Annotated in this window: 55 protein-coding genes (2 of these 55 only partly in view); 28 read left to right on the top strand and 27 right to left on the bottom strand. The window is 71.1% G+C overall.

Annotation, left to right across the window (positions count from 1 at the left end):
- Nucleotides 1–51: the 5' end (the start) of an SAF domain-containing protein gene (locus RI211_RS06425; protein WP_315637102.1), read on the bottom strand. 570 nt of this gene lie to the left of the window's left edge; only the first 51 of its 621 coding nucleotides appear in the window; the start codon lies at nt 49–51; the stop codon falls past the left edge of the window.
- A gap of 98 nt (nt 52–149) precedes the next feature.
- Between RI211_RS06425 and RI211_RS06430 the strand changes: the two genes are divergently transcribed.
- On the top strand, nt 150–428 hold the full coding sequence (locus RI211_RS06430) for a helix-turn-helix domain-containing protein (protein WP_259955251.1): 279 nt from the start codon (nt 150–152) through the stop codon (nt 426–428).
- A 3-nt stretch (nt 429–431) separates the two neighbouring features.
- Here RI211_RS06430 and RI211_RS06435 read toward each other — a convergent pair whose 3' ends face one another.
- Nucleotides 432–1,046: a hypothetical protein gene (locus RI211_RS06435; protein WP_187664133.1), complete on the bottom strand. Its 615-nt coding sequence runs from the start codon at nt 1,044–1,046 to the stop codon at nt 432–434.
- A gap of 185 nt (nt 1,047–1,231) precedes the next feature.
- On the opposite strand from RI211_RS06435, the gene RI211_RS06440 reads away from it, so the two are divergent.
- Nucleotides 1,232–1,618 carry an Rv3235 family protein gene (locus RI211_RS06440; protein WP_187663737.1) on the top strand — a complete coding sequence of 129 codons (387 nt, stop codon included), beginning with the start codon at nt 1,232–1,234 and terminating at the stop codon, nt 1,616–1,618.
- Between the two features lie 24 nt (nt 1,619–1,642).
- A complete protein-coding gene (locus tag RI211_RS06445) occupies nt 1,643–3,127 on the top strand; it encodes a sensor histidine kinase (RefSeq protein WP_187663738.1) in 1,485 nt (494 codons plus the stop codon).
- Nucleotides 3,128–3,186: 59 nt separating this feature from the next.
- On the opposite strand, the gene RI211_RS06450 is transcribed toward RI211_RS06445, so the two are convergent.
- On the bottom strand, nt 3,187–3,435 hold the full coding sequence (locus RI211_RS06450) for a WhiB family transcriptional regulator (RefSeq protein ID WP_017203224.1): 249 nt from the start codon (nt 3,433–3,435) through the stop codon (nt 3,187–3,189).
- 229 nt (nt 3,436–3,664) lie between these two features.
- Between RI211_RS06450 and RI211_RS06455 the strand changes: the two genes are divergently transcribed.
- Nucleotides 3,665–4,051 carry a hypothetical protein gene (locus RI211_RS06455; protein ID WP_315637100.1) on the top strand — a complete coding sequence of 129 codons (387 nt, stop codon included), beginning with the start codon at nt 3,665–3,667 and terminating at the stop codon, nt 4,049–4,051.
- Nucleotides 4,052–4,066: 15 nt separating this feature from the next.
- On the opposite strand, the gene bcp is transcribed toward RI211_RS06455, so the two are convergent.
- From bcp to aroA, 3 genes are read right to left on the bottom strand one after another with little or no spacing between them, the layout of a single operon-like run.
- On the bottom strand, nt 4,067–4,540 hold the full coding sequence (bcp, locus tag RI211_RS06460; RefSeq protein ID WP_259955259.1) for a thioredoxin-dependent thiol peroxidase: 474 nt from the start codon (nt 4,538–4,540) through the stop codon (nt 4,067–4,069).
- A gap of 9 nt (nt 4,541–4,549) precedes the next feature.
- On the bottom strand, nt 4,550–5,620 hold the full coding sequence (rsgA, locus tag RI211_RS06465; RefSeq protein ID WP_259955260.1) for a ribosome small subunit-dependent GTPase A: 1,071 nt from the start codon (nt 5,618–5,620) through the stop codon (nt 4,550–4,552).
- A gap of 3 nt (nt 5,621–5,623) precedes the next feature.
- Nucleotides 5,624–6,940 (bottom strand): 3-phosphoshikimate 1-carboxyvinyltransferase, encoded by a 1,317-nt coding sequence (gene aroA / locus RI211_RS06470; protein WP_259955261.1) that lies wholly within the window; start codon nt 6,938–6,940, stop codon nt 5,624–5,626.
- Nucleotides 6,941–7,063: 123 nt separating this feature from the next.
- On the opposite strand from aroA, the gene RI211_RS06475 reads away from it, so the two are divergent.
- The 3 genes from RI211_RS06475 to RI211_RS06485 are packed head-to-tail and all read left to right on the top strand — an operon-like array spanning nt 7,064 to nt 9,263.
- A complete protein-coding gene (locus RI211_RS06475; RefSeq protein ID WP_200839056.1) occupies nt 7,064–7,669 on the top strand; it encodes a sigma-70 family RNA polymerase sigma factor in 606 nt (201 codons plus the stop codon).
- Complete coding sequence (locus RI211_RS06480; protein WP_025103064.1) at nt 7,666–7,911, top strand: zf-HC2 domain-containing protein; 246 nt, start codon at nt 7,666–7,668, stop codon at nt 7,909–7,911. Before RI211_RS06475 ends, RI211_RS06480 begins: the two co-directional genes overlap by 4 nt.
- Nucleotides 7,912–7,961: 50 nt before the next feature.
- Complete coding sequence (locus RI211_RS06485) at nt 7,962–9,263, top strand: GNAT family N-acetyltransferase (protein ID WP_187663743.1); 1,302 nt, start codon at nt 7,962–7,964, stop codon at nt 9,261–9,263.
- 66 nt (nt 9,264–9,329) lie between these two features.
- Here RI211_RS06485 and RI211_RS06490 read toward each other — a convergent pair whose 3' ends face one another.
- Entirely contained in the window at nt 9,330–13,013 is a 3,684-nt protein-coding gene (locus RI211_RS06490; RefSeq protein ID WP_187663744.1) for a multifunctional oxoglutarate decarboxylase/oxoglutarate dehydrogenase thiamine pyrophosphate-binding subunit/dihydrolipoyllysine-residue succinyltransferase subunit, read from the bottom strand.
- Between the two features lie 161 nt (nt 13,014–13,174).
- Here RI211_RS06490 and guaB1 point away from each other — a divergent pair, with 161 nt between their 5' ends.
- The 3 genes from guaB1 (at nt 13,175) to RI211_RS06505 (ending at nt 17,120) form a co-directional block, all read left to right on the top strand.
- Entirely contained in the window at nt 13,175–14,629 is a 1,455-nt protein-coding gene (guaB1, locus tag RI211_RS06495) for a GMP reductase (RefSeq protein ID WP_315637099.1), read from the top strand.
- Nucleotides 14,630–14,742: 113 nt separating this feature from the next.
- Entirely contained in the window at nt 14,743–16,062 is a 1,320-nt protein-coding gene (locus RI211_RS06500; protein WP_060923227.1) for a hemolysin family protein, read from the top strand.
- Nucleotides 16,059–17,120, top strand: coding sequence for a hemolysin family protein (locus RI211_RS06505; RefSeq protein WP_187663746.1), 1,062 nt, complete (start codon nt 16,059–16,061; stop codon nt 17,118–17,120). The genes RI211_RS06500 and RI211_RS06505 overlap by 4 nt, the downstream gene beginning before the upstream one ends.
- Before the next feature lie 59 nt (nt 17,121–17,179).
- Here the strand turns inward: RI211_RS06505 and RI211_RS06510 are convergent, their stop codons facing one another.
- Nucleotides 17,180–18,247: an NADH:flavin oxidoreductase/NADH oxidase gene (locus RI211_RS06510; RefSeq protein ID WP_315637098.1), complete on the bottom strand. Its 1,068-nt coding sequence runs from the start codon at nt 18,245–18,247 to the stop codon at nt 17,180–17,182.
- A gap of 56 nt (nt 18,248–18,303) precedes the next feature.
- On the opposite strand from RI211_RS06510, the gene RI211_RS06515 reads away from it, so the two are divergent.
- Genes RI211_RS06515 through RI211_RS06535 form a run of 5 tightly spaced genes read left to right on the top strand, consistent with a single transcriptional unit; the run spans nt 18,304 to nt 22,560 of the window.
- The gene (locus RI211_RS06515; RefSeq protein WP_315637097.1) at nt 18,304–19,134 is read left to right on the top strand and encodes an ADP-dependent NAD(P)H-hydrate dehydratase; all 831 of its coding nucleotides are present in this window, start codon (nt 18,304–18,306) and stop codon (nt 19,132–19,134) included.
- Nucleotides 19,131–20,369, top strand: coding sequence for a hypothetical protein (locus tag RI211_RS06520; protein ID WP_315637096.1), 1,239 nt, complete (start codon nt 19,131–19,133; stop codon nt 20,367–20,369). Before RI211_RS06515 ends, RI211_RS06520 begins: the two co-directional genes overlap by 4 nt.
- 4 nt (nt 20,370–20,373) lie before the next feature.
- On the top strand, nt 20,374–20,706 hold the full coding sequence (locus RI211_RS06525; protein ID WP_315637095.1) for a thiamine-binding protein: 333 nt from the start codon (nt 20,374–20,376) through the stop codon (nt 20,704–20,706).
- Nucleotides 20,707–20,715: 9 nt separating this feature from the next.
- Nucleotides 20,716–21,945 carry an MFS transporter gene (locus RI211_RS06530; protein WP_315637094.1) on the top strand — a complete coding sequence of 410 codons (1,230 nt, stop codon included), beginning with the start codon at nt 20,716–20,718 and terminating at the stop codon, nt 21,943–21,945.
- A 9-nt stretch (nt 21,946–21,954) separates the two neighbouring features.
- Nucleotides 21,955–22,560 carry an NUDIX domain-containing protein gene (locus tag RI211_RS06535; RefSeq protein WP_315637093.1) on the top strand — a complete coding sequence of 202 codons (606 nt, stop codon included), beginning with the start codon at nt 21,955–21,957 and terminating at the stop codon, nt 22,558–22,560.
- Between the two features lie 6 nt (nt 22,561–22,566).
- Here the strand turns inward: RI211_RS06535 and metX are convergent, their stop codons facing one another.
- On the bottom strand, nt 22,567–23,772 hold the full coding sequence (gene metX / locus RI211_RS06540) for a homoserine O-acetyltransferase MetX (RefSeq protein ID WP_315637092.1): 1,206 nt from the start codon (nt 23,770–23,772) through the stop codon (nt 22,567–22,569).
- 105 nt (nt 23,773–23,877) lie between these two features.
- Nucleotides 23,878–25,200, bottom strand: coding sequence for a bifunctional o-acetylhomoserine/o-acetylserine sulfhydrylase (locus tag RI211_RS06545; protein ID WP_025103077.1), 1,323 nt, complete (start codon nt 25,198–25,200; stop codon nt 23,878–23,880).
- Between the two features lie 159 nt (nt 25,201–25,359).
- On the opposite strand from RI211_RS06545, the gene RI211_RS06550 reads away from it, so the two are divergent.
- From RI211_RS06550 to RI211_RS06560, 3 genes are read left to right on the top strand one after another with little or no spacing between them, the layout of a single operon-like run.
- Nucleotides 25,360–26,142: an SDR family oxidoreductase gene (locus tag RI211_RS06550; protein WP_315637091.1), complete on the top strand. Its 783-nt coding sequence runs from the start codon at nt 25,360–25,362 to the stop codon at nt 26,140–26,142.
- Complete coding sequence (locus tag RI211_RS06555; protein ID WP_315637090.1) at nt 26,139–26,858, top strand: uracil-DNA glycosylase; 720 nt, start codon at nt 26,139–26,141, stop codon at nt 26,856–26,858. The genes RI211_RS06550 and RI211_RS06555 overlap by 4 nt, the downstream gene beginning before the upstream one ends.
- 4 nt (nt 26,859–26,862) lie before the next feature.
- Nucleotides 26,863–27,477, top strand: coding sequence for a GNAT family N-acetyltransferase (locus tag RI211_RS06560; RefSeq protein WP_315637089.1), 615 nt, complete (start codon nt 26,863–26,865; stop codon nt 27,475–27,477).
- A 79-nt stretch (nt 27,478–27,556) separates the two neighbouring features.
- On the opposite strand, the gene RI211_RS06565 is transcribed toward RI211_RS06560, so the two are convergent.
- The 6 genes from RI211_RS06565 to RI211_RS06590 form a co-directional block, all read right to left on the bottom strand.
- Nucleotides 27,557–28,345: an ABC transporter ATP-binding protein gene (locus tag RI211_RS06565; protein WP_315637088.1), complete on the bottom strand. Its 789-nt coding sequence runs from the start codon at nt 28,343–28,345 to the stop codon at nt 27,557–27,559.
- Nucleotides 28,342–29,133, bottom strand: coding sequence for an ATP-binding cassette domain-containing protein (locus tag RI211_RS06570; RefSeq protein WP_187663759.1), 792 nt, complete (start codon nt 29,131–29,133; stop codon nt 28,342–28,344). Before RI211_RS06570 ends, RI211_RS06565 begins: the two co-directional genes overlap by 4 nt.
- The gene (locus RI211_RS06575) at nt 29,130–29,999 is read right to left on the bottom strand and encodes an ABC transporter permease (RefSeq protein ID WP_315637087.1); all 870 of its coding nucleotides are present in this window, start codon (nt 29,997–29,999) and stop codon (nt 29,130–29,132) included. The genes RI211_RS06570 and RI211_RS06575 overlap by 4 nt, the downstream gene beginning before the upstream one ends.
- On the bottom strand, nt 29,996–30,946 hold the full coding sequence (locus RI211_RS06580) for an ABC transporter permease (protein ID WP_259955117.1): 951 nt from the start codon (nt 30,944–30,946) through the stop codon (nt 29,996–29,998). The genes RI211_RS06575 and RI211_RS06580 overlap by 4 nt, the downstream gene beginning before the upstream one ends.
- A 16-nt stretch (nt 30,947–30,962) precedes the next feature.
- The gene (locus tag RI211_RS06585) at nt 30,963–32,480 is read right to left on the bottom strand and encodes an ABC transporter substrate-binding protein (RefSeq protein ID WP_315637086.1); all 1,518 of its coding nucleotides are present in this window, start codon (nt 32,478–32,480) and stop codon (nt 30,963–30,965) included.
- A 92-nt stretch (nt 32,481–32,572) separates the two neighbouring features.
- A complete protein-coding gene (locus RI211_RS06590) occupies nt 32,573–33,490 on the bottom strand; it encodes an alpha/beta fold hydrolase (RefSeq protein ID WP_315637085.1) in 918 nt (305 codons plus the stop codon).
- Between the two features lie 177 nt (nt 33,491–33,667).
- On the opposite strand from RI211_RS06590, the gene RI211_RS06595 reads away from it, so the two are divergent.
- Genes RI211_RS06595 through RI211_RS06605 form a run of 3 tightly spaced genes read left to right on the top strand, consistent with a single transcriptional unit; the run spans nt 33,668 to nt 35,379 of the window.
- Entirely contained in the window at nt 33,668–34,144 is a 477-nt protein-coding gene (locus tag RI211_RS06595; protein ID WP_315637084.1) for a carboxymuconolactone decarboxylase family protein, read from the top strand.
- Nucleotides 34,141–34,875 carry a tyrosine-protein phosphatase gene (locus RI211_RS06600; protein WP_315637083.1) on the top strand — a complete coding sequence of 245 codons (735 nt, stop codon included), beginning with the start codon at nt 34,141–34,143 and terminating at the stop codon, nt 34,873–34,875. The genes RI211_RS06595 and RI211_RS06600 overlap by 4 nt, the downstream gene beginning before the upstream one ends.
- 33 nt (nt 34,876–34,908) lie before the next feature.
- Nucleotides 34,909–35,379 carry an SIP domain-containing protein gene (locus RI211_RS06605; RefSeq protein WP_315637082.1) on the top strand — a complete coding sequence of 157 codons (471 nt, stop codon included), beginning with the start codon at nt 34,909–34,911 and terminating at the stop codon, nt 35,377–35,379.
- 1 nt (nt 35,380) lies between these two features.
- On the opposite strand, the gene RI211_RS06610 is transcribed toward RI211_RS06605, so the two are convergent.
- The 4 genes from RI211_RS06610 to RI211_RS06625 form a co-directional block, all read right to left on the bottom strand.
- Complete coding sequence (locus RI211_RS06610; protein ID WP_315637081.1) at nt 35,381–35,824, bottom strand: Fe-S oxidoreductase; 444 nt, start codon at nt 35,822–35,824, stop codon at nt 35,381–35,383.
- A complete protein-coding gene (locus RI211_RS06615; protein ID WP_315637080.1) occupies nt 35,821–36,624 on the bottom strand; it encodes an arginase family protein in 804 nt (267 codons plus the stop codon). The genes RI211_RS06610 and RI211_RS06615 overlap by 4 nt, the downstream gene beginning before the upstream one ends.
- Nucleotides 36,625–36,686: 62 nt before the next feature.
- On the bottom strand, nt 36,687–37,430 hold the full coding sequence (locus tag RI211_RS06620) for a PspA/IM30 family protein (protein WP_187663768.1): 744 nt from the start codon (nt 37,428–37,430) through the stop codon (nt 36,687–36,689).
- A 59-nt stretch (nt 37,431–37,489) separates the two neighbouring features.
- Nucleotides 37,490–39,520, bottom strand: coding sequence for a TPM domain-containing protein (locus RI211_RS06625; RefSeq protein WP_315637079.1), 2,031 nt, complete (start codon nt 39,518–39,520; stop codon nt 37,490–37,492).
- 122 nt (nt 39,521–39,642) lie between these two features.
- Between RI211_RS06625 and RI211_RS06630 the strand changes: the two genes are divergently transcribed.
- Genes RI211_RS06630 through RI211_RS06645 form a run of 4 tightly spaced genes read left to right on the top strand, consistent with a single transcriptional unit; the run spans nt 39,643 to nt 43,213 of the window.
- On the top strand, nt 39,643–40,482 hold the full coding sequence (locus RI211_RS06630) for a DUF3097 domain-containing protein (RefSeq protein ID WP_187663770.1): 840 nt from the start codon (nt 39,643–39,645) through the stop codon (nt 40,480–40,482).
- A 41-nt stretch (nt 40,483–40,523) separates the two neighbouring features.
- A complete protein-coding gene (gene trmB, locus RI211_RS06635) occupies nt 40,524–41,249 on the top strand; it encodes a tRNA (guanosine(46)-N7)-methyltransferase TrmB (protein ID WP_187663771.1) in 726 nt (241 codons plus the stop codon).
- Nucleotides 41,246–42,097: a CPBP family intramembrane glutamic endopeptidase gene (locus RI211_RS06640; protein WP_315637078.1), complete on the top strand. Its 852-nt coding sequence runs from the start codon at nt 41,246–41,248 to the stop codon at nt 42,095–42,097. Before trmB ends, RI211_RS06640 begins: the two co-directional genes overlap by 4 nt.
- Nucleotides 42,098–42,136: 39 nt before the next feature.
- On the top strand, nt 42,137–43,213 hold the full coding sequence (locus RI211_RS06645; RefSeq protein ID WP_315637077.1) for a DNA polymerase IV: 1,077 nt from the start codon (nt 42,137–42,139) through the stop codon (nt 43,211–43,213).
- Nucleotide 43,214: 1 nt separating this feature from the next.
- On the opposite strand, the gene RI211_RS06650 is transcribed toward RI211_RS06645, so the two are convergent.
- The 3 genes from RI211_RS06650 to RI211_RS06660 are packed head-to-tail and all read right to left on the bottom strand — an operon-like array spanning nt 43,215 to nt 44,919.
- Nucleotides 43,215–43,616, bottom strand: coding sequence for a RidA family protein (locus RI211_RS06650; protein WP_315637076.1), 402 nt, complete (start codon nt 43,614–43,616; stop codon nt 43,215–43,217).
- Nucleotides 43,617–43,660: 44 nt separating this feature from the next.
- Entirely contained in the window at nt 43,661–44,494 is an 834-nt protein-coding gene (locus tag RI211_RS06655; RefSeq protein WP_315637075.1) for a mechanosensitive ion channel family protein, read from the bottom strand.
- Nucleotides 44,495–44,532: 38 nt separating this feature from the next.
- On the bottom strand, nt 44,533–44,919 hold the full coding sequence (locus tag RI211_RS06660; protein WP_187663776.1) for an SHOCT domain-containing protein: 387 nt from the start codon (nt 44,917–44,919) through the stop codon (nt 44,533–44,535).
- 180 nt (nt 44,920–45,099) lie between these two features.
- On the opposite strand from RI211_RS06660, the gene RI211_RS06665 reads away from it, so the two are divergent.
- The 3 genes from RI211_RS06665 (at nt 45,100) to RI211_RS06675 (ending at nt 50,534) form a co-directional block, all read left to right on the top strand.
- Complete coding sequence (locus RI211_RS06665) at nt 45,100–46,770, top strand: SulP family inorganic anion transporter (RefSeq protein WP_315637074.1); 1,671 nt, start codon at nt 45,100–45,102, stop codon at nt 46,768–46,770.
- A 107-nt stretch (nt 46,771–46,877) separates the two neighbouring features.
- Entirely contained in the window at nt 46,878–47,858 is a 981-nt protein-coding gene (locus RI211_RS06670; RefSeq protein ID WP_315637073.1) for an FUSC family protein, read from the top strand.
- A 144-nt stretch (nt 47,859–48,002) separates the two neighbouring features.
- A complete protein-coding gene (locus tag RI211_RS06675; RefSeq protein ID WP_315714747.1) occupies nt 48,003–50,534 on the top strand; it encodes a winged helix-turn-helix domain-containing protein in 2,532 nt (843 codons plus the stop codon).
- Between the two features lie 23 nt (nt 50,535–50,557).
- Here the strand turns inward: RI211_RS06675 and RI211_RS06680 are convergent, their stop codons facing one another.
- From RI211_RS06680 to RI211_RS06695, 4 genes are all read right to left on the bottom strand, one after another.
- On the bottom strand, nt 50,558–52,900 hold the full coding sequence (locus RI211_RS06680) for an arylsulfatase (protein WP_268776501.1): 2,343 nt from the start codon (nt 52,898–52,900) through the stop codon (nt 50,558–50,560).
- Nucleotides 52,901–53,027: 127 nt separating this feature from the next.
- Nucleotides 53,028–53,744 carry a GAP family protein gene (locus RI211_RS06685; RefSeq protein ID WP_315637071.1) on the bottom strand — a complete coding sequence of 239 codons (717 nt, stop codon included), beginning with the start codon at nt 53,742–53,744 and terminating at the stop codon, nt 53,028–53,030.
- A 43-nt stretch (nt 53,745–53,787) separates the two neighbouring features.
- Nucleotides 53,788–54,459 (bottom strand): GAP family protein, encoded by a 672-nt coding sequence (locus tag RI211_RS06690; RefSeq protein ID WP_315637070.1) that lies wholly within the window; start codon nt 54,457–54,459, stop codon nt 53,788–53,790.
- Nucleotides 54,460–55,376: the 3' portion of a SulP family inorganic anion transporter gene (locus RI211_RS06695; protein ID WP_315637069.1), read on the bottom strand. Its footprint extends 763 nt past the window's final position; 917 of the gene's 1,680 nt are visible here — the last part of the coding sequence; its start codon lies beyond the right edge, outside the window; its stop codon occupies nt 54,460–54,462.

Here is a 55,376-nt window from a genome sequence, read left to right on the forward strand (position 1 = left end):
GAAGCGGGCATCTCCGCGGAAGCGACGAGGGGAACGGGAGAGCGGGGCCATGGCGATATGGTCACAGAAGCGGCCACCAGGGCCGTCGAGTTATCCACAAGCTCTCGCCACCCCGCACCTCCTCCGCCCTGCGCGCCCAGAATGAGGGCATGACACCCCCGCACCCGCACACCCCCCGTTTCCTCGCGCCTGCGCAGGTGGCAGAGCTGCTGAGCATCGATGTGGACGAGGTGATCGCGCTCGTCCATGCCGGAGACCTTCGCGGCGCCCCCCTCGGTGCGCCCGCGCGCTGGCGCATCGAGGAGTCGAGCATCGAGGAGTACCTGGCCGCGCAGGTGGAGGAGGCGCGGCGGATGGCCCTGTGGCGGCAGTCGCAGGCCGCGAGCTTCCCCGAGCTGTGGGGACCCGCCGCGTCCCGGCGTCCCTGATCGTCAGAGAGTCGGAGCTCCCTGCACGCGGATCGCGGCGAGGGCGGCGTACGGCACGATCCGGAAGCCCCGTACCGCGTCGGCCCGGCGGGTGGCGCCGCTGTCGTGCTCGGCGAGATCGAGGTGGTCGGCGGCGGCGCGATCGATGGTCCCGTGGAGATCGTCGCCGACGAGGAGGCGGAGCTGCACCGGAAGACGGCGACGCGCGAGGTCGCGGAGGGCGAACCCCAAGGTCATCCGTTCGCGGAGCGTGGTCGCTCCACCGTTCGTGTCGTCGGCGAGGCTGCCCAGCATCGATCCGTGGTCGAGCGTGAGTCCGAGCACGGATGTCATCGGGATCAGCAGCATGGAGCTCGGCACGCGCGCGCCCTGGGGCACGCGCGAGACGGCGGCGAGCCAGTCCACGCCCAGGGACCGCAGGCCGACGGGCAGGTGAGCCCCGTCGACGAGGTGGAGTGTCGCTTCGATGTTCGCGGCGCACAGATGGCGCAATCGAGCGCGCAGGTCGAGTCGAGCGATGCGGAGTCGCTCGGACTCGGCGTCGCGGGCGGCGCGTTCCGCCTCCCACTCCGCGGCGAGCTGTCCTTCCAGGTCGTCGAAGAGGGAATCCCAGTGCACCCGACCGAGCGTAGGGGCGGACATCGTGTCGTCCGAGTTATCCACATCCGCGCGGACGGTCGCCCCGGCCCTCGCCCGAAGCGCGGAATCTACGGGTTGTCCACAGACCTCCTCCTGCGCCGACCGTGCCGTACCGGGAACGTGTTCTACTGACGGCTCGCCGACGCCTCCGAGGGGAGATCGAGATGATGCTGGCCGAGTACTTCGGACCGCAGCCCACTCCGGCCGATGAGCTTCCGGACCCCGTGCTCCTCGTGCGGAGCCTCACCCAGGGGGCGCTCGAGGCCCTCGCCGGAGTGCGGGAGGTGGATCAGCTCGCCCGCTGGTTCAGCGAGGAGGCGTACCGCAGCGTCGTCACCAGGGCCAACCTCGCCGCCCGCGCGCGCAGTGCTCGCGGTGTCGCGCCGACCCGACCCACCTTCGTCATCCGGACGGTGCGGGTGACGCACCCGCGGGACGGCATCGTCGAGGCGGTCGTCGTGGTCGCGGGCCCGGGGCGCACCCGTGCCGTGGCCATCCGACTCGAGGGGCTGGACCGACGGTGGCGCGCGACGTCGCTCGCCATCCTCTGAGGCCGGGGAGCCTAGGCTGGTGAGGTGTCAACCCTCAGTGATCTCGCCCAGGCCCAGGGCCTTCTGACCGACGACGACGTGGAGTGGCTGCACCGGCTCGCCGGTGACGGACAGCTCCTCGCGGACCTCGCCTCCGCCGATATCGTCCTGTGGATCCAGACGGACGACGGCTCGTTCGTCGCCGTCGCTCACGCGCGACCGAGCGGTGCGGCGACGCTCTTCTACCGGGACATCGTCGGGGAGCGGGTGCGCCCGCAGTGGCGCACGCAGGTGCACGGCGCTTTCGAGTCGGCGGAGATCGTCGACTCGTCCTCGCCCGACTGGTTCGAGGAGACACCGACCAGGGTGCGCGCGGTCCCGATCGTGATCGAGCGGCGCGGCGAGGACAAGGCTCCGCGCGTGATCGGGGTGGTGACGCGGCACACCAACCTCGGGGAGGTCCGCACGCCGTCGCGTCAGCAGATCACCTTCGACGAGTGTGCCAACGACCTGTTCCGCATGATCGCGGACGGCAGCTTCCCCGACCCTGCAGCGCCGACATCGCCGCGCCGCGGTGCGCCTCGGGCATCGGACGGTCTCATCCGGATCGACGTGGACGGCATCACGACCTTCGCCAGCCCCAACGCCCTGTCCGCGTTCAATCGGATGGGCTTCGACGACGAGCTGGAGGGCGAGTCCCTGGCCGAGGTGACCACCCGGCTCGTACCGCCGTCCCGCCAGGTGGACGAGTCGCTGCCCGTGGTGGTCACGGGGCGGGCGCCCTGGCGGACCGACATCGAGGCGCGGGGGGTGACGGTCTCCCTCCGTGCCATCCCCCTGAAGGATCACGGCACCCGCATCGGGGCGATCGTGCTCTGCCGCGACGTCTCGGAGCTGCGCCACCAGGAGCAGGAGCTCATCACCAAGGACGCGACGATCCGCGAGATCCACCACCGGGTCAAGAACAATCTGCAGACGGTGGCGTCCCTGCTCCGGATCCAGGCGCGACGCACGCACTCCGACGAGGCGCGGGATGCTCTCACGCAGGCCATGCGCCGCGTCGATGCGATCGCGGTCGTCCACGACACCCTCGCTCAGGGCCTCACGCAGAAGGTCGACTTCGACGAGGTCTTCCATCGTGTCCTCAAGCTCGTCGCCGAGGTGGCGTCGGCTCCCAACACGCGGGCCCGCACGCAGTCGACGGGACACTTCGGCGTGCTCCCGAGCGAATACGCCACGCCGCTCGCCCTCGCCCTGACGGAGGTGGTCACGAACGCGGTGGAGCATGGCCTCGCCGGGCAGGAGGGCGTCGTCACGATCGACGCGAAGCGCACCGAGGACAACCTCCGGGTGACGGTTCGCGATACCGGCCACGGGCTCCCGGAGGGCCGGATCGGTCAGGGCCTCGGCACGCAGATCATCCGCACGCTGATCCAGGGCGAGCTCGGCGGCACGATCGACTGGCGGGGGAGCGAGGGTGAGGGGACCGAGGTGGTCATCGACATCCCGCTGCGCTGGCTCGAGCGCTGACGCCCCGTCGGAACACGCAGAAGCGGCCTGAGACGGTGTCTCAGGCCGCTTCTCGGATCTCAGGAGGCGCGGCGGGCGCGGGCGGCGCGGCGCTTGAGCGCGCGGCGCTCGTCCTCGGACAGGCCGCCCCAGACGCCCGAGTCCTGGCTGGTTTCCAGCGCGTACTGCAGGCAGATCTCGGTGACCGTGCACGTCGCGCAGACGGTCTTCGCCTTCTCGATCTGGTCGACGGCCGGGCCGGTGTTGCCGACCGGGAAGAACAGTTCGGGGTCGACGGTCAGGCAGGCGGCCTTGTCACGCCAGTCCATGGGGGCTCCTCGGTGTGGATTTCATGAGATGTCGCGATGCGACCTCTCGATTCGGGCGACGGTTCGGGTTCCGCTACCCTGTTGAGATACGGGCGGATGCCCGCTGATTGTGATGCGAACGCGAACGTTCGCCCCACGCCGCTGTGGGAGCACATGACTTTCTCTATTCTGTTACATGAATACCCTGAAATCAAGGGTTTTCTCGTCATTCGATCCCCGGGAGGACCACGTGCGCGCACCGGGAATCGCCCGCGCCGCCGCCGCCGTCCTGGCCGTCGAAGCGGTCGCCCTGCTCGTCTTCGCGGCCATCGAGATGGCGGGACTCGGGGCAGGGGACGCCGCATCGCTGCCGACGGCCATCGCTCTCATCGTCCTGACCCTGATCGGTGCCGCGGCACTGGGAGCCTTCGCCGTCGGCACCCGCGCCGGGCGCTCCTGGGCGCGATCGGGCGGGGTGGTGTTCCAGGTCCTCGCGATCGCCCTGGCGCTCGGCGCCCTCGCGCTGCCGCCGATCCCGTGGGTGTTCGTGCTCGGCCTCGGGGTTCCCGCCGTCGCCGGCTTCGCCCTCCTCATCGCGAGCGCACGCCGTGAGGGGACGAGGCGCGAAGCGGAGTGACTCCGCCGCGACGCGTCAGGCGTCGATGCCGAGCTGCTTGCGCAGACGCGCGACGTGGCCGGTGGCCTTCACGTTGTACTGGGCACTCGTGATGATGCCGTCCTCGTCAAGGACGAAGGTCGAGCGGATGACGCCTTCGACGACCTTGCCGTAGTTCATCTTCTCGCCCCAGGCGCCGTACGCCTCGTGCACCGCGTGGTCGGGGTCGCTGAGCAGCGGGAAGGTGAGACCGTCGCGGTCGCGGAAGGCGGCGAGCTTCGCAGGCTCGTCCCTCGAGACGCCGACGACCTGGTACCCGGCGCCCTGGAGCGAAGAGATGCTGTCGCGGAAGTCGCAGGCCTCGGTGGTGCACCCCGGGGTCATCGCCGCGGGGTAGAAGTACAGCACGGTCTTCGTGCCGCGCAGATCGGCCAGCCGGACGGTGTTCCCGTCCTGGTCGAGCAGAGCGAAGTCGGGGGCGGCGGTTCCGGTTTCCAGGCGTTCGGTCACGCCCCCAGCCTACCGTCCGGGCGGCTGCTCCGCCTTGTCGGCGAAGGTCTGCAGCAGCCGCTGCAGCGAGTCCAGCCGCGCCCGCCCCGTCTCGCTCAGCTCGCCGCGCTCCGCTGCCTCGATGAGAGCGCAGTCCGGCGCGTCCGGCAGGTGCGTGCAGCCGCGCGGGCAGTCCTCCGCGATGACGGCGAGCTCGGTGAAGGCGGCGAGGATGTTCGCGGGCTCGACGTGCCCCAGCCCGAAGGAGCGCACGCCGGGGGTGTCGATGACCCAGCCCGTGCCGCCTGGGCCCTCGTAGCGGAGGGACACGGTGGAGGAGGAGGTGTGGCGTCCCCGGCCGGTGACCTGGTTCACGTGTCCGGTGGCGCGGCCCGCGGTCGGGACCAAGGCGTTCACGAGGGTCGACTTGCCCACGCCGGAGTGCCCGACGAAGACGGTCGAGTGGCCGATGAGCGCCGCGCCGATCTCGTCGACGGGCATCTCGTCCTGTGCGCTCGTGAAGACGCGGAGGTCGAGGCCGTCGAAGTGCGCGAGGAAGGGCGCCGGGTCGGCGAGATCGGTCTTCGTCACCACGAGGAGGGGGCGGATCCCGGCGTCGAGGGCCGCCACGAGGTAGCGGTCGACCAGGCGGGCACGCGGCTCGGGATCGGCCGCGGCGACGACGATGAGCATCTGGTCCGCGTTCGCCACGATCACCCGTTCGACCTCGTCGGTGTCGTCGGCGCTGCGACGCAGGAGCGAGGTCCGCTCGACGATCCCCACGATCCGCCCGAGCGTGCCCTCGTCTCCCGAGGTGTCGCCGACGACGCGGGCCTGGTCGCCCGTGACGATCGGCGTGCGCCGCAGCTCGCGGGCGCGGGCGGCGGTGATCGTGCGCTCCTGCGGGGTGTCCTCGTCGAGGAGTACGGAGTACCGGCCCCGGTCCACACCCAGGACGCGGCCGACCTGCGCGTCCTCGTGCGCGGGGCGCCGCTTGGTGCGCGGTCGGTTGGCCTTCGGGTTCGGGCGGGTCCGGATGCTGCTCTCGTCGTAGTCCTCGAAGTCGTCCTCGAGGTCGTCGGCGTCGTTCAGCCAGCTCACCCGTCAGCCTCGCAGCATCCGCTCCCAGAGCGTGGTGAACTCCGGGAGGGTCTTGGCGGTGGTGCCGATGTCGTCGATCACGACGTCGGGGACGCGGAGGCCGATGAGCGCGCCGGTCGTCGCCATCCGGTGGTCGTGGTGCGCCGCCCAGGAGCCACCGCGGAGCGGGCCCGGCACGATGCGGATGCCGTCGGGGAGCTCTTCGGCGGTCCCGCCCAGAGCGCGCAGGTTGCCGACGAGCGCCGCGATGCGATCGGTCTCGTGGAGGCGGATGTGGCCGATGCCCCGGATCGTCGTGGGGCCGTCGGCGAAGGCCGCGAGACCCACGAGGGTCGGCGTCAGCTCGCTGGCGGCGGAGAGGTCGAGATCGAGCCCGCGGATGCCGGAACCGGCGCGCACGGTGAGGACCCCGCCGTGACGGCTGACGTGGGCGCCTGCAGCCTGCAGGATCTCGGGCAGCAGCGCCCCGGGCTGGGTCGAGTGCGCCGGCCAGCCGGTGATCGCGACGGAGCCGCCGGTGACGAGCGCGGCCGCGAGGAACGGTGCCGCATTGGAGAGATCCGGCTCGATGGGGATCTCCTTGGCGCGGGGGACCCCGGCCTCCACCAGCCACTCGCCGACCGCGGGGCGCTCGATGCGGATGCCACGGCGGCTGAGGGCCTCGATGGTCATGTCGATGTGCGGCAGGCTCGGCAGCCGCTCGCCGGTGTGCACGAGGTGCAGGCCGACGTCGAAGCGTGGAGCGGCCAGAAGCAGCCCGGACACGAACTGGCTGGAGGCCGACGCGTCGATCTCCACGCGACCGCCGCGGATGTGACCGTGGCCGCGGATGGTGAACGGGAGGGCCCAGGTTCCCTCGTCGTCGATGTCGACGCCGAGGTCGCGCAGGGCGCTGATGAGCCCGCCCATGGGTCGGTGCAGAGCCGTCTCGTGCGCGGTGAGGTGGACGTCCTGCTCGGCGAGGCCGGCCAGCGGCGCGATGAAGCGCATGACGGTCCCGGCCTGGCCGCAGTCGATCGTCGTGCCGCCGCGGAGCTTGCCGGGCGTGATCACGAGGTCGGGACCGAACTCGTGGCCGGCGTCGACCTCCTCGATGCCGACGCCGAGCGCGCGGAGGGCCTCCACCATGCGCTGCGAATCGTCAGAGTGCAGCGGCGCGATCAGGCGGCCGGGGCCGTCCGCGATGGCCGCGATGAGGAGTTCGCGGTTGGTGAGGGACTTGGACCCGGGGATCGTGAGCTCGGCGTGGACCGGGCCGTCGATCGTGGGCGCGGGGTAGGCGCCCTGCACACGGGTCGGGGAATACCTTTTGGCGCTCATCGGTTCTCACCTTAGTAAACGCAACGCCGTCCTCGTGAGAGGCGGCTTCGGTGCGAAGGGAAGAGGATGCCTGCGACGCTGGAACGCGAGGTGATCGACCTCAGCCGCCTAGACTGGCCGGTGATGGACGACACCGCAACCGCAGCCACCGTCGGCGACCCTCGGCGCGAGTTCGAGGAGCAGGCGCTCCCCTTCATGGACCAGCTCTACGCCGCCGCGATGCGCATGACGCGCAATCCCGCGGACGCCGCCGATCTCGTGCAGGAGACCTTCGTCAAGGCCTACGGGTCGTGGTCGACCTTCGCGCAGGGAACGAACCTGAAGGCGTGGCTGTACCGGATCCTCACCAACACGTACATCAACATCTACCGGAAGCGGCAGCGCGAACCGTTCCAGGGCACCATCGACGAGCTCGAGGACTGGCAGCTCGGCGGCGCCGAGTCGACGACGGCCTCGCACAGCCGGTCGGCCGAAGCCGAGGCCATCGACCGCATGCCGGCGTCGGTCGTCAAGGACGCGCTGCAGGCGGTCCCGGAGGACTTCCGTCTCGCGGTGTACCTCGCCGACGTCGAGGGCTTCGCGTACCAGGAGATCGCCGACATCATGAAGACCCCCATCGGCACCGTCATGAGCCGTCTGCACCGTGGCAGGCGGATGCTGCGGGAGCTGCTGGCCGACTACGCCGCGGAGCGGGGAATCGCCGCGGCTGACCCGAGGAGCAAGAAATGAGCGACTGCGGCTGCGACAAGGCCCGTCAGGATCTGGAGGAGTACCTCCGCAATGAGGTGTGCAAGACGGAGCACGCCGAGATCCGCGAGCACCTGGAGAACTGCCCGGCGTGCCGGGACGAGGCTCTGGTGGCGACGACCCTCACCGAGGTCATCGCCCGTGCCTGCAAGGAGACCGCTCCCGAGGAGCTGCGCGACCAGGTGTTCGCCCGGCTGCGCGAGGTCCAGGCCGCACAGCACTGAGGCGCTGCGAGCGCGTGCGGGGCGTCGGAGACCGCCCGTAGGCTGTGTGCATGGCCCTCATCGATGCGCGCGGGATCCCCGCTGACCAGACCTCCGTCGACCGCCTCGCGGCACAGGACCTCGACTACCGGGTCCTCGATACGACGGACTCGGCGCGGGTGGCCGCCTTCCAGCGAGCGATGGCGCGCGGGTTCCTCGGCGCCGACCCCTCGGAGGCGGCTCGCGAGGAAGGCGTCGGCACCCTGAGGAGCCGGCGCAACATCGGCGTGTACGAGCCCGACACCCCGGCCGACCGTTTCCCCGTGGCGACCATCGACTCCTGGGTGACTCCGCTGACGATCCCCGGCGGTGAGATCGGCATGTGGGCGATCAGCGGAGTCACTGTGGCCGGCACCCATCGTCGTCGTGGCATCGCGCGGGCGCTGCTGGAGGGGGAGCTGCGCGCCGCCTCCGACGCCGGTCTCCCGGTCGCCGGGCTCACGGTGTCCGAGGCGACGATCTACGGGCGGTACGGCTTCGGCTCTGCCGTCCCGGTGTCGCGGTTCACCGTCGACGTCCGCCGCGCCGGATGGGCGGGGCCCGGTCCCGCGGGCGGCGTCGAGTACCTCGAGCGCGAAGAGCTCGCGGCCGCGCTGGCGGAGGCGCACGAGCGGGCGCGTATCGCCCGATCGGGGCAGGTCCCCGGATGGCCGGCCCGCTGGGCGGGCATCAGCGGGCTCGCGAGCACAGACACCGACCGGGACCGGGTGCGCGGTATCCGCTATCGCGACGAGTCCGGGCAGGTGCGCGGCGTGATGGCGTTCCACCTCGCCGAGCGCGGGGGCACTTTCCGGTTCGCGCTGCACGTGCGTCTGCTCGTCGGCGAGACGGCGGAGGCGACGGCCGCATTGTGGCGATTCGCGCTGCAGCACGATCTCGTGGACGAGGTGACCGCCGACCTCCGTCCTCTCGACGACCCGCTGCCGTGGCTCGTCGGAGACCCGCGCGGGGTCACCCAGGAGGTGCACGACCACGGTTGGCTCCGCGTCCTGGACGTCCCCGCCGCGCTCACGGCCCGGTCCTACGCCGCGCCCCTGGACACGGTGCTCCGCATCGAGGACGCGCTCGGTTTCGCGGCGGGCACCTGGCGTCTGCGCATCGACGCCGAGGGGCAGGCGCGCGTCGAGGCGGCTCCGGATACCGGGGCGGACCTCGTCCTCGACGTCTCCGCGCTCTCGTCGATCTACGCAGGCAGTATCCGTGTCGCCGCGCTGCACGGTGCGGGCCGGATCGCCGGCGCGCCCGCGGCCGTCGAGGCCCTGGACCGCGCGTTCGTCGCCTTCCCGGCTCCGTCCCTCGACATCTGGTACTGATCCCCGGACGACGAGAAGGGCGCCCCGGCCGAAGCCGGGGCGCCCTTCTCGTCGTCCGAGAGCGGATCAGCCGAGGGTGACCGCCGCGCGGATCAGAGCGGCCTGCTCGGTGGCGTGCACCTTGGACGAGCCCGTCGCCGGAGACGCCGAAGCCGGACGCGACACGGGGCGGAAGGAGCGGTCGCCGGGGACATCCGCGAACGCGAGGGCCAGGAACGGCCACGCGCCCTGGTTCTCCGGCTCCTCCTGCACCCATACGAGCTCGGCGTTCGGGTACGAGTCGGTGATCTTCTTCAGCTCGTCGATGGGTGTCGGGTAGAGCTGCTCCAGACGCACCAGGGCGATCTCCGGGTTCGGGTTCTTCTCCAGCTCGGCGCGGAGGTCCCAGTGCACCTTGCCGCTGTGCACGAGGACGCGCTTCACGGCGGAACGATCGAGACCGCGGTCGTCGTCGATGACCGGCTCGAACCGACCGCCGGTGAACGCCTCGACCGGGCTCGTCGCTCCCCGCAGGCGCAGCATCGCCTTCGGGGTGAACACGATCAGCGGCTTGCGCGGGCGCGCATAGGCCTGACGGCGCAGTAGGTGGAAGTGCGACGCCGGCGTCGACGGACGCGCCACGATCATGTTGTCCTGTGCGCACAGCTGCAGGAACCGCTCGATGCGTGCGGAGGAGTGGTCCGGCCCCTGACCCTCGTAGCCGTGGGGGAGCAGGAGGGTGACGCTGGACTGCTGACCCCACTTCTGCTCCGCGGCGGAGATGTACTCGTCGATGACCGACTGCGCGCCGTTGACGAAGTCGCCGAACTGCGCCTCCCAGAGCACCAGGGCTTCGGGAGCCTCCACGGAATAGCCGTACTCGAAGCCGAGTGCGGCGTACTCGCTGAGGAGGGAGTCGTAGACGAAGAAGCGGCCCTGGGCGTCGGACAGATTCGACAGCGGCAGCCACTCCTGGCCGTTCGCCCGGTCATGGAGCGCGGCGTGACGCTGTACGAACGTCCCGCGGCGCGAGTCCTGGCCGGCGAGGCGCACCGGAGTGCCCTCGACGAGAAGCGACCCGAAGGCGAGCAGCTCGCCGAAGCCCCAGTCGATGTTCCCGTTGCGGCTCATGTCGAGACGCTTCTCCAGCAGCTGCTGGATCTTCGGGTGCACGGTGAAGCCCTCGGGCTTGTTCACGAACGCATCGCCGATGAGGCGGATGACCTCCGCGGGGACACCGGTGACCTCGGGGGCTCCGACCTGGTCCTCGACCTGCGGGGCCTCCTCGGGGGCGATCGGGGTGGCTCCGGTCTCGGCGGCGTGCGTCTCGGCGAAGGCGATCTCCAGGCGGTTCTGGAAGTCGGCCTTGGCCTCGTCGTACTCCTCCTCGGTGATGTCACCGCGACCGACGAGCGACTCCGTGTAGAGGCGGCGGACGGAGCGCTTCGCCTGGATGAGGTCGGTCATCAGCGGCTGCGTCATCGAGGGGTCGTCGCCCTCGTTGTGACCGCGTCGGCGGTAGCAGACGAGGTCGATCACGACGTCGCGGTGGAAGCGCTCGCGGTACTCGAACGCGAGCTGGGCCACGTGGATGACCGCCTCGGGGTCGTCGCCGTTCACGTGGAAGACGGGTGCCTGGATCGTCTTGGCGACGTCGGTGGCGTACACCGAGGTGCGGGCGTCGCTCGGCGTCGTGGTGAAGCCGACCTGGTTGTTGACGACCACGTGGATCGTGCCGCCGGTGCGGTAGCCGCGCAGCTGCGACATCTGCAGCGTCTCGACGACGACGCCCTGGCCGGCGAAGGCCGCGTCGCCGTGGACGAGGATCGGCAGCCAGGCGAAGGTGCCGATGGGCTTGCGGTCCTGCTTGGCGCGGACGATGCCCTCGAGCACGCCGTCGACCGTCTCCAGGTGCGAGGGGTTGGCGGCCAGGTACACGGGGAGCGAGGAGCCGTCGTCGGCGACGAAGGTGCCCTCGGTGCCGAGGTGATACTTCACGTCGCCGGAGCCGCGCTGGTTGCCGGGGGTCTGCGTGCCCTCGAACTCGCGGAAGACCTGGCCGTAGGTCTTCCCGGCGATGTTGGTGAGCACGTTCAGGCGACCGCGGTGGGCCATGCCGATCGCGGCACCCTCGAGACCGGCGGTGGCCGCGCCTTGGAGGATCTCGTCGAGGAGCGGGATCAGCGACTCGCCGCCCTCGAGGGAGAAGCGCTTCTGACCGACGAACTTCGTCTGCAGGAAGGTCTCGAAGGCCTCGGCCTCGTTGAGCTTGCGCAGCACGCGCAGCTGCTCGTCATGGCCGGGCTTCTGGTACTTGACCTCGACCTTGTCCTGGAACCAGCGGCGCTGCTCCGGGTCCTGGATGTGCATGTACTCGATGCCGAGCGTGCGGCAGTACGAGTCGCGCAGCACGCCGAGGATGTCGCGGAGCTTCGCGACGCGGCGCCCGCCGAAGCCGCCGGTGACGAATTCGCGGTCGAGGTCCCAGAACGTCAGCCCGTGACTCTCGATCTCGAGGTCCGGGTGCGAGCGCTGCCGGTACTCGAGCGGATCGATGTCGGCCATCAGATGACCGCGCACGCGGAAGGAGTTGATGAGCTCCTGCACGCGCGACTGCTTGTCGACGCGCTCGGCGAGGTCGACCGCGATGTCGGGGTTCCAGCGGATGGGCGCGTACGGGATGCGCAGCGCGGCGAAGATGTCGTCGTAGAAGCCGCGCTGGCCGATCAGCAGCTCGTGCACCTTCTTGAGGAACTCGCCGGAGCCGGCGCCCTGGATGACGCGGTGGTCGTAGGTGCTGGTGAGCGTGATCGTCTTGCCGATCGCGAGCTCGTTGAGCGTCTTGTCGCTCGCGCCCTGGAACTCGGCCGGGTACTCGAGCGCGCCGGCGCCGATGATGCAGCCCTGGCCCTTCATGAGACGCGGGACCGAGTGGACCGTGCCGATGCCGCCCGGGTTGGTGAGCGAGACCGTGGTGCCCTGGAAGTCGGCGGCGGTGAGCTTGTTGGAGCGTGCGCGGGTGACGAGGTCCTCGTAGGCGGCGAGGTACTCGGTGAAGGTCATGGTGTCGGCGCGCTTGATGCTCGGGACCATGAGGGCGCGGGTGCCATCGGGCTTGGGCAGGTCGATCGCGATGCCGAGGTTGACGTGCGCGGGGGCGACGACGGAGGGCTTGCCGTCGATCTCGGCGTAGAAGACGTTCTGGCTGCGGAACTCGTCGAGGGTGCGGATGAGCGCCCAGCCGATGAGGTGGGTGAAGCTGACCTTGCCGCCGCGGGTGCGGGCCATGTGGTTGTTGATGACGATGCGGTTGTCGATCATCAGCTTGGCGGGGACCGTGCGCACGCTCGTCGCGGTGGGGACGGTGAGGGACTCGTCCATGTTCGCGGCGAGGGTCTTCGGCAGACCGCGCAGCGGGGTGACCTTGTCCTCCTCGGAGGGCGGCTGCGCCTCCTTGGATTCCTGCTTCGGCTTCGGCGCCTGGGCGGGGATCGGGGCAGACGCCGCGGGCTTCGCCGTGGTGCGGGCGACGGGCTGCGAGCCGATCACCGGGATGGGCGCGGTCACGGGATGTGCCGGGGCCGTCGTCGCGGTGGGAGCAGCAGCGCCTCCGCCTGCGGTGGTCTCGGAGTGGTACTTCTCCAGGATGGGCCACCACTCCTTGTCGACCGAGTCGCGGTTCTCCTTGAACTGCTCGTAGAGCTCTTCGACGAGCCAGGAATTGGCTCCGAACCCCCCGTCGCCACCGACGCCGGTCACCTGGTTCGACACGCTCTATCGCCCTCTTTCATCGCTGAAGATCTCCGATGCGGACGCACGACGCAGGATGCGCTCGGGCCCGCACACTCTCGACCACCAAGCCTAACCTGTTTCGACCGGGGAGACGTCGAAGAGAGCGACCCGCGCCGCGCCGATCTGGGTACCGTGGAGGCATGGAGTTCTCAGGTGCGCAGCCGACCGTCGATCTGACCTACTCGGATGTCTTCCTGGTGCCGCGCCGTTCGGCCGTCACCAGTCGGTTGCAGGTCGATCTCGCCCCGCACGACGGCACGCCCGCGACGCTGCCGCTCGTCGCCGCGAACATGAACTCGGTGACAGGGCCGCGCATCGCCGCCGTGCTCGCACGCCGCGGGGCGCTGGGCGTGCTCCCGCAGGACCTGCCGCTCCAGGAGCTCGACGCCGCGATCCGCGACGTGAAGGGGCAGCCGGTGCTCTGGGACACGCCGCTCGTGCTGCCCCCGGAGGCGACCGTCGCCGATGCGCTCCGCCTGCTTCCGGCCGCCGTGGGACACGGGATCGTCGTGGCCCACGGGGCGGCGCCGATCGCTGTGGACCGCATCGTCGGCGTCCTTCCGGCGACGCGTCTGGCGACCGCGTTGCCCGATGCACAGCTCGGCGACCTCGTGCACCGGGGGACGCCGTCCATCGACGCGGACGACATCGGCTCCGAGCGTCACGCCTTCGACGTCATCACCGAGGCGGACGTCGAGATCGTCACCGTCGTGCACCACGGCCACCTCGTCGGGACGCTGAGCGCGCGCGGCGCCTTGCGCGCCACCCTGTACCGCCCGGCCGTGGACGCCGACGGCCGCCTCGCGGTGGCCGCGGCGGTCGGCATCAACGGCGATGTGGCGGCCAAGGCGAAGGCGCTCGCCGCCGCCGGCGTGGACGTGCTCGTCGTCGACACCGCGCACGGTCACCAGGAGGGCATGCTCCGGGCGCTGCAGGAGGTCGCGTCCCTCGGCCTCGGGCTCCCGATCGTCGCGGGGAACATCGTCACCGCGGACGGCGTCCGGGATCTCGTCGACGCGGGCGCCTCGATCCTCAAGGTCGGCGTCGGCCCCGGGGCGATGTGCACGACCCGGATGATGACGGCGGTCGGTCGTCCGCAGTTCTCCGCGGTGCTGGAGACCGCCGAGGCCGCCGCCGAGGCCGGAGCGCACGTCTGGGCCGACGGCGGGGTGCGCTACCCCCGCGACGTCGCCCTCGCGCTCGCGGCCGGTGCCGCCTCCGTCATGGTCGGCTCCTGGTTCGCCGGGACGATCGAGGCCCCGGGGGAGCTCCAGCGCGACGCGGACGGGCGGCTGTTCAAGGAGTCGTGGGGGATGGCGTCCACGAAGGCCGTGCAGGCGCGGTTCGGTCGGCTCGACGCGTACGAGCGGGCGCGCAAGGAGCTGTTCGCCGAAGGCATCTCCTCCTCGAAGATCTATCTCGACCCGCTGCGGCCGGGAGTGGAGGACCTGCTCGACATGATCACCTCGGGCGTGCGGTCGTCCTTCACGTACGCCGGTGCTGCGACCGTGCCGGAGTTCCACGAGCGCGCCCTCGTCGGACTGCAGTCCGCGGCGGGATATGAGGAGGGCAAGGCGCTGCCGGTCAGTTGGTGATCGCCTGCCGCGTCCACAGTCCGCTTCTGTAGAATCGAGCGCACTATGGACGACCCTCCCAGTTGCCGAACATCGCCCCACCGTCCCGTTCTCTCCCCGGAGAGGAAGATCTGATGGACTACATCATGTTGGGCGTGGGGCTTCTGCTCACGGTCGGCACCGGCCTCTTCGTGGCGAGCGAGTTCGCCCTCGTGAACCTCGACCGCGCGGATCTGGAGGCGCGGCAGGCGCGCGGGGAGTCCCGCCTCTCCCTGACGATCAGCGCTCTCCGGCACACGTCGACGCATCTCTCGTCTGCACAGCTCGGCATCACGCTGACCACGCTGCTGACCGGATACACGATGGAGCCGGCGCTGTCGAACCTCCTGCGTCCCACGCTGGTCGCCTGGAACATCCCGGAAGCCGCCGTCGCTCCCATCGCGACCGTGGTGGCGATGTTCGTCGCGACGGTGCTCTCGATGATCCTCGGCGAGCTCGTCCCGAAGAACTTCGCGCTGGCGCTGCCCCTGGCCACGGCCAAGCTCGTCGTGCCCTTCCAGATCGCCTTCACGACGGTGTTCAAGCCGGCGGTGGTCGTGCTGAACGGCAGCGCCAACGGCGTGCTGCGCAGCATGGGCATCGAGCCCAAGGAGGAGCTCTCCGGCGCCCGCAGCGCGGAGGAGCTGTCGTCGCTCGTGCGACGGTCGGCGAGCGCCGGAGTTCTGGAGGCCGACACCGCCACGCTGCTGGACCGCACGCTCACCTTCTCCCGGCTCACGGCGGCGGACGTCATGACGGCGCGCCCGAGCATGCACGCGATCGCCGCCGGCGACTCCGTGGACGACGTGATCCAGCTCGCCCGGCGCACGGGCCACAGCCGCTTCCCGGTGTTCGACGAGGACCTCGACGACATCACCGGCGTCGTGCACCTCAAGGCCGCCATCTCGGTGCCGCGGGAGCGTCGCGCCGAGGTGCCCGTCGGCGCTCTCGCGACCGATCCGCTCCGCGTGCCGGAGACCGCCCATGTCGACGCGCTCATCTCGGACCTCCGCGGCCGGGGTTACCAGCTCGCGGTCGTCGTCGACGAGTACGGCGGGACCGCCGGCATCGTGACCCTGGAGGACCTCGTGGAGGAGCTCGTCGGCGAGGTCTCCGACGAGCACGATCGGACGAGGGCCGGGATCATCCGCAACCGCGACGGGGTGACCTTCCCCGGCGAGCTGCGCCCGGACGAGCTGCGCAGCCGCGCGGGCGTCGAGGTGCCGGAGGGCGATGTGTACGACACGGTCGGCGGCTACGTCATGAGCGTTCTGGAGCGGGTGCCTGTCGTCGGCGACGAGGTGCCCCTGGAGAGCGGCACGCTGCAGGTGGTGCGCATGGACGGACGCCGGGTGGATCGGGTGCGCTACGTCCCGAGACCGGATGCCGTCATCATCGAGGGGGTGTCCCTGTGAGCGATTGGGGAGGCCTCGCCTGGCTCGTCGTCCTGCTGGCGGCGAACGCGTTCTTCGTCGGCGCCGAGTTCGCGGTGATCTCCGCGCGGCGCTCGCAGATCGAGCCGAAGGCGGAGCGCGGCTCGCGTCCCGCCAAGACGGCGCTGTACGCCATGGAGCACGCGACGCTCATGCTCGCGACCTCGCAGCTCGGCATCACGATCTGCTCGCTGCTCATCCTGAACGTCTCCGAGCCCGCCATCCACCACCTGCTCGCCGTGCCGCTGCACGCCGTGGGCTGGTCGGATGGTGCGGTGGACGTCGTGTCGTTCACGATCGCGCTGCTCATCGTGTCGTTCCTGCACGTCGTGTTCGGCGAGATGGTGCCGAAGAACCTCGCGTTCTCGATTCCGGACCGGGCCGTGCTGCTCCTGGCGACGCCGCTGGTGTGGGTGTCGAAGGTGTTCATGCCGGTGATCTGGCTGCTGAACGCGGCGGCGAACGGTGTGCTGCGCCTGTTCCGGGTGGAGCCGAAGAACGAGGCGGCGTCGACCTTCACGCTCGATGAGGTGGCGACGATCGTCAGTCAGTCGCGCCGGGAGGGCGTGCTCATGGACACCGCGGGCACGGTGACGGCCGCGGTGGAGTTCACCGACAAGAAGGCGCGCGACGTGGCCGTTCCGCTGAGCGACCTCGTCACGCTGCCGCAGACGACCACGCCCGACGACATCGAGAAGGCGGTGGCCCGCTACGGGTTCTCGCGCTACGTGATCGTCGACGACGAGGACGTCCCGATCGGCTACGTCCACCTCAAGGACATCCTGCGGGCCTCCGAGGGACCGGACGCCGAAGCCAAGGTGCTCGAGCCGATCCCCGGCAAGCGCATCCATCACATGGTGCCCGTGCAGGAGGACACCGACCTGGAGGACGCTCTCGCCGTCATGCGACGTGCGGGCCGTCACCTGGCCAAGGTCCGCGACGCGCGGGGGGAGACGACCGCCGTGCTGTTCCTGGAGGACATCCTCGAGGAGCTCGTCGGCGAGGTGCAGGACGCGACCCGTCGCGTCCGCGGTCACTGACGCCGCGACACACGAAGGCCGCCGGCTCCCACGGGAACCGGCGGCCTTCGTCGTGGGCGTCAGCGCCAGTGCGCCCGCTCGTACTGCGGCGGCCAGGCGACCTCGTCGCCCAGCTCGTGCGCGGCACGGAGCGCGAAGTGCGGGTCGCGCAGCCACTCCCGTCCGGCGAAGATCGCGTCGGCCGCGCCGTCGGCGAGCACCTGTTCGGCCTGCGCGGCCGCGGTGATGAGGCCGACGGCCGACACCGGGATCCGCCCGCCCTGGCGGACGGTCTCGGCCAGCGGGACCTGGTAGCCGGGGGAGACGCTGATGCGCTGGTGCGCGACGAGGCCGCCGCTGGAGACGTCGATGAGGTCGGCGCCGTGCGCGGTCGCCCAGGTGCCGACCGTCGCGGCCTCCTCGGGCGTGAACCCGCCCTCGGCATGATCGGTCGCCGAGATGCGGACCAACAGCGGCACGTCGTCGCCGGCCGTCTCGCGCACCGCGTCCACGACGCGCAGCAGCAGCCGGGCCCGGTTCTCCAGCGAGCCGCCGTACTCGTCCTCACGGAGGTTGGACAGCGGCGACAGGAACTGGTGCAGGAGATAGCCGTGGGCGCCGTGGATCTCGATGACGTCGAATCCGGCCTCCCGCGCCCGCCGGGTCGCGGCGGCGAACCCGTCGACCACGCGGTCGATGCCCGCCGCGTCCAGCGCGACCGGCGCGGCGAACCCCTCGTAGGCCACGGCCGACGGTGCGGTGGTCGTCCATCCGCCCTCGGCGGCGGGGACCGTGCCGCGCTCGTCCGCCCACGGCCACCAGGTCGAGGCCTTCCGCCCGGCGTGCGCGAGCTGGATGCCCGCTGCCGCCCCTCGGTCGTGGATCGCCCGGACGATCGGGGCCAGGGCGTCGCGCTGCGCGTCGTCCCACAGCCCGAGGTCGCGGGGAGAGATGCGCCCCTCCGGCACGACGGCCGTGGCTTCGGCCACGATGAGTCCGGCGCCCCCCGAGGCGAACTGCGCGAGGTGGGTGTGGTGCCACTCCTGCGCGACGCCGTCGACGGCGCTGTACATGCACATGGGGGACACCCAGAGGCGGTTGCGGAACGTGGTGGACCGGATGGTCAGCGGGGAGAAGAGAAGACTCACCGTTCGACGGTACCGCCGACGCGGACGGGACAGGGCCGTCGGGCTAACGTGGAGTCATGAGCGACGTGCGCGAGTGGTCCCGCAACGACGCGGCGCGGTTCTTCCGCGCTCCGACCGTCGAGGACGACAAGTATTCGCGGGGCGTCGTGGGGGTGCGCACGGGATCGGCCGCCTACCCCGGCGCCGCGGTGCTCGGCGTCGAAGCCGCCTGGCGCACCGGTGCCGGGTTCGTCCGCTACGTGGGCGCGCCGTCGGCGGTCGCGGCGGTTCTCTCGCGGCGCCCGGAGACCGTCGGCGGGCCGGATGCCGGACGCACGCGGATCGGTGCCTGGGTGATCGGCTCCGGGACCGACCCGGACGACCGGAGCGCGACGGAGGCGCAGGCACTGCGGGAGATCGTCGGCGGCGACGTCCCCGTGGTCATCGACGCCGGAGCGCTCGATCTGGCGCCGACCGCACGCGCCCCGTTCGTCGCCACGCCGCACGGCCGGGAGTTCGCGCGGCTGCGGGAGCGCATCGGCATCGACGGGGCCTCGGACGATCTCGCAGATGTCCGCGCCGTGTCCGCCGCGATCGACGGCGTGGTGCTGCGCAAGGGCGCGCGCACCGTGCTCGCCGCACCCGACGGCACGCTGATCGCCGTCGAGGCGGGAACGGGCTGGCTCGCGACGGCGGGCACGGGCGACGTGCTCGGCGGGATCGTCGCCGCCGTGATCGCCGCGAATCCGGACAGCCCGCTCGTCGAGTCCGCTGCGGCGGCCGTCTGGCTGCACGGGCACGCCGCCCGCATCGCCGCCGCGGCGACCGGGGGCGCGAGCGGCCATCCGATCGTCGCGCTCGACGTCGCGGAGGCGCTGCCCCGCGCGGTCGCGGACCTCCTGTCGTGAGGACCTCGACCCGGAGGAGCGCGCTCGCCCTGTGGATCGCCTTCCTCCTCGTCCACCTCGTGACCGCGTGGCTGGGCTGGGTCTACCCGAGCCAGCCCATGGGGGACGTCGTGCTCGTGTACGAGCCCTGGGCCACCGCGGCGTGGAGCGGCGGGGAGGTCGTGGGCGTCACGGAGTCCTGGGTGTATCCGCAGCTCGCGCTCCTGCCGATGATGCTCGCCGCCGGGCTCGCCGCACCGTTCCTCCCGCTGCTCGGCGTCTCCGGCGCCTACCTCATCGGCTGGGCACTGCTGGTGACGGCGCTCGACGCCCTGGCGTTCGCCGTCCTCGTCGGGCGCGGACGCGTACGGGCGCGTCGGACAGCCGCGTGGTTCTGGTGTGCGGCGCTGCTGCTCCTCGGACCCATCGCGCTGTACAGGATCGATGCCGTGACCGTCCCCCTCGCCGTCGTCGCCGGTCTGTGGCTGGTCACCCGCCCCACCATCGCCGCGGCGCTGCTGACGGTCGGCGCCTGGATCAAGATCTGGCCCGGTGCGCTCCTCCTCGCGGCGGTCGTGGCCGGGAGGGCGCGGCTGCGGATGCTCCTGGCCGCCGCGGGGGTCACCGCCGGTGTGGTGGTGGCGCTCCTGCTGCTCGGTGCCGACACCGAGATCCTCGGCTTCCTCACCGCACAGACCGGCCGGGGGCTCCAGATCGAGGCGGTCGCCGCGACGCCGTTCCTCTGGATGGCCGTGACAGGGGCCGCCCGCATCGAGTACAGCTACGACATCCTCACCTTCCAGATCGTCGCGCCGGGAGCGGAGGTCGTCTCCACGATCCTCACCCCGCTCCTCGCCCTTGCCGTGGTCGTCGTCGCCGTCGTCGGCGGGGTCAAGGCCGCGCGAGGCGCGTCGTTCGCGCGACTCTTCCCGCCGCTGGTCCTGCTGCTGGTGACGGTGCTCATCGCCCTGAACAAGGTCGGCTCGCCGCAGTTCCAGACCTGGCTGCTGGCGCCCGTGATCCTGTGGCTCGTGCTCGACCGCCGCCGCGCGCGGGCCGCCGCGGCGCTCGTGCTCGCGCTGTGCCTGCTCACCTGTCTCGTGTATCCGCTGAGCTACGACGGGCTGCTGCGGGCCGAAGCCGCCCCCGTCCTGCTGCTCACCATGCGGAACGTCCTGCTCGTCATCCTCGCCGTCGTGAGCGCCGTCGCGCTCGCGCGGGTCCCCGTCGTCCGCCGTCCCCGAACCCAGGAGTGAACCCATGTTGATCGCCTTCTCCGTCGCCCCCAGCGGCGCGCCCGTCGATGGCACCGACCGCCCCGATGCCTCCGTGCACGATGCGGTGGCCGCCGCGGTGCGCGTCGTCCGCGCTTCGGGGCTCCCGCACCGCACGACGAGCATGTTCACCGAGATCGAGGGGCCCGACTGGGACACCGTGATGGACGTGGTCAAGCGGGCGACCGAGGCGGTCATGCCGTACGGATCGCGGGTGTCCCTCGTCCTCAAGGCGGACATCCGTCCGGGCTACACGGGGGAGCTCGACGCCAAGGTCGAGCGCCTGGAGGCGGCGATCGAGGAGTCCGACGACCGGTAAGCTGAACCGGTGAATCCCTCGACACCTTCGAGGGGTGCGGCGAAGTGGGCGCTCCTCTCCCTCGCCATCGGCAGCTTCGGCATCGGCATGACCGAGTTCGTCGTCATGGGCCTGTTGCCGAACATCGCCGCCGACCTCCTCCCGTCCGTCTGGGCGTCGAGCCAGGAGGAGGCGCTGAGCCAGGCAGGCTGGCTGATCTCGCTGTACGCGCTCGGCGTGGTCATCGGAGCCCCGACCATCGCCGGCTTCGTCGCCCGCTATCCGCGGCACCGGGTGATGATCGTGCTCGCCCTGGCGTTGACGGTGTTCAATGCGCTCACCGTGGTGCTGCCGACGTTCGAGCTCGTCGGGGTATCGCGCTTCCTCGCCGGGCTCCCGCACGGTGCGTACTTCGGCATCGGCGCGCTCGTCGCCGCCGACGTGATGGGACCGGGCAACCGTGCCAAGGGCGTCGCGTTCATCCTCACCGGACTCACGGTCGCCAACGTCATCGGGGTGCCGCTGGGCACCTTCCTCGGCCAGGAATGGGGCTGGCGCGCGGCCTTCGCCGTCGTCGCGCTCGTCTTCGCGCTCGCCACCGTCTTCATCGCGCTGTTCGTGCCCGCGCACCCGGGGAACCCCGGACGCACGATGCGGGCCGAGCTCGGGGTGTTCCGCATCGGTCAGGTGTGGTTCACGCTCGGCGTCGGGGCGATCGGCTTCGGCGGGTTCTTCGCCGTCTACAGCTACATCGCCCCGCTCGTGACGGAAGTCGCCGGATCGCCGGACTGGGTCGTGCCGATCGTGCTCGTGCTCATGGGGCTCGGCATGACCGGCGGGAACCTCGTCGGCGGTCACCTCGCCGACATCGACCTCCGCCGCACGCTGCTGCTCGGTCTCGCCGCGATGGCGGTCGTGTTCGCTCTGCTCGCCGTGCTCTCGTTCTGGATCGTGAGCCTGAGCCTCGTCGTCGTGCTCGTCGGGTTCGTCTCGTCCGTGCTGAGCCCGACGATCCAGACCCGGCTGATGGACGTGGCCGGCGACAACCAGTCCATCGCGGCGGCCATGAACCACTCCGCCCTGAACATCGGCAACAGCCTCGGCGCCTTCCTCGGCGGCATCGTGATCGCAGTCGGCTGGGGCTTCACGGCGCCGGCGTGGACCGGCGCCGTGCTCGCGGTGGCCGGTCTCCTCATCGCACTGGTGTCCTACCGCGTGGAGGCGCGGCGGGTCGCGCAGACGCCGGTCCTCGCATCGTAGAGTGACGGGGTGACCACCCCCGACGAGGACCTCCCGCTCGCCGGCACCGTCGTGCTGCTGCGGCCCGTCGCCGACGGCTTCCAGGTGCTGCTGCTCCGCCGTCCGTCGCGAGGCTCGTTCGCAGACGCCTGGGTCTTCCCCGGCGGGAAGGTCGAGCAGGGGGACCGTCAGCCGGGCGCTGCAGAGGTCGACGACGCGCGTCGCGCCGCCGCCAGGGAGACCGCGGAGGAGGTCGGACTGACGGCGCGCGATCTGGTGCCGCTGTCGGAGTGGCGGCCGCCGGCGGAGGCGCCGGTCCGGATCCGCACCTGGTTCTTCCTCGCCCTCGCGCCGGACGCCGAACCGTCGCCGTCGGCCGACGAGGTCGTCGAGCTCGCCTGGGTGTCACCGGCCGAGGCTCTCGCCCGTCACGCGTCAGGAGAGTGGCGACTCTTTCCGCCGACCTGGCTCACACTGCACCGACTCTCCGCCTTCGCCGATGTCGATGCGGCGCTGGCCTCCGGCGGGGCTGTCGAGCTGTTCCAGACACAGGTGCGCGATGAGGGCCGGGCGTTCGGCTGGGCACAGGGGATCCTCCACGCCCACACCCTGCCGTGGCGGTTCGATCCGGTGTGACGCGGCTCAGGTGTCGAGCAGACGCCGTAGGTGCGCGCCGACGGCCTCGGTCTCGATGAGGAAGCCGTCGTGGCCGAAGTCGCTCGTGAGCACCACCGCTTCGCCGTCGAGCACATTCGCGATGCTCCGCGCGATCCGCTGCTGCCCGTCGACGGGGAAGAGGCGGTCGCTGTCGATGCCGAGGACGAGGGTCGTCGCGGTCACCGCCTTCAGGGCCTCCTCGACGCCGCCGCGGCCGCGACCGACGTCATGCGAGTTCATCGCCTCGACGAGGGTGACGTAGCTGTTCGCGTCGAAGCGCCGCGTGAACTTGTTGCCGTGGAAGTCGAGGTACGACTCCACCGCGAAGCGCCCGCCGTGGCCGAGCGGCGACACGTCGGACTGCCAGGAGCGCTGGAACCGCTGGTTGAGCTCGATCGGGCTGCGGTAGTTCAGCAGAGCCATGCGGCGGGCGAGGGCGAGGCCGCGATGCGGACCGTCGCCGTCCGCGAGGTCGTAGTACTCGCCGCCCTGGTAGCGCGGGTCCATGCGGATGGTCTCCAGCTGCACGGTGTTGAGCGCGATCTGGTCGGCGGTGGTGACCGGGGGAGAGGAGAGCACCGCGAGCCGCTGCACCCGGTCGGGCTGCGACACGGCCCACTCGAGCGCATGCATGCCGCCCATCGAGCCGCCGATCACCGCCGCCCAGCTGTCGATGCCGAGCGCGTCGGCCAGGCGCACCTGCGCGGCGACCTGGTCGCGGATGGTGAGGTAGGGGAAGCGCGACGCCCACTCGTAGCCGTCAGGGGCGATGCTCGCCGGCCCCGTCGATCCCTGGCAGCCGCCGAGCATGTTGGGCGCGATCACGAACCACTCGTCGGTGTCGAGCGGCGCACCGGGGCCGACGACGTCCTCCCACCAGCCGGCGGTCGGGTGGCCGGCGCCGGCCTCGCCGCGCACATGGCTGTCCCCGGTGAGGGCGTGCAGGACGAGCACGGCGTTGTCGCGAGCCGCGTTGAGCTCGCCCCAGCTCTCGTACGCGAGGCGGATGCCGGGGAGCTGGGCTCCGCTCTCGGTGTCGAAGGCGCCGAACGCGGCGAAGCGGCGGCCGCCGACGGGGTCGCCGTCCCGCCACGCGCCGGTGGCCGGCGGGCGGGCACGGAGCAGCCGGACGTCGGCCTCCGTCACCGGTGCCGACGGCACCGTGTCCTCGGAGGTCGTCTGCCAGTCCATGTCTCCATTCTCGCCTGGCCGGTGCGTCCCGGCCCGCAGGTTACGACACCGGACACGACGAAGGCCCCGGACCGTGCGGTCCGGGGCCTTCGCGGAGGCATGCGCTCAGGCGCGTGCGGCCTCGGAGACGGCGCGCGCGGCGGCGAGCGCCTGGTCGAGATCGGCCTTGAGGTCCTCGATGTTCTCGAGTCCCACGGACAGGCGCACGAGGCCGGGGGTCACGCCCGCGGTGAGCTGCTGCTCCGGGGTGAGCTGCGCGTGCGTCGTGGAGGCCGGGTGGATGACGAGCGAGCGCACGTCGCCGATGTTGGCGAGATGGCTGAACAGGGAGAGGCTGTTGACGAACTCTCGTCCGGCCTCGACTCCGCCCTTGAGCTCGAACGAGAGCACGGCGCCGACACCCTTCGGGGCGTACTCGTTCGCCTTGGCGTACCAGGGCGAGGAGGGAAGGCCGGAGTAGTTGACCGCAGCCACGTCGTCGCGGCTGTCCAGCCACTCGGCGATCTCCTGGGCGTTCTGCACGTGGCGCTCGATGCGCAGCGACAGCGTCTCGACACCCTGGATGAGATTCCACGCGCTCTGCGGGGCGATGGCCGAGCCGAGGTCGCGGAGCAGCTGCACGCGGGCCTTGATGATGTAGGCGAGCGGGTCGCCGACCGCGGCCGTGTAGCTGGCGCCGTGGTACGACGGGTCCGGCTCGGTGAGCCCGGGGAACTTCTCGACGTTCTCCGACCACGCGAACGAACCGCCGTCGATCACGACGCCGCCGATCGTGGTGCCGTGGCCGCCGAGGAACTTCGTGATCGAGTGGACGACGATGTCGGCGCCGTGCTCGAACGGACGGATCAGGTACGGCGTCGCGATGGTGTTGTCGACGATCAGCGGGACGCCGTTCTCGTGGGCGATGTCGGCGACCGTGCGGATGTCGAGCACGTTGATCTGCGGGTTGCCGATCGTCTCCGCGAAGAAGAGCTTCGTGTTCGGACGGACGGCGCGGCGCCACTCCTCCGGGTCGTCCTGATTCTCGACGAAGGTGACCTCGATGCCGAGCTTGGCCAGGGTGTACTTGAACAGGTTGTAGGTGCCGCCGTAGATCGAGCTCGACGCGACGAAGTGGTCGCCGGCCTGCGCGATGTTGAGGATCGCGAAGGTCGAGGCGGCCTGGCCGCTGGAGAGGACGAGGGCGCCGGTGCCCCCTTCGAGTGCGGCGAGGCGCTGCTCCAGGACGTCCTGGGTCGGGTTCTGGATGCGGGTGTAGATGTTGCCGAACTCGGCGAGCGCGAAGAGGTTCGCGGCGTGGTCGGCGCTGTCGAACACGTAGGACGTGGTCTGGTAGATCGGCGTCGCCCTGGCCTTGGTGACGGGGTCGGGGGCGGCGCCCGAGTGGATCTGCTTGGTCTCGAAACGCCAGGTCTCGGGTGCGGACATGTGTTCCCCCTGGAACGGTCGGAAGGTCGGATGGGCTGGTGCCCTTGCAGCGAGAGTACGGAATATCGCGCCGTGTCAACAGCGACCGGGAAATGTGACGTAACACGGCGTGCGGTCCGGAACGGGCGGAACCCGCGCGGACATCGTACGGTGGAAGACATGGCCAACAGACGTGGAGTGGTGACAGGTGCGAGTTCCGGGATCGGTCAGGCGACGGTGCGGGTGCTGCGGGCGCGGGGGTGGGACGTCGTCGGCGTCGCCCGCCGTGCGGACCGCCTCGCCGCTCTCTCCGCCGAGACGGGGGCGTCGACCATCGCCTGCGACCTGACCGACGACGCCGCGGTGACGGCGCTCGTCGGAGAGCTGGAGCGCACGGGCCCGGTCCACGCCCTCGTCCAGGTCGCCGGCGGCGCGCGGGGGACCGACCGCGTCGAGGACGCCGCGCTCGCCGACTGGCAGTGGATGTACGACGCGAACGTGCTCGCCACGCAGCGCCTCGTGGCGGGGCTGCTGCCGCTGCTGCGCCGCACCGCGGATGCGGACGGTCACGCCGACCTCCTCTTCGTGACCTCGACGGCCGCGCAGACCGCCTACCCGGGTGGTGCGGGGTACAACGCGGCGAAGGCTGCGGAGGCGATGCTCGTCCGGGCGCTGCGCCAGGAGCTGAACGGCGAGCCGCTCCGCGTGGCCGAGGTCGCTCCGGGCATGGTGCACACCGAGGAGTTCACGCTGAACCGGCTCGGGGGCGACGCCGTCGCGGCGGAGGCCGTGTACTCGGGCGTCGAGGCGCCCCTCCTCGCCGAGGATGTCGCGGACGTCATCGCCTATGCCCTGGAGGCCCCCGCTCACGTGAACCTCGACCTCATCACGATGCGGCCGGTCGCTCAGTCGGCGCAACACCTGCTCGCGCGGGGTCCGCTGCGGGTCCGGCCCGTCGAGTGACCGGAGGACGCACCCTCGCCGAGCTCGCGGACGAGGGACTGATCGACGCGGGGTGGGCGGAGGCGCTGGCTCCGGTGCAGGACACCATCACGGCGCTCGGGGAGCGGCTGCGCGCCGAGCAGGCCGCGGGTCACGGGTACCTTCCCGCGGGACCGAACGTGCTGCGGGCCTTCCAGCGACCGCTCGCCGATGTCCGGGTGCTCATCACGGGTCAGGACCCCTACCCGACCCCCGGCCACCCGATCGGGCTGTCGTTCGCCGTCGACCGCGACGTGCGCCCCTTGCCGCGGAGCCTGATGAACATCTACAAGGAGCGCGAAGCAGACCTCGGGCTGTCGCCCGCGCCGCACGGCGACCTCACGGCGTGGAGCGATCAGGGCGTGCTGCTGCTGAACCGCGTCCTGACGGTCCGCCCCGGAGCCGCGGCCTCCCACCGCGGCTGGGGGTGGGAGCAGGTGACGGAGCTCGCGATCCGCACCCTCGTCGCGCGCGACCAGCCGCTCGTCGGGATCCTCTGGGGACGTGACGCGGCGAATCTCCAGCCTCTGCTCGGCGACACCCCGGTGATCGCCTCGGCGCATCCGTCCCCGCTCTCCGCCAGCCGCGGCTTCTTCGGGTCCCGCCCCTTCTCCCGCGCGAACGCGCTCCTGGAAGAGCTCGGCAGCGCTCCGGTGGACTGGAGGGTGGAGGGTGAGGGGCCCGGCTCCCTAAGCTGAGCCCATGCAGTTCGAGCCCGGGGACCGTCGTCGCGTTCTCCCGCGTCATCTGCGACCGGCCGCCGCACCGGACACGTTCTCGTACGCGATCCGCCCCGCCAGGGCCGCAGACCTCCCGCACGTGCGCGAGATCTACAACCACTTCGTCAGCAACTCGGCCGTCACTCTGGACGAGCGCCGCAGCAGCATCCCGTACTGGAGAGACAAGTTCGAGCTCCTGGAGCGGCTCGGGCTGCCTTTCCTCGTGGCGGTGTCGCCCTCCGGCGCGATCCTCGGCTATGCCCTCGCGCAGCCATGGGCCGGGAAGAACGCCTACCGGTACACGGTGGAGGACTCCATCTACCTCGGGCCGGGCGCGGCGGGGAAGGGACTCGGCTCCGCTCTCCTGCAGGCCCTGATCGACGCCTGCGAACAGCGCGGGCTCCGCGAGATGGTCGCCGTCGTCAGCGATCAAGGGGCGGACGCCTCGATCCGGCTGCACGAGAAGCTCGGCTTCGTGGAGGCCGGGCGCATGGGGCGGGTCGGCCGGAAGTTCGGTCGTGACCTGGGCACCGTCTACCTGCGCCGAGCCCTGCGCCCGTCCCGCCCCCGCCGTCGCCTCTCGCTCTTCCCGCGCTGACCCACCCCTTTGTGTGCGCCCCGGCCCCTTGCGGACGCGCGCAACGGGGTGGGAGGCACGCAAGGGGGTGGGTCGACGATCAGGCGTCGGGGATGACGGGGATCGCGGAGAGCAGCGTGCGGGTGTAGTCCGCCGACGGGTGGAGAAGGACGTCACGGGTCGGACCGCGCTCGACGATGCGGCCGTCCTTCATGACGACGACCGTGTCGCAGAGGTTCTGCACCACACCGATGTCATGGGACACGAGCAGCAGCGTGAACTCGTCCGCGACCCGCAGCTCCGCGAGGAGCTCGAGGATCTGCGCGCGCACCGTGACGTCCAGCGCCGACAGCGGTTCGTCGCCGACGAGGATCCGCGGACGATGGACGAGCGCGCGGGCGAGGGCGATCCGCTGCCGCTGCCCGCCGGAGAACTCGTGCGGGTAGCGGTCGCCCATCTCGGGGTCGAGGCCGACCTGGGCGATGACCTCTCGTACCCTGGCGCGATGATCTCCGTCGATGCCGAGCGCCCACAGCGGCTCCCGCACGATCTGCCCGGCCGTCATCCGGGGGTCGAGCGAGGCGTAGGGGTCCTGGAAGACGAGTCCGGTCTGCCGGCGCAACCAGTGCAGCGATCGTGCGGAGGCAGTGGCATCGACGGTCCGGCCGTCTATCGACACGCTCCCCGCGGTCGGACGGTCGAGCCCGAGCAGGAGCCGCACGAGGGTCGACTTCCCGGATCCGGACTCGCCGATGATCCCGACGGAGGCGCCCTCGGGGACGTCGAGGTCGGTCGGCTCCAGCGCCGTCTGCCGCCGCGTGCGCTCGAACGCCGTCCGCTCCGGCAGGACGAAGTCCCGCCGCAGCCCTCGTGCTTCGATCAGGCTCATGCCGTGCCTCCGTCGGGACGCCAGAGAGTCGCGGTCGCGTCCCGCAGCAGGCCCTGCGTGACCGGTGAGGAGGGCGCGGTCAGCAGCCGCGACACCGGGGCGCTCTCGACGACGCGACCGTGCTCCAGCACCACGCCCGCGGTCGCCACCTGGGACAGCACCGCGAGGTCGTGCGTGATGAACAGCAGCGACATGCCCTCGTCGGCCACGAGCCGGAGCAGCAGCGACAGGATCTCCGCCTGGATCGTCACGTCCAGGGCGGTCGTGGGTTCGTCCGCGATCAGCAGCCGCGGACGGCAGGCGAGGGCCATCGCGATCGCCACGCGCTGCCGCTGACCCCCGGAGAGCTGGTGCGGGTACCGGTCGACGATGGTCTCCGGGTCGGGAAGCCGCACGCGGGCGGCTTCGGCGATCGCCCGGTCGCGCGCCTCGCGCCGCCCGAGGCCCTCGTGGATGCGGATGGATTCCGCGATCTGGCGGCCGACGGTGCGGATCGGGTTGAGCGCGGTCCGCGGCTCCTGGAAGACGATGCCGATGTCGTCGCCGCGCAGCCGGGCGAGATCGCGGTCCGGCATCCCGATCAGCTCGGTGTCGTCCCACCGGATGCTCCCGTGCGCTGTCGCCCCGTCCGGCAGGAGCCCGAGGACGGCGAGCGCGGTGAGGGACTTGCCGGAGCCCGACTCGCCGATCACGCCGAGGCGCGCGCCGTCGGGCACCTGGAACGACACGCCGTCGACGACGCGCCGTCCGTCGATCTCGATGACGAGATCCTCGACCGTCAGACTCATGCGACCACCGCCGGTGTGTGCGTCTCGGCGGCGCGGTGCCGCAGCGTGGGATCCGTGGCCTCGCGGAGCCCGTCTCCGAGCAGGTTGAGGGCGAGCACGGTGAGGGTGATGGTGAGTCCGGGCCAGATCACCGTGAGGGGATGCACACCGATGTAACGCTGCAGATCGGCGAGCAGCAGCCCCCAGCTGGGCTCCACGACCGAAGCGCCGAACCCGAGGTAGGACAGGCCGGCCTCCGCGAGGACGGCCACGGCCATCGACCACGACAGCTGCACGATGAACACCGGCGCCACATTCGGGAGGAGGTGACGGACGAGGTTCTGCGCGGGGGTGAGGCCGGACGCGCGCGCCGCGAGCACGAAGTCGCTCTGCTGTACGCGGCGCAGCTCCGGACGCGTGACCCGCGCGATGTTCACGCCGAACCCGATCCCCACCGCCCAGATCACGACCCAGAGCGAACCGCCCCACACCGACGAGATCATCATCGCGATCAGCAGCACGGGGAAGGCGATGAGGATGTCGACGAGCACGGCCACCGTCTCCCGGACGAGGCGGGTGGTCAGGGCGCCGAGGGCGGCGAGGGCGATGCCCACGAGCGTCGCGACGAGTCCGGCACCCACGCTGACGAACACGGTCGTCCGCGCCCCGGCCATGAGCAGGCTCAGGATGTCGCGACCGGTGTCGTCCGTGCCGAGCAGGTGCGGCCAGCTCGGCGGCAGCCAGCGGTCGCCGATGTTCGTGGCCCGCGGGTCGAACGGCGTCCAGAAGAGCGACACGACGGCCGCCAGCGCGACGACGGCGATGACGATCAGCCCGAAGCGACCGGTCGAGGTCCGCCACAGCCGGGGGAACCAGCGCGCGCTCATGCGGCCTCCCGCTGTCGAGGATCGATCGCCCGGTGCAGCAGATCCACGAGGAAGCCGACCACCAGCACGAAGCCGGTCAGCACGAGCAGCTCGCTCTGCACCTTGACGAGATCCCGGGTGCCGACGTCGGTCACGAGCATGCGGCCGATGCCCGGAAGCGTGAACAACTGCTCGATCACGACCGAGCCGACGATGATCCCGGCGACCTGGAGGCCGAGGACCGTGATGATGGAGAGCCCGACCGCGGGGATGCCGTGCTGGATGAGGGCGCGGGTCTTGGTCAGTCCCTTGGCGGCCGCGGTGCGGACGAAGTCCTGCCCGGCCGCCTGCAGGGTCGCGCTGCGCACGAAGCGCATGAGCATGGCCCCCTCGACGATGCCGATGGTGAGGGCGGGCAGCAGCAGCGCCTCGATCGCCCTGCCCGGCGTGGACCATCCGGTGCGGGGGAAGCCCTGGGGCGGCAGCCAGCCGAGCCACACGGAGAACACCACGATCAGCATCATGCCCGCCCAGACGACGGGCACCGCCGCGAGCGCCTGCGCGCCGACGCTGAGGGCGGTACCGTCGCGATGGCCGCGCCGCAGGGCGGCGAGGATCCCGAAGGGGACGGCGATCAGCACGGCGATCGCCAGCGACATGATCCCGAGCGGGACGGTCACCTGCGCCTTCAGCAGGAGCTCCTCGCCGACGGATGCGCCGGACAGCAACGACGTGCCGAGGTCGCCCCGGAGGATGCCGGCGATCCAGTCGGTGTACTGCACGAGCAGGGGCTGGTTCAGGCCCAGTGACTCCCGCAGGGCCTCGACCTCGGCGGGCGAGGCCTGCGTGCCGGCGATCAGCTGCGCGACGTCGCCGGGGAAGACCCGCAGCGTGAGGAAGATGAGCGCGCTCGACACGAGGAGCCCCGCGATCAGCAGGGCCCCTCGGACGAGCGCGTAACGCAGCACGGGGAGTCGGCCGTCGTCAGCTCGCCGCGGAGACGGTCACACCCGCGAGGTCGATGCGCGAGTTGATCGAGTCCTCAGGGAAGCCGCTGACGAGCGGGCTCACGGCGGTGATCGTCTGGCCGTTGTAGAGCCAGTCGGCCGCGTGGTCCTCGGAGACGATGCGGGCCGCCTCGGCGAGGAGCTTCGCGGAGGCGTCCGCGTCGACCTCCGCCATCGCCTGCGCGTAGAGGTCCTGCACCTCGGCGTTGTTGTAGCCGAAGTAGTAGTCCGGATTGGCGAAGTTGCCGAAGTCCCGCGGCTCGACGTGCAGGACGAAGCTGAGGTCGTAGTCCTTGTTGGTGTAGACGTCCTCGAGCCAGGTCGGGAACTCCACGGAGTCGACCTCGAGGTTCACACCGACCTTGTCGAAGTCCGAGATGAGGACCTTCGGCACGGTGGTGCCGTAGAACGACGGGATCGTCAGGGTGAGGTCGAGATCCTCCTGGCCGGCCTCGGCGAGCAGCTCCTTCGCCCGGTCGGGGTCGTAGGAGATGACGTCGGAGAGGTCCTCGTAGCCGGGGTCGAGCTCGGGGATCGGACCGTACAGCGGGGTGCCGGCGCCGACGGCCTCGATGAGCGCGTCGTGGTCGATCGCCAGGCGCAGAGCCTCTCGCACCCGGACGTCGTCCAGCGGGGCTTTCTTGTTGTTGAAGGCGAGCGTGGCCTTGTCGGTCGTGCGGCCCGTCGTGAGCGCGAAGTCGCCCGAATCCTCGAGCTGGGGAGCAAGGTTGGGGTCCACAGCGGTGAGCACGTCGACGTCGCCGGCGAGAGCGGCGTTCACTCCGGCCGTGAAGTCGGGGATGTACTGGAACTCGACCTCGGCGACGCCGGCCGGCTCGCCCCAGTACTCGTCGTTGCGGGCGAAGGTGATCGTGCTGCCCTTGTTCCAGCGCGTGAGCGTGAAGGGCCCGGTGCCGTTCTCCGCGGTCTTGAGGTCGGTGGTGTCGCCCTTCTTGAAGACGAGGCCGGCCGGGCCGGTGAGCGAGAAGAGGAAGTTCTGGTTCGGCTCCGACAGCACGATCTGGACGGTCGTGGCGTCCGGGGCCGAGATCGAGGCGACGGACGCGAACTCCGCGTTGCCCTGCACCGTCGTGTCGGTGCGGACGGTCTCGTACGACGCCACGACGTCGGCGGAGGTGAGGGGCGAGCCGTCGTGAAAGGTGATGCCTTCGTTGAGGGTGAACGTGTAGGTGAGGCCGTCGTCGGACACCTCGTAGTCCGAGGCGAGCCGCTCGACGATCTCGTTCTCCTGCGTGCGGCTGACCAGTCCTTCGTAGATGTTGTCGATGAGGACCTGCTCGAGAGCGGCGCCGCTGGTGTGCCGGATGTCGAGGTTCGTGGGTTCGAGCACGAGACCGACGTGCAGGGTGGCGTCGGGGTCGGGCTCGCCGCCCGCGGACGGGGCGGGCGCGGCGGAGCCGGAGCAGGCGCTGAGGATCACGGCGGTGGCCGCGAGCGCGGAGATCAGCGCGAGGCGTCGATGACGTCGGAACATGGGTGTTTCCTCTCGGTGCGGCAGGTGCTGTGTGCCGGTGGGACGAGCCTAGGGTCGGGCAGAGCTATGCGGGGCGGGTGCGGAACGGAACGTCATATTCCGGCCGTGACCGCGGAGGCGACGAGTGCCGCGAGGTCACGAGGTGCCGTCTCCTGCACGTTGTGCGTGGCGTCCAGCACGACGACGCGGGCGTCGGGGAGCCGCTGCTGGAACTGCTCCGTATCGGCAGCGCTGACGAAGCCGCGCTCGGCGCGGACGAGCGTGACGGGCGCTGCCACGGCCGCCAGATCATCCCAGCCGGTCTCGTGCAGCACCGAGGGGGCCGCCGCGGTGCCGGGGTCGTGAGCGGCCAGCGCGGCCGCCGCGAGGTGCGCGAAATGGTGCTTCCACTCCACGCGCCCGTCTGCACGCACGCGCGTGTTGAGGAAGACGCCGCGCTCCGTCTCGGGGCGGGTGCCGCCGAATCCGAGGGCCATCGCCTTGTCGACGAGCTCCGCACGGCTGGCGAAGTCCGTCGGGCCGGCGTAGAACTCGCGCAGGGCGGCGGGGCCGGCGGAGACATCGATGCCGGGGGTGATGTCCACGACGACCAGCGCCGCCACCAGGTCGGGTCGGGCCGCGGCGACAGCGGCGCCGGTGAGCCCGCCGAGAGACTGTCCGACGAGCACCTGCGGCCGGGACGTCCATGCGTCCAGCGCGGCGACCACGTCCGCGGCGAGGGTGCGGGGGGAGTAGTCCGCATCGTCACGCCAGGCGGAGTCGCCGTGGCCGGCGAGGTCGATCGCGAGGAGCGGCTGTCCGAGCGCCAGCGCCGTCGTGTCCCACGTGTGGGCGTTCAGCCCCGCGCCGTGCAGGAGCGTGATGCGCGGGGCCTCGGTGCCGAAGCGCAGCGCGCTCACGGACCGGCCGTCGGGAAGGGGGAGGGTCAGTCGCTCCACCGTCGGGAGCGGGACGCCGAGAGCATCGGCCTGTGCGGGAAGATAGGAGAACTCGCTGCTGTCGATCGCCACGCGGCTATTCTGCGCCCGAAATCGCCGCCACGGGAAATGCGAGAGCACATCGACAATTCAGCACCGGTATTCGGTGTGCGTTCAGCTCAGATTTTGCGCAACATGCTTGTCGATCTGCATTTCGACCTCCCCTCGGGGTGCCGCTCTCCCGCGCACTCGCCGGAATATCATGGGGGTATGAGCGAACAGCGCGTGCACCTGTCCAAGACGGAGCCTGCGGCCTATCAGGCCCTCGACGCCTTCTCGAAGACGGTCGGCACGATCTGTGCCGAGAACGGGATCGACGATCGGCTGAAGGAGATCGTCATGATCCACTGCTCGCAGCTGAACGGGTGCAGCTACTGCACGCGGATCCACGTGGACCGCGCGGTCGCCGCCGGGCTGGATGTCGACACGATCAGCCAGATCGCCGTGTGGCGTGAGAGCGGTGTGTTCAGCGATCGCGAGCGTGCCGCGCTCGAGCTGGCCGAGGCCTTCACCTTCATCGCGGAGGACGGCATCTCGGACGAGGTCTACGACCTGGTGGGGAGCGTCTTCACGGAGAAGGAGTACGCCGCGCTGAGCTGGGCGTGCGTGTCGATCAACGCCTTCAACCGCATCGTCATCGCCGGGCGCTACCCGGTGCCCCCGCGCGGCTCTCAGGCGGGCGCGTGACGGTCCTCGACGTCGAGGGCGTGACCAACGTCCGGGACGTCGGCGGGATCCCCGCGGCGGGTGGACGCATCCGCCACGGCGTTCTGCTGCGGTCCGGTCAGCTCTCCACGGCGACGACGAACGGCGCCGCGCGCCTGCGGTCGGCGGTGCGCCGCATCGTCGACCTCCGCGACGGCGAGGAGGTCGCCGCGGAACCGAGCGAGATCGAGGGCCCGGAGACGACCCACCTTCCGCTGTTCCTCGGGTCGGTGCGCTCCTTCTTCGCGTCCGACACGAGTCTCGACGACCTGTACCTGCATCTTCTGGAGGAGAGTGGCGAGCGGCTGGTCGCCGCCGTCCGGGTGATCGCCGCGGGGGAGCCGACGCTGGTCCACTGCACCGTGGGCAAGGACCGCACGGGGGTGACGGTGGCGCTGGCGCTCTCGGCGGTCGGCGCCGATAGGGAAGCCGTCATCGCCGATTACGCTCTCACCGAGTCGCAGTTGCCGGCCGAACGGTCACGGCGCATCGCCGCGTACCTGCGGTCGCAGCATCCCGAGGCGGTGCACGCCGTGGATCTCGCCACCCGCTCACCGGCCGAGGTGATGCGTCGTCTGCTCGCGGAAGTGGACGAACGGTGGGGGTCGGCCGCCGGCTATCTGCGCGCGAACGGCATGACGGATGACGAGCTCGCCGCTCTGCGCGATGCGCTCGTCGAGCCGGTGTCGGAGGATGCCGCCGCCGAAGGTTAGGCAAGCCTTCGCTTGGTGTACGATGGGATCACCATGGACACCACGCTCGACACCCGGGGCACGCGTGCGGCACGCCGCGCGGCGCGCCGTCGCGCACACCACCTGGTCACCGCCGACGAGCATTCGCTGCTCGACCTCGAGGCGTTCCTCGCGACTCTCCCGCTCTGTGCGTCCGGTCGCATCTTCATCGAGGTTCCCGATGCCTCCGACATCGGCGTGATCCATGCGCCGGGCCGCATGACGGTCACCTGGCTCGCGCGTTCGGCGCGCTCCGGAGCCCCGGGCAGTGGGCGCGGCTGCACCCCAGGTCAGGCGCTGGCCCGAGCCACGTGCGCATGGGCTGACGAGATGCTGCTGGATGACGAGGTCGAGACGCACGTCACACTGCTCGGCGGCTACCTCGGCACGGCCGACATCGTCGAGCACCTCACCGACCGCCTCGGCGTCGCCACGCACCGCATCCGCGTGCCGGAGCGCTTCGGTCTGCTTCCTGTCGAGAACTGAGTCAGCGGGTGGGGCGCACGTAGTTGCCGTCTTCCAGTCCTGCTTCGATCTCGAAGCGGTTGCGCAGCGGGTCCCGTCCCGCGAACAGGTAGAGCACCGGCATCAGGAAGCCGTAGCGCAACCACTGCTGCTTGTGGACGGCCTCGTGGCGCAGCACCGCGTCCGTCGGCCGCGCGTCGCCGGTGAGGAAGCACCCGCCGACGCAGACGCCGCCGCGGTGAAAGGTCCACCGCGGCATGCCGCGGAAGACCCAGAGTCCGCCGCGCCGTTCGATCGGACCGGTGCTCCACAGCGTGCCCCAGATCCAGCCGACGGCCGTTCCCCAGAGGTAGCCCAGTCGGCTGATCGGCGAGCGCAGCAGGAACGAGGGGATGCGGCGATCCGCCCGGCGCCCGCGGGCGAGGCGTTCCGCCGCGATCGTCTCCCAGCCCGCCCTGGGACTCATGCGACGGCTCCGACGAGGCGCAGGATCGCGCCGAGATCGTCGACCGCGTCGGCGGGCGTACGGGGCGCGAAGCCCGCGATGGTCGCCCCCGCCAAGGGGACGCGGGCCCGCAGTTCTCTGATCGCCGTGCTCAGAGACGTCGGGGTGACGCCGAAGGGGACGGCAGCGGAGACCCCGGTGAAGGTCGCGGGATCGAGGACGTCGACGTCGACGTGGACCCAGACACGCTGGGCGCCCGTGGCCTGCACGGCGTCGGCGAGCGCCCCCGGGTCGTCCAGGTCGGCCACCCCGAGGTCCCGGAGGCGGTCCAGTTCGTCGGTCTCGGCGTCGTCCACGTTCCGGACGCCCACGGTGACGACGCGGTCCCGGGGGATGCCGGGGGAGAGGGCGAGCTGCGGTTCTCCCTCACCGAGGACGGCGCGCAGCGCCATGCCGGAGAACGCACCGGAGGGTGATGTGTCCGGAGTGTGCAGGTCGGCGTGCGCATCGCACCAGACCACCGCGAGGTCGTCAGTGCCTCCGGGGAGCGTGTCGAGTGCGGCGACGGTGATGCTGCAGTCGCCGCCGATCAGCACGGTTCCGGCTTCGAGATGCCCGGCCACGAGCTCCCGGGTCCGCGCGAGCGCGCTGAGTCGTCGGACGCCCGTACCCAGCGATTCCCCCGCCTCGACGGGGACGTCGAGGACGGTCGTCGCCGCACGCGGCAGATCGCCCGCGATGGCCGACGCGCCGTCGACGAGGAGCATCGCGCGGGCGGCGGGTGAACCCTGCCACTGCGGCACGACGAGGAAACGCACCATGGAGACCTCCCGGAGACGGAACGGCGGATGCCCGGGCGTGCGCCCGGGCATCCGCGACGATGTCAGTTGCCTTCGAGCGCCTGTCGCGGCGCGCTGCCGCCGGCCTTCAGCTCGGCGAGGCGCGCTTCGACCTCGGTGAGCTCCCCGAGGTCCTCGAGGCTCTCGAACTGGGCGTCGAGGCTCGAGGCGGCCAGCTCCGCCTTGCCCTGGGCGAGAGCCTCCTGGCGGCGGACCTTGTCCTCGAACCGTCCCAGCTCGCTGGTGGGGTCGAGCACGTTGATCGAGCTGACCGCGTCCTGCACCTTGGTCTGCGCCTCGGCGACCTTGGCGCGGGCGAGGAGCTCGCTGCGCTTGTTCTTGAGCTCGTTGAGCTTGTCCTTCATGCCGTTCAGGCCGCTCTTGAGCTTGTCGACGATCTCGGTCTGAGCCGCGATCTGCGGCTCGGCGCTCGTCGCCTCCCGCTCGGCGCTGATCTGGCGCTGCAGGGCGATCTTCGCGAGGTTGTCGAACTTGTCGGCGTCAGCGCTGTTGCCCGAGCCGCGCATCTCGTCGGCCTTGCGGCTGGCGGCGAGGGCCTTGTTGCCCCACTCGGTGGCCGCCTGCACGTCTTCCTCGTGGTCGCGCTCCAGCAGCCGCAGGTTGCCGATGGTCTCCGCGATGGCGGACTCGGCGTCGGCGATGCTGTTGGTGTAGTCGCGGACGAGCTGGTCGAGCATCTTCTGCGGGTCTTCCGCAGAGTCCAGGAGGGCGTTGATGTTCGCGCGGACGAGGGTGGAGATCCGTCCGAAGATGGACTGCTTGGTCATGCGTGGTTCCTTTCAGAGGGGCGTCTTCGAGAGCTTGGCGTATGTGTCTGTGCGAGGGATCAGAAGCGTCGACCTCCGGACCGTCCTCGTCCGCCACCGCGGGATCCGCCGCCGCCGAACCCGGAGCTGCGGAAGCCGCCCGAGGAGCGCCAGCCGCTGCTGCGCCGCGAGGAGCCGCCGCCCCCGCCGCCGGCGAGCAGTCCGCCGATGATCCCGCCGAGGATGTCCCCGCCGATGCCGGAGCCGGTGGAGCGGGACCCGGAGCCGCCGAAGACTCCGCCCCAGCCGTCGTCCGCGTAGGCGCCGGGGGAGTACGCGCGCAGGTCGGCCTCCGCCGCGGATGTGGCCTCGCGCGCGAGACCGAGGGCGCGCTGCGCCTCGGCGAGGGCGCGCTCCACCTCGGTCGTGCGCAGGGTGAGCGCCTGGGTGAGGGCGGCGTCCGCCGCAGCGAGCCGGGTGCGGGCGGTGGAACCCACCGTCCCCCGACGCGTTTCGATGAAGTCGCGCGCAGCGCGGATCTCCGACCCGGCCTGGGCGAGCGTCTGCTCGAGGAGCTGCTGTGCGCGACGCGCGCGGTCCACGGCTTCCCGCCCCTGGGCGATCGCGCCGTCGATCTGGGCGTTCGCAGCGGTGAGCGCGTCCAGGGCCCGCTGCGGGTTCCGCGGCGTGCCGAGGAGATCCTGGTGCGCCGCCCGCAACTGCGCGGTGACAGCGTCGGACGCGGCGGCCAGAGCGCCGGTCGGATCGGGGAGCTGCGATGCTGCGGTGACATCGGCCTCCAGCTCCGCCACGAGGGCCTGCGCCTGCGCTTCGATAGCGGACAGCTCGGCGCCGAGGGCGGTGATCGCCTGGACGAGCTGCGCGGCCTGTGCGACCGCCTGTTCGGCGGTGCGGATCGCGAAGGCGGCCTCTCCGCTGCGGCCGGCGGCCAGGGCCTGAGCCGCCGCATCGATCGAGCGATCCGCCAGTGCCGCACGTTCCTGAGCCTGCGCGGGGTTGTCCGCCACAGTGGCCAGCGCGCTCTGGTCGTACGTTCCGGAGAGAGCAGCGAGCGCGGGTGCGGCGGAGGCGAGGAGCGGCATCAGCTGGTCGCGCTCCCGACGCACGCGCTCCAGCTCCTGCGGCGCGTTCTCCTGCAGCTTGCGCAGTTCGTCGAAGGCCTCGGTGTTGTCGTCGAGGATGTCGTCGATCTCGTCCGCCAGCCGGATGATGCGGATGTGCCACGCGCGCCGGTCGTGGACGGAGTCCTCGATCTCGTCGTCGAGCTTCTGTCGGAGGTCGAACGCCTCGGCGATCTTCGCCTTCGCCTCGTCGACCGCGCGGGAGAACTCCGCGGTCGCGCCCTCGCCGTACTGCGCCACGGCGAATCCCAGCTCCTCCCGGCTCGAGGTGATGGCGTCGTCGGCGCGGACGAGCGCGGCGCCGGCCTGCTGCTCCACCTGCGCATCGGTGAGCGTGGAGAACGGATCGGCGGGGTCCGGGGTCTCCGGCATGGCGCCCCGCTCGCGGATGGCCGCGTTGCGGCGCGAGCGACGGACCAGGGCCACGACGAGCCAGATCAGCAGGGCGGCCGCGACCACCCCGACGATGATCAGCGTGACGCGGAGCGCTCCGGCGCCGCCGTCCCCCTGGATCTCGTCCGCGGCCCGTGTGATGGCGCCGACCCAGTCGCCGCTGCCGGCGAGCGGGGCGATGGCGTCCTCGATGGTGGCGAGCTGCCCGTCGCTCAACGGTCCGGAGGAGTCCGCGGAGATGTAGAGGCTGCGGCCCTCGACGGCGATCGCGAGCAGGTACTGTTCGGGGCCGAGCCGGTTGTCGTTCGCGACCTGATCGGCCCAGTCGACGCTGTCGCTCGGGTCGGTGAAGTCGTCGACGAGGACGACGAAGAGGTCGGCGGAGGAGTTGTCGGTGAGCTCCTGCAGGCGCGACTCGACCTGTTCCTCCTCGGCGGGGGAGAGGATGTCGGCCTGATCGGTGACGTACCCGGAGTCGAGCGTGAGCGGATCGGTCGCGGACGCCGCCGAGGCGGACAGCGCACCCGTCGCGACCGCGAGGGCCAGAGCACCCAGCGTCAGCCACCGTTTCGTCATCGTGTTCCCTCCGACCGGCAGCCGAGCCCCATGTGTCGAGTCTATGCACTGGGTACGACACGCGACAGCACTCGCGCGCGTCTCGGCGTTCGCCCTCAGCGGAGGCACATACGCTGGAAGGCATGGACGACAGGTACGGATCGGACGTGCTGGCGGCGGGCTGGCGCGAGCGCGGCGCGAAGCCGGTGCCGCAGGTGCCCGCGGAGGTCGATCTCGTGGTCGAGGTCGCGGCGGACGGGTTCTGCGGCGCCGTGACCAAGGTGCAGGGCGGCACCGTGGAGCTCGAGGACCGGCTCGGGCGGCGGCGCCTGTTCCCCCTCGGCGGCGGCTTCCTCATCGACGGAGCTCCGGTCCGCCTCGCCGCCCCGGCGGCGTCCGCACAGGGACCCCGTCGCACGGCCTCCGGATCTTTCGCGGTGGCGGATCAGCGGGCGCGGACGGCGCTGCCCAGCCGCATCCTCGTCGAGGGGCGGCACGACGCCGAGCTCGTCGAGAAGGTGTGGGGCGCCGACCTGCGCGTCGAGGGCGTCGTCGTCGAGTACCTGCAGGGCGTGGATCTGCTCGACGAGCTCCTCGCCGCTGAGCCCCCGAGTGCGCGACGGCGGTACGGAGTCCTCGTCGACCACCTCGTGCCGGGGTCGAAGGAGTCCCGCATCGCCGAGGCGGTCGCCCGCGGCCCGCACGGCCGGCACGTCCGCATCGTGGGCCACCCGTTCGTGGACGTCTGGCAGTGCGTCACCCCTCGGGCACTCGGCATCGCGGCATGGCCCGAGATCCCGCGCGGCGTCGACTGGAAGACCGGCATCTGCCGCGCGTTCGGCTGGCCGCACGAGACCCAGGCCGACACGGCGAGGGCCTGGCAGCACATCCTGTCGAAGGTCACGACCTACCGCGACCTCGAGCCCGCGCTCCTCGGGCGGGTGGAGGAGTTGATCGACTTCGTCACCGCGCCCGCGGGGTGACCGCGTCCGGCCGCGGGACCGCCGGCGACTACCCTGGATCCATGCCCGAACCGCGTACCTTCCGCGACGAACCGGTGTCCTTCGTGCGTCGGAGCGGCCGGATGTCCGAGGCGCAGGAGCGCGCCTTCACCGATCTCGCCCCGCACTATCTGCTGGATGTCCCGCGCGCGGTGGCATGGACCTCCGTGCACCCCGAGGCGCGGCTGGACGTCGCCGCCGAGTACGGCCGGGAGGCCGATCTCTTCGTCGAGATCGGGTCCGGCCAGGGGCATGCCATCGTCGCCGCCGCGTCGAGCCGTCCGCACGACGACTTCCTCGCGGTGGAGGTCTTCCGTGCGGGGCTCGCCCGGACCATGCTCGACGCCGACCGCGCGGGTGCACAGAACCTCCGCGTCGTGGAGGCCAATGCGCCGGAGGTGCTCTCCTCGTACCTGCCGGAGGCAGCGGCGGCCGAGGTGTGGATCTTCTTCCCCGATCCCTGGCACAAGAAGCGCCACACGAAGCGTCGCCTGGTGCGCCCGGGATTCGGGGACACGGCCGCCAGGGCGCTGCGCGACGGCGGCCTCCTCCGGCTCGCGACCGACTGGGAGGACTACGCACTGCAGATGCGGGAGGTGCTCGACGCCGAGCCTCTGTTCGAGCGGGCCTTCGAGGGCGACTGGGCCGAGCGGTTCGACGGCCGCGTCATGACCGCGTTCGAGCGGAAGGGCCGTGCGAAGGGCCGCGACATCCGCGATCTCGTGTACCGCCGACGGGATCGTGCATGACGGAGGCCTCTCCGAGTGCGCCCGTGGGAGTGCGCCTCGTCCCCGCGGCGCTGGTGTGCGCGGCCGCCCCGGCCTTCTTCGTCGTGGCGCTGCCCTGGCTCGGCTGGCTGCTGCTGGCGCTGGGCGTCGGTGCCGCCCTGCTCGTGGAGCGCCGCGGCGAGCCGCTGACCGGGGCCGACGGATCCCGGCGGCCCTCGCTCACCCGTGACCTCTCGCTGATCGCGCTCGGCATGCTCATCGTGAGCGTCATCCCGCTCGCGGCGGAGCTCGACAACCTGGCCATGCTGCGCTTCACCCTCGCGCTCGGCGGTGCGGTGCTCGTGCCGTATCTGCTCTCGCGGTTCGTCTTCCGCGACCGGGCGATCCGGTTCCCCTGGCGGACCGGGCAGCGCTGGGGACTGCTCCACTGGGGCTGGCTCGTCGCGGTGCTGGTGCTCGGCTGGCTGATCCTGCCCTTCTACTTCATCACCAGCGGCGTCTATCAGAACTGGCCCGTGGTGGACACGCCCGATCTCATCGCGCGCCTGTTCGTCGGCGTCGGCGCGGTCGGTATCTGGGATGAGCTGTTCTTCATCTGCACCGTCTTCGCGCTGCTGCGTCGCCATTTCCCCGATGCGCTGGCGAACGTGCTGCAGGCCGTCGTCTTCGTCTCCTTCCTCTGGGAGCTCGGCTACCGGGAGTGGGGGCCGCTGCTGACCATCCCGTTCGCGCTGCTGCAGGGGTTCATCTTCCTCCGCACCCATTCGCTGGCCTACGTCGTCACGGTGCACCTCCTCTTCGATGCGGTGGTCTTCGCCGTCCTCGTCCACGCCCACAACCCCGGGCTCCTGCCGATCTTCCTGGTCTGACGGGGTGACTTCGCGGTCGTCAGCGGTCACACTCGATGCATGACCGAGTGGGTGCTGCACGTCGACATGGATCAGTTCATCGCGGCAGTCGAGGTGCGGCGCCGTCCGGAGCTGGCCGGCCGTCCGGTCATCGTCGGGGGACGCGGTGATCCGACCGAGCGGGCCGTCGTCTCGACGGCGTCGTACGAGGCCCGCGCGTTCGGCATCGGGTCGGGCATGCCCCTGAAGATCGCGGCGCGGAAGGCGCCGGAGGACGCGGTGTTCCTGCCCGTCGATCACGCGGAGTACGAGCGGGCATCGGACGAGGTGATGGCCGCGCTGCGTGCACTGCCGGACGTGGTGCTCGAGGTGGTGGGATCGGACGAGTGCTTCCTCGGAGTCGCGACCGATGATCCGGAGGGCGTCGCGCGGGCCGCCCAGCGGGCGGTGGAGGAGGCCACCGGCCTGCACTGCTCGGTGGGCATCGGCGACAACAAGGTGCGGGCGAAGATCGCGACCGAGTTCCGCAAACCGCGGGGGGTCTTCCGGCTGACCGCCGACAACTGGTTCGCGGTGATGGGCGACCGGCCGACGCGTGACCTGTGGGGCGTGGGACCGAAGGTGCAGAAGCGGCTGGCGACCCACGGTATCGCGACGGTGCGCGAGCTGGCGGCCGCGGACGAGGAGACGCTGGTCGCGGAGTTCGGTCCGAAGATGGGGCGGTGGTATCTGGGTCTGGGCTCGGGGCTGGGGCCACGGATCGTCGACGACACCCCGTGGGTGGCCCGGAGCCACAGTCGGGAGACCACATATCAGCAGAATCTGACGACGCCTGAGGCGGTGCAGGACGCGCTGCGGGAGCTCGCGGGGCACGCGTTCGACGACTGCGCCGCCGAGGGGCGCCCGGTCACGCGGGTGCACCTCAAGGTGCGGTATGCGCCGTTCGAGACGAAGACCTTCGGCCGGAAGCTCCCGGCCCCCACGACGGAACGAGAGGACGTGGTCGCGATGGCACTCGCTCTCGGCGAGACCCTCGACCCCGACCGGGAAGTGCGGCTGCTCGGTGTCCGTGCCGAGATGACCATGCCCGACGAGCCGGACGGCGCGGAACGCACCCCCGTGCGCGGTCGCATCTGACTCAGTCGCGGACCATCGCGGCGATCGCGCTCACCTCGATGAGCGCTCCGGGCACGCCGAGGCCCGCCACCCGGGCGGCGGTCACCAGGGGCGGGGCGCCCTCTCTGGCGAGCGTGGCGGCCACGGCGCCGTACGCCGCGCGCAGATCTGCCTCCTGATCGATGAGGATGGTCCAGCTCACGACGTCGTCGAGCGTCGCCCCCGCGGACTCCAGTGCGACTCGGGCGTTGTCGAGAGCGCGAAGGGACTGCGCGGCCACGTCGGGGGAGACGACGGCACCGGAGGCATCGACGCCGTTCTGCCCTCCGATGTAGACGGTGGTCGCCCCGGGCGGGACGACAGCGGCGTGACTGAAGGCAGGGCTGCGGACGAGGCCGTCCGGTTGCAGGAAGGTGATGTCCATGCGCAGATCATGCCCGAGGGCACCGACATCGCGCACCCCTGGTCTCACACGGGGTCGGACGGGACGAGCGGTGGTGGGGCCGGGACGCTGGTCACCGTGCCGGTCGTGCCGAGGCCGCCGAGGGCATCGAAGACCGCGATCACGACCGCGGCACTCACCACGGCACCGTGCAGCGGGTGGTGCCAGAACTGCAGCCGCGCGGTCAGCCGGTCTGCGCTCACGCTGACCACGAGTGCCCGCACGCCCTCGTGCCGGTGCACGCCCTCCGCCGTCCGGGCCGCGTCGACGAGCGGCGCGAGCAGATCATCGATCCCGGTCGTCCCGTCCCGCCGGACCCGCACCTCCACCTCGCTGCGCCGGGCGCCATGGGTGGAGTCGTTGACGACGGGATCCGAGAGCAGGCGCGCATTGGGGATGTGGAGGGTGCGCCCGTCGACGGTGTGCAGGATCACCGCGCGGGCGTTGAGCTCGGTCACGGTCCCGGCGATGACCGAATCCAGGGCCTCCACCACGATCTCGTCGCCGATGCGGACCGTCTGCCGTGCCTGCAGCAGCACACCGGCCGCGAAGTTGTCGGCGACGCCGCGGAGGACGAGGATCGCCACGATGCCGAGGATGACGACGATCGCGAGCAGAGGCTGGACGTTGGCGCCGAGCATCGCGAGCGCGATGCCGAAGCCCAGCAGGAGGATGGCGTAGCCGACGAACTGCGCGATCGCCGTCCCGACGGCGGCGGAGATCCCGGGGGCACGCCGGAGCAGGGCTGTGGTGCCCCGGCGTGCGAACCGCGAGATGATCCAGGTCGCGAGGGTGACGAGCAGGGCGAGCAGCAGCTGCCACCAGTCGATGTCGGTGGGCAGCAGATCCTGCAGGTCCATGCCGCGGGCTCCTCGCGATGGTGGGGGTCGGCCGCGGCCTACTGCAGCGCCTTCGCCTTGATGAGGGAGTACTCGTCCGGCGTGATGGTGCCGGCGTCGAGGAGTGCCTTGGCCTTAGCGATCTCCTCGCTCGGACTGCTGCCGGCGACCTGCTGGATGTAGGCGTTCGCGGCCTCCTGCGCCCGACGCGCCTCGGCGCTGCTGCGTTCGGCCATGCCGTTGCCGCGGGCGATGAGGTAGACGAGGGCGGTGAGGAACGGCACGAAGATCAGGAAGAGGATCCACACGGCCTTCCACCAGCCGCTCAGCTTGTGGTCGCGGAACAGGTCTCCGATGATCGCGAACAGAGCGAAGAGGTACGCGGTGAAGGCGAAGATCCACAGGAACCACCAGATGATGTCCCAGAACGATGCCCAAAATCCCATGACTGCTCCTTTCTCGGTGCCGCCGTCGCCGGGGCACGCTCGGAACATACCGGCGGCCGTGATCCTCCGCACCGGTTCCGTGGGGAGTTCACCCGGGTGACTCGGGTCCGCGACGCGTCCTCGGCCGGACGCCGCCGGAGCGTCGGCAGTACGCTTCCCTCGACGGCGGAGGGAGCCCCGATGAGCGCAGTGCGCAGACCGTCCTGGCTGCTGAGCACTCTGGACGGCTACCAGCGCGGGTGGATCGTGCGGGACGTCCTCGCCGGCCTCTCCGCGGGTGCGGTGGTGGTGCCGCAGGCCATGGCCTACGCGACGATCGCCGACCTCCCGGTGCAGGTCGGCCTCTACACGTGCATCGTGCCGATGCTCGTCTACGCTCTTCTGGGCGGCAGCAGGGCGATGAGTGTCTCGACGACCTCGACCATCGCCACCCTCACCGCGACGACGCTGGTCTCGGCGGGCGTCGCTGCGGGGTCGGACGACGCTCTCGGCGCGCTCATGATGCTCACCCTCCTGGTGGGGGCGGTGCTGCTGCTGGCGCGGGCGTGCCGCCTGGGCTCGCTCGTCGAGAACATCAGCGGAGCCACCGTGCTCGGACTGAAGATCGGGGTCGGGGCGACGGTGGCCGTGGGCCAGCTGCCGAAACTCCTCGGGGAGTCGTTCGACTTCTCCGGCCACGGCTTCCTCCGGTCCCTGGTCGCCGTGGGAGGGGCGTTCGACAGCGTCAACGTCCCCACACTGCTCCTCTCGACCGGATCCATCGCCACCCTCCTGCTCCTCAAGCGCTTCGCTCCGCGGGTGCCGGGCACCCTCGTCGTCGTCGCGGCCGGCATGCTGCTCGTCGGGGTCGGCGGGATCGATGAACTCGGGGTCGACCTCATCGCCCCGGTGGCCGGTGGTCTGCCCGTTCCGGGCATCCCTGACCTGTCCGAGGCCGCGGCCCTCGTGCCGGGAGCACTCGCCATCGCCGTCATGGCCTTCCTCGAGTCCGCTGCCGTCGCGCGCAGCCTGCGCCAGGCTACGGAGCCGCAGATCGACAGCGACCAGGAGCTCTTCGCGACCGGGGCGGCGAACACCGTCGGCGCATTCTTCGCGGCCATGCCCGCAGCAGGCGGATTCTCGCAGAGCGCGGTCAACCAGGGAGCCGGCGCCCGCTCCCAGCTGGCGACGCTGACGACGGTCGCGCTGGCCGTCCTGGTCGCGCTCTTCCTCGCTCCTGTGCTCAGCCTGCTGCCGGAGGCGACGCTGGCCGCCATGGTCTTCACGGCGGTGGCCGGACTCATCAACATCCCCGAGCTCGTGCGGTGGGCGCGCATCAGCAGAGTGGACTTCTGGGTCGCGACCGCGGTCGCGGCGATCGGCCTCACGGCGGGACTCCTTCCTGCGGTGGCCGTCGGGGTCGTGGTGACCCTCGTCCTCGTCTTGCGGGAGCTCAACATCCCCCGGGTCCGGGTCGTGGGGCGGAGGGGGAGTGCTCTCGGTCTGGAACCGGAACGGGGGCTGTACACCGCGAACGCGCTCGCCAACCAGCGGCTCATCGTCCAGACGGTCGCGGCTCAGGCCGAGCCGGTGCGGACGCTCGTGCTCGGGCTGCCGCAGCAGGTGGTGATGTCCATCACCGTGCTCGACACCCTGGAGGCGCTCGACCGGGAGCTGGCTCAACTCGGCGTGCAGCTCCACCTCGCGGCTCTGCCGGAGGAGGCGGCCGTCGTCGCGGCGCGGACCCCCTGGTACGCCGGGCTGGTGGAGGCGGGGCGCGTGCACCCTGCCGTCGATGTCGGGCTCCGGGCCGCGGCGGATCGGGAGGAGCGCGGGGGCGTTCACCCGGGTGAAGTGCCCGACGAGCGGTGACGCGCGGTCATCGCCTGCCTAGGCTGACGGCACGAGGGATCCGTGGGGCGATCGATACCGGGGGAGAGCATGCCCGACCGCAGGCGGAACCGGAGAGCGAGACGGTGATGGCGGCGCGCGGGGGACTGACGTGGCGGTGGTCGCGGTTCGGTCTCGGCGTCCTGTACGCCGTGCCTCCGATCGCGGTCGCACCGTTCGACCCCGCTCTCGCGCTGGCGCTGAGCATCGGGGTCCTGCCCGCGGCCGTCATCGGACTGCCCCCGCGGCGGCGGGCCCGCTCGGCGATCCCGGTGCTGGGGGCGCTGGTGGCGCTGGGGCTCCTGCTCGGCGCCACCCTCTCCCTCGTACCGATCTTCGCCGTGCTCGCCCTGGCCGTGCTGGCGGTGCTGGCCAGCATGCTCGCCGCGCGGGAGCGCGCCGGACAGCTCGCTCTGACCCTTGTCCTGCCCATGGTCGGGATCGGTCTGAGCTTCCCCCTGTCTTCGACGACGCTCCTTCTGGCCGGCGCGATCGTCACGGGTTCGATCTACGCGTGGCTCATCGCGCTTCTGTGGCCGGAGCACGGGGCGGGTGCGCGGGCCCCGGCGGCCATGCCCAAGGGGCGAGCCCTGCTGATCTACGGGATTCTCCTGGGCGCCGCCGCGGGGACGGCGGCCGCCATCGGCTTCGCGACCGGGGTCGAGCACGTGGGCTGGGCGACGGGCGCCGTGCTGCTCGTGATGCGTCCCGTGCGCGGGCAGCTCGTCCTCCGCAGCGTCGGTCGGGCGGCGTCGGTGCTCATCGGAGCGCTGGCGGCCGCCGGTTTCGCGTTGCTGTCTCCGAGTGGTGCGGTGATCGGCCTCGCGATCGGCGTCGTGCTGGGGTGTCTCGGCGCGGTCCAGGAGAGCCGGTGGTATGTCGCCCCCGCCTTCACGACCTTCCTCGTCCTCACCCTGCTGCTGTCGACATCGGCCGAGTCGCCGACCGCGCGCTTCCTGGAGCGGACCCTCGAGACGTTCCTGGGCGTGGCCCTCGCGCTGTTCTTCGGGGCGCTGGTGCCGGCGTTGTTGGCGATCCGACGGCCGGTGCGCGCCGGCGTCACCGAGTGAGCCCGGTCCGCGATACCTCTTGCGGGACCGCTCCCACCTTGCAATAGACTGCCCGCGAGGGGGAGCAAGATCGAAATCGGGGGGTTTCGAGTGCTGCACAATGTACGGAGGGCGGGAACGGACGAGAGTCCCCTACCCGCTGCGGTGAAGGGCGAGGTTCGTCGCGAGCGCCTGCTCTCGCGATTGACGGCCGCGATGGACGGGCCGTGGACGCTCACGCTCGTGAGCGCGCCGGCAGGATCAGGGAAGACCAGGCTGCTGTTGCAGTGGGCGCAGGATCTCCGCGCCGATGCGGAGATCGCGCTCGTGTGGGTGGCGCTGGAGCGCGGGGAGGCGGACCTGCCGCTCGTGCGTGCGGCCCTCGAGCGGATCGACGATCCCGGCTTGCAGGACGCGCTGTCCCAGGTGTCCTCCCTGCGGTCCGCGGCCACGGCGCGGGCGCTCGCCCGGGCCCTCAGCGAGGCGAGGGGGCGCATCGTCATCGTCGTCGACGACGTGCACCGTGTGGAGGACGAGGAGACCGCGCAGCTGATCTCGACGTTCGTGCAGAACGCCCCGGGCAACGTACACGTGGTGCTCTCCGGACGAGGGACGAGAGCCATCCCTCTGGCGCGTCGACGCATCGCGGGGGTGGCGCTCGAACTGGACGCCCGCGCGCTCGCGTTCGACCCGACCGAGGTCAGGGCGTTCTTCCGCACGCGGGGTATCCGGCTCTCCCAGGGGGAGATCAGCTCCGTGCTCTCCCGAACCGAGGGATGGGCGACCGGCCTGCAGCTCATGATGCTCGACGCCGCGGGGGCGCAGACCGTGCTCTCCCGTCCGCTCCGCGGAGACGCCCCCGGAGTCGCGGACTACTTCGTCGAGGAGGTCCTCGGCGACCTGGACGGCGAGCTCCGGTCTTTCCTGGAGGCGACGGCGGTCGTGGAGACCTTCACCGCCGAACTCGCCGCAGTGCTCTCGGAAGCCGGGGCCGTGACGGCCCTGATCGACCGGCTGCTCCGCCTCACCGTTCTCGCGGGACCAGACGCCGCGGACCCGCCCCGCTACCACTATCCGCCACTGCTGCGGGAGTTCCTCCTCGGCCGGCTGCGGGAAGGCGGCCCCGACCGAGAGGAGCAGCTCCACCGTCGGGCGGCGGACTGGTTCGCCGCGCGACAGGAGCCTCTCCTCGCGTTGCGGCACGCGGTCCGCGGTGGGGAGACGGCCTGCACGACCGGCGTCCTGCGGCGCTGTGGGATGCAGCTCGTGCTGGACGGCCGCGCGGACGCGGTGCGGCAGGTGATGGCGGAGCTGCCGGCTGCCCTGCGATCGGTGCCGACGGTGCGGATGCTGATCGCCGCGGCGGAGTTGTCCTGCGGGGACCCGTCAGCCGCCGTGATCGTGCCGTCCGTCGACGCGGGGGAGTCCGACGTCGACCGTCGGTGGCGGCACGGGATCGAACTCCACACCGCGTTGCGCCGGGGCGGGATCGCCGAGGCGCTCGACGGGGCGGGCGCCGCCCTCCGCGGCCTCAGCGGAGAGGAGCAGCTCGACACCTACGCCCTCCTGGAGGCCGCGACGGCGGAGCTCTACATCGGACGGCTGGATCAGGCGGAGGCGACCGCGCGACTCGCGGGGGATCTCGCGCGGGCGATCGGGGCGCGCGCGGCGGAGCTGCAGGCCGAAGCTGTCCTCGCCACCGGCGTGCTGTTCCGCGGGAGGCTCCGCGACGCCATCGTCGCGGGAACCGCTCTCGAGCGCCGCTGGCACGAGTTCGACGAGCCGGACAATCCCTTCTTCGAGGTGACGCGGGTCTGGCGTTTCTGGGCACCCTACGAGGGCATGCAGACCGTCGACGAGGCGCAGACCCTGCACACGGCGGCGCGGGTGATCGCCGACGGTGGAGAGACCGCGATCGCGCGGGGCCTGCAGGGGATGCGCGGGCTGCTCGAGGCGGACCGGTCCGCGGATCCCCGCGAGGCGGCCGTGCGGCTCCTGGACACCCTGACCCCCCGTGATGATCTGCCGCTTCCGCCGCACTGGTACGCCGTGATGGGGCCCTTCGCCGTCCATGCCTTCGACCGGCTCGGGGAGCCGACGCTCCGTGACCGTTTCATCACCGACATGGAGGACGCGCTCGGCGATACGGGGGATGTGCTCGTGCTCCGCGCGATCGCCGCCGTGCACGACCGCCGGGACGGCATCGCCCGGGGTGCGCTGGCGTCGGTGCTGGAGGGGGCGACCCCGTGTCTGCTTCCTGCTTCGATGATCGACGCGTGGCTGGTGGAAGCCGAGCTCGACGTGCACGACGGGGAGCCGGATCGGGCGCAGTTGGCGCTCGCGACCGCCCTCGCCCTCGCGGAGCCGGAGGACCATGTGCGCCGCATCGCAGAAGCGGGACCCGTCGTGTCGCGGCTGCTCGCGGCCCGGGCGACGGCCGGGGCGCGCACGCACTTCGCCGATCGGGTGCGAGAGCGGCTCGCCGCCGCCGGGGTCCTCGTCGAGGAGGAGCTGACGCAGCGCGAGCGCATCGTGCTGAGCGCCTTGAGCCGCAACGCCACGCTGCGCCAGATCGCACAGCAGGAGTACATCTCGCCGAACACGGTGAAGACGCACGTGCGCAACATCTATCGCAAGCTGGGCGTCTCGGACCGCGACGGGGTGACGGCGGCCGCCCAGGCCCTCGGACTGCTCTGAGGACCGGGGCGGCCGCCCGGCCGTCAGTCGCGGGCCATGGCGGCCGCCAGGTGCGCCTCCAGGTCGAGATAGGCGTCGTCGGCGATGTCGAACACGACCTGGGCGATGCTCCCGCCGCGGAAGTCGAATCCGTATCCGTACAGGGACGACACCGGGTCGGCGCTGTCCCGTCCGATCGTCAGGCCCTCCCCGCAGAGCGAGAAGTGACCGAGGACCGTGCGGATCTGCTTCTCGTCGACCTTCTCCTCGTCGATGTAGAGCCGCGCGGGCCCGACGCCCTCCCGGTACTCGCCCATGCCCTCCTTGACGAAATCGACCCCGATGATGTGCTTCCCGGAAGTGGGGGCGGGGCCGGAGATGCGGTCCTCCGGCGGGATCCCGAGGAAGTTGTAGACGTAATGGATCTGACCGTCCTTGACCACCAGAGCGTGGCCGCCGAACCGGGAGCCGTGCGCGAAGATGACGCCTTCGGTGTCGGGCGTGAACTCGACCTCCGCCGCGATCTTGAAGGAGACGCCGTGGGTGTTCGCCGCCGACCGCTCCGGCACCTCGCTGGTCCCCGGATAGTAGACGAACCGGCCGGAGGGCGGCGCGGGCTGATGGAACTCCATCGCCACGAAGGTCTCGAAGTCCTTCGGGTTTCCGATGATCTGGAGGTCGTTCAGCGGGAGCACCGCGTTGGCCTTCGCCTCTTCCATCCAGAGCGCCTTGAGCTCCTCGAGCTTGTCCGGGTGCTCCGCGGCGAGGTTGACGGCCTCGGCGCGGTCGACGTCGGTGTGGTACAGCTCCCATTCGTCCTCGTCGAAGTGCCCCGTGCCGCTGATCGGGCCGTGGACGGTGACGGCCTTCCAGCCGTGGTGCCAGATGCCGCGCTGCCCGAACATCTCGTAGTACTGCGTCTCCTTCTCCGTGGGTGCCTCCGGCGCCGCGTCGAACGAGTACGCCATCGAGACGCCGGACAACGGCGTCTGCTCGATGCCGTTGTACACCTCTGGGAACTCGACGCCGCAGGCCTCGAGGATCGTCGGCACGATGTCGGTGGAGTGGTGGTACTGATGACGGACCTCTCCACGCGCGCTGATGCCGGCCGGCCAGTGGATCACCAACGGATCGCAGACGCCGCCCTGGTATGTATAGCGCTTGAACATCTTGTAGGGCGTCGAGAAGGCGGCGGCCCAGCCCGTCGGGTAGTGGTTGTAGGTGTCGGGGGAGCCGAGCTTGTCGACCATGCGCAGGTTCTCGGCCTCGTCGTCCGGGTACCCGCCGAAGATCTTGCCCTCGTTGACCGAGCCGTTCGGGCTGCCCTCTCCGGAGGCGCCGTTGTCGGCGCAGTAGATGATGAGGGTGTTGTCCAGCTGTCCCGACTCCTCGAGGTAGTCGACGATACGGCCGACCTGGGCATCGGTGTACTCGCTGAATCCGGCGTAGACCTCGGCCATGCGCGAGAACATCGCCTTCTCCTCGGCGTCCAGGGAGTCCCACGGGCGTACCTCGTCGGCGGCCGAGAACGAGCCTTCCGGCATCGGGTTGAGCGGGGTGAGCTCGGTGCCCTCCGGGACGATGCCCTTCTCGATCATCCGGGCCAGCACCCACTCGCGGTACGCCTCGTAGCCGTCGTCGAACATGCCCTTGTACTTGTCGATGTACTCCTGCGGGGCGTGGTGCGGGGCGTGGTTCGCGCCGGGGCAGAACCAGAGGTACCAGGGCTTGTCCGGCTCCGTCTGCTTGACGTCGCGGATCATCGACAGCGCCTGATCGGCGAGGTCCTTCGAGAGGTGGTAGCCGTCTTCGGGGAGGGCGGGCTGGTCGATGTAGTGGTTGTCCTCGGCGAGGGAGGGGTACCAGTTGTTGGTCTCACCGCCGATGAAGCCGTAGAAGCGGTCGTAGCCCTGCGCCAGCGGCCAGTGCTTCTTGGAGGCGCCGGCCGTCCACTCGTCGATCGGGACGTTGTGATTCTTGCCCACCCAGAACGTCGACCAGCCGGCATCGCGCAGGACGTGGGCCATGGTCGTGTTCGAGTCGGGGATGTGGGAGTTGTATCCGGGGAACCCCGTGGACGACTCCGAGATCGTCGCGAAGCCGTTCAGGTGGTGGTTGCGCCCGGTGAGGAACGTCGAGCGGGTCGGCGAGCAGAGCGCCGTCGTGTGCCACTGGGAGTAGGTCAGACCGTTCTGCGCCAGGCGATCCATGGTCGGCATGTTGATGCGTCCGCCGTACGGGGACCACGCCGCCATGCCGGTGTCGTCGTACAGGACGACGAGGACGTTGGGTGCTCCCTCTCGTGGCTTCGCCGGGAGGAAGGCCTCCCAGTCGGCCTCCGAATCGCGGACGTCGAGTTCGATCCTGCCCTGGAAGTCACGGGCCATGTCCATCTCCTTCATCTCTGCCGAACCGCCTTTCCCCGCACAGTACTGCCGTCACTCTTCCGGGTCACGCGTCCCAGGACGCGTTCATCCGGGTGATCTCCGGCTCGCGCGCGAACGCGCCATCGAGTCAGGCCAGGGCGGTGAGCGCCTTGTCCAGCTGGAGCACCCCGATCACGAGAAGCATGGCCGCGTTGAGGATGTGCGTGTTACCGGCGACCCAGGCGCGCAGGCGTTCCAGCGCGGGGGAGGCGGCCGCTCCGCGCACGACGACGAACAGCACAGGGAGGGCGATCGGAAGGGTGCCCAGCACGGCGAACACCAGGGTCACCGCGACAGTCGCGGCGGGGCCGACCGCGGCCACGGAGATGTCGAGTGCGGCGATGACGGCACACGAGGCATCGACGGGGTTGAGCACGAACAGGGCGAGGCCGAGCAGGAAGGTGCGCCCTGGCCGGAAGGATTCCACGGAATGCAGCCACCCCGGAAGCTGGGGCGAGGCGGCGACGACCTCTCGTGGCGAGGTGGCGCCGGCCATCGCTGCGATGCGCGCCCGTCCCTTTCGGTACACCCAGACCGCAGCGCCGGTGAGGAAGAGGCCCAGAAGCAGGCGTACCAGGGGTACCCAGAGCGGGGGCTCGAACTGCTCGTGGCCGACCGCGCTGCGGAACACCCAGAGGAACACGATCAGCAGACCGCTCAACCCCAGAAGCCAGCCGAGCAGGTAGGCGATGCCGTTCCTGCGGGCGTGCCGGGAGACCAGAACCGCCACAAGTGCCATGATCGCGAGCGGGCTGAGCACGACCCCGAGGACCACCGGGAGCAACGAGACGATGAGCTCTCCCATCCGCCCTTCCCTCCCGCGCCTCACCTGCAGCCGGACGCTGTGCTCAGAAGCTGCCGATGCCCTTGCCGATCATGGACACGCCGATGACGAGCAGCAGCACGGCCATGATGACCGCGTTCTCGGCGGCGAGCCAACCGCGCAGGGCGTCGAGCGGCGCGCGAAGTCGTGCGGCGGCGACGAGGTAGCCGATGACGGGAACGAGGACCGTCGATGCCCCGATCAGGGTGAAGACGGCGATCACGAGGATCGTGGAGCCCGCGTCCAGCGACGCGCTGCCGATGTCGACGCCGGCACCGGCCGCCAGGAGGAGGTTCTTGGGGTTCACCGCCGACAGCAGGAGCCCGAGACCGAGGGCGGTGCCGAACGACATCGTGTCGATCGCCTTCATCCATGACGGCAGGGCCGCGGACTGCCCCGCTTTCGGGCGTTTGCGCCACTGACCGACGGACAGGGCCAGCAGCAGGAGGCCGAGGATGAGCTGGATGACGCCGCGGATCGGCCGGGAGGCGTCGGGATCCTCCTCCGGAAGCACGGCGGAGAGCAGGGTGAAGACGGTGACCGCGGCGACGATGCCCACGATCCATCCCAGGAGGAACCCGATGCTCGTGACCCGCGCCTTCGGGGACAGGAGCATGAGGATCGCGGCGATGATCGGCACGGGGCTGATCGCGACACCCACGGCGAGGGGGAGGATCTCCCCGATGACGGCACCCATTCAGCTGCCCTTCCTGTTCGGAGCCGGCGAGGCGGCATCGGTCGGCGAGAGGTCGGTGATCGCCGCGCGGTTGGTCGCGTAGACGGTCTCCCGGTCGAGGAGGCCCAGGGTGCGGAGGCGGCGGAGAGTGTTCGGACGGACGCGGCTGAAGGCCAGCGAGATCGACTGGGTGTCGAGCCACTCCCGGAGCGCCTGGAAGGCCTCGGCTCCGGTGACGTCGACGTCCGTGACGGCTTCCATGTCGATCACGACATGCTGGACGGCGGAGGGGCCCGCGGTGCGGACCGCGTCCTTCACGGCCGCGGAGAACACAGCGCCGTTCGCGAAGAACAGCGGGGCCGCGAGCCGGACGACGATGACCCCCGGTGCGGTGGTCGTGCCGGCGGGAGCATCCTCCAACAGGGATTCCCCGGGGTCGCCCGAGGTCTCCAGCACGTCGATCGCCGGATGGGAGGCGCGTTGCGCGAGATTGATGAGGGCGAGCACGAAGGCCACGACGATTCCCGCGATCGACCCGACGAACAGTGTCACGAGGAAGCAGACGGCACCGATGACGAACTCGAACCGATCCAGCCGCCACAGCCGGATGAAGTCGCGGATGCCGAGGAGCGGGATGATCGCCACGCCGACGATGGCGCCGATCGCCGGGGACGGAATGTCGGCGAGGAGCGCGGTGCCGAAGAGCAGCAGCAGGAGCGTCCCGACCGCGAGCACGAGCGCGGGGAGCTGCGTGCGCGAGCCCGCCTGGTCCATCGCGGCGGTGCGCGAGGTCGAGGACCCGACCGCGAAGCTGCCCTGAGCGCCGGCCGCGACGTTCGCGACGCCGAACGCCAGCAGATCGCGGTTGGCGTGGAACGGGTAGCGGTGCTTCTCGGAGTACGAGCGCGACACGAGCAGGCCCTCCGCCGTGGTCACGA

Source organism: Microbacterium meiriae (assembly GCF_032364335.1).
In the GTDB taxonomy this organism is placed as follows: Bacteria; Actinomycetota; Actinomycetes; order Actinomycetales; family Microbacteriaceae; genus Microbacterium; species Microbacterium meiriae.

Excerpts from the sequence above, each read along its gene's own strand:
- RI211_RS06560 (WP_315637089.1), top strand. The coding sequence starts at position 26,863 with ATGCAGTTCGAGCCCGGGGACCGTCGTCGCGTTCTCCCGCGTCATCTG.
- RI211_RS06480 (WP_025103064.1), top strand. The coding sequence starts at position 7,666 with ATGAGCGACTGCGGCTGCGACAAGGCCCGTCAGGATCTGGAGGAGTAC.
- RI211_RS06585 (WP_315637086.1), bottom strand. The coding sequence starts at position 32,480 with ATGTTCCGACGTCATCGACGCCTCGCGCTGATCTCCGCGCTCGCGGCC.
- RI211_RS06645 (WP_315637077.1), top strand. The coding sequence starts at position 42,137 with ATGACCGAGTGGGTGCTGCACGTCGACATGGATCAGTTCATCGCGGCA.
- RI211_RS06575 (WP_315637087.1), bottom strand. The coding sequence starts at position 29,999 with ATGAGCGCGCGCTGGTTCCCCCGGCTGTGGCGGACCTCGACCGGTCGC.
- RI211_RS06500 (WP_060923227.1), top strand. The coding sequence starts at position 14,743 with ATGGACTACATCATGTTGGGCGTGGGGCTTCTGCTCACGGTCGGCACC.
- RI211_RS06640 (WP_315637078.1), top strand. The coding sequence starts at position 41,246 with ATGACGGAGGCCTCTCCGAGTGCGCCCGTGGGAGTGCGCCTCGTCCCC.
- RI211_RS06565 (WP_315637088.1), bottom strand. The coding sequence starts at position 28,345 with ATGAGCCTGATCGAAGCACGAGGGCTGCGGCGGGACTTCGTCCTGCCG.
- RI211_RS06525 (WP_315637095.1), top strand. The coding sequence starts at position 20,374 with ATGTTGATCGCCTTCTCCGTCGCCCCCAGCGGCGCGCCCGTCGATGGC.
- RI211_RS06485 (WP_187663743.1), top strand. The coding sequence starts at position 7,962 with ATGGCCCTCATCGATGCGCGCGGGATCCCCGCTGACCAGACCTCCGTC.
- RI211_RS06610 (WP_315637081.1), bottom strand. The coding sequence starts at position 35,824 with ATGAGTCCCAGGGCGGGCTGGGAGACGATCGCGGCGGAACGCCTCGCC.
- RI211_RS06670 (WP_315637073.1), top strand. The coding sequence starts at position 46,878 with ATGGCGGCGCGCGGGGGACTGACGTGGCGGTGGTCGCGGTTCGGTCTC.
- RI211_RS06595 (WP_315637084.1), top strand. The coding sequence starts at position 33,668 with ATGAGCGAACAGCGCGTGCACCTGTCCAAGACGGAGCCTGCGGCCTAT.
- RI211_RS06685 (WP_315637071.1), bottom strand. The coding sequence starts at position 53,744 with ATGGGAGAGCTCATCGTCTCGTTGCTCCCGGTGGTCCTCGGGGTCGTG.
- RI211_RS06660 (WP_187663776.1), bottom strand. The coding sequence starts at position 44,919 with ATGGGATTTTGGGCATCGTTCTGGGACATCATCTGGTGGTTCCTGTGG.
- RI211_RS06615 (WP_315637080.1), bottom strand. The coding sequence starts at position 36,624 with ATGGTGCGTTTCCTCGTCGTGCCGCAGTGGCAGGGTTCACCCGCCGCC.
- RI211_RS06440 (WP_187663737.1), top strand. The coding sequence starts at position 1,232 with ATGATGCTGGCCGAGTACTTCGGACCGCAGCCCACTCCGGCCGATGAG.
- RI211_RS06625 (WP_315637079.1), bottom strand. The coding sequence starts at position 39,520 with ATGACGAAACGGTGGCTGACGCTGGGTGCTCTGGCCCTCGCGGTCGCG.
- RI211_RS06450 (WP_017203224.1), bottom strand. The coding sequence starts at position 3,435 with ATGGACTGGCGTGACAAGGCCGCCTGCCTGACCGTCGACCCCGAACTG.
- RI211_RS06570 (WP_187663759.1), bottom strand. The coding sequence starts at position 29,133 with ATGAGTCTGACGGTCGAGGATCTCGTCATCGAGATCGACGGACGGCGC.
- RI211_RS06655 (WP_315637075.1), bottom strand. The coding sequence starts at position 44,494 with ATGGACCTGCAGGATCTGCTGCCCACCGACATCGACTGGTGGCAGCTG.
- RI211_RS06665 (WP_315637074.1), top strand. The coding sequence starts at position 45,100 with ATGAGCGCAGTGCGCAGACCGTCCTGGCTGCTGAGCACTCTGGACGGC.
- RI211_RS06605 (WP_315637082.1), top strand. The coding sequence starts at position 34,909 with ATGGACACCACGCTCGACACCCGGGGCACGCGTGCGGCACGCCGCGCG.
- RI211_RS06545 (WP_025103077.1), bottom strand. The coding sequence starts at position 25,200 with ATGTCCGCACCCGAGACCTGGCGTTTCGAGACCAAGCAGATCCACTCG.
- RI211_RS06515 (WP_315637097.1), top strand. The coding sequence starts at position 18,304 with ATGAGCGACGTGCGCGAGTGGTCCCGCAACGACGCGGCGCGGTTCTTC.
- RI211_RS06630 (WP_187663770.1), top strand. The coding sequence starts at position 39,643 with ATGGACGACAGGTACGGATCGGACGTGCTGGCGGCGGGCTGGCGCGAG.
- RI211_RS06475 (WP_200839056.1), top strand. The coding sequence starts at position 7,064 with ATGGACGACACCGCAACCGCAGCCACCGTCGGCGACCCTCGGCGCGAG.
- RI211_RS06650 (WP_315637076.1), bottom strand. The coding sequence starts at position 43,616 with ATGGACATCACCTTCCTGCAACCGGACGGCCTCGTCCGCAGCCCTGCC.
- RI211_RS06680 (WP_268776501.1), bottom strand. The coding sequence starts at position 52,900 with ATGGCCCGTGACTTCCAGGGCAGGATCGAACTCGACGTCCGCGATTCG.
- RI211_RS06430 (WP_259955251.1), top strand. The coding sequence starts at position 150 with ATGACACCCCCGCACCCGCACACCCCCCGTTTCCTCGCGCCTGCGCAG.
- RI211_RS06550 (WP_315637091.1), top strand. The coding sequence starts at position 25,360 with ATGGCCAACAGACGTGGAGTGGTGACAGGTGCGAGTTCCGGGATCGGT.
- guaB1 (WP_315637099.1), top strand. The coding sequence starts at position 13,175 with ATGGAGTTCTCAGGTGCGCAGCCGACCGTCGATCTGACCTACTCGGAT.
- metX (WP_315637092.1), bottom strand. The coding sequence starts at position 23,772 with ATGGACTGGCAGACGACCTCCGAGGACACGGTGCCGTCGGCACCGGTG.
- aroA (WP_259955261.1), bottom strand. The coding sequence starts at position 6,940 with ATGAGCGCCAAAAGGTATTCCCCGACCCGTGTGCAGGGCGCCTACCCC.
- RI211_RS06690 (WP_315637070.1), bottom strand. The coding sequence starts at position 54,459 with ATGGGTGCCGTCATCGGGGAGATCCTCCCCCTCGCCGTGGGTGTCGCG.
- trmB (WP_187663771.1), top strand. The coding sequence starts at position 40,524 with ATGCCCGAACCGCGTACCTTCCGCGACGAACCGGTGTCCTTCGTGCGT.
- RI211_RS06620 (WP_187663768.1), bottom strand. The coding sequence starts at position 37,430 with ATGACCAAGCAGTCCATCTTCGGACGGATCTCCACCCTCGTCCGCGCG.